Here is a 42,547-nt window from a genome sequence, read left to right as displayed (position 1 = left end):
CCTTGATGATCCTGATCGACCTGATCGAACAGCTCCGGCGCTTTGGTGACGTCAATCTGTCCTTCGGCCAGTTGCTGCAACTGACGCTGCTGAACACGCCGGCGGCGATCTCGGAAATGCTGCCCCTGCTGATGATCCTGTCCACCATCGCGCTGTTCGTCGGACTGGCGCGCAGTTCCGAACTGGTAGTGACCCGCGCCATCGGTCGGTCGGGCATCCGTGCGCTGGCCGCACCGGCCACGGTGGCGCTGTTGGTCGGCTGTCTCGCCGTGGCCTTCCTGAATCCGATCGCGGCGGCCACGTCGGAAAAATACCGCAACATGTCAGACCTCTACAAGAACGGCGGCAGTTCGACCCTTTCGATCAGCCGCGACGGCCTGTGGCTGCGCCAGGGATCAGCTCAGGGACAGTCGGTGATCAACGCGCGCAGCACCACAAGCGGCGAAACCCTCGAGTTGCGCGACGTGACGATCATCACCTTCGGCCCCGAGGGTATTCCAAACCGCCAGATCGTCGCCCGCCGCGCCATGCTAGAGGACGGCAACTGGGTTCTGCGCGACGCCAAAGACTGGTCGCTGGCCGACGGCGAAAATCCCGAAACCCAGGCGACCAAACACCAGACCCTCAGGCTGGCCACGACGCTGACCCGCGATCGCATCCTCGACACGTTGGGCCAGCGGGATTCCGTTTCGGTCTATGACCTGCCGCAACTGATCCGCGATCTGCGCGAGGCCGGCTTTTCGACCAAGCAATACGAGGTCTGGATGCATGTTCAGCTCGCGCGTCCGCTGTTTTTGGTTTCGATGGTCCTGATTGGGGCGGCGTTTACCATGCGCCATGTCCGGTTCGGGGGCACCGGCATCGCGGTTCTCAGCGCCGTTCTGCTGGGCTTCGCCATCTATTTCATCCGCAACTTCGCACAGATCCTCGGAGAAAACGGACAATTGCCGATCTACCTCGCGGCCTGGGCGCCGCCCTTTGCCGCCATCCTGTTGTCGCTTGGCCTGCTTTTGCATGTGGAGGATGGCTGATGCGCCGGCTCGCGACCTTGCTGCTGACGGCTGCGCTGGCCGCGGGCACCCCTTGGCTCGCCACCGCGCAGCCCAGCCAACCCGACACCGCCACACGGCAACAGCAGGACCCGCCCGCCCTGCTGGTGGCCGACAAGGTATTCGTCACCGCCGATGGAAAGCTGGTCGCGGAAGGCAATGTCGAGGCCTTCCAAGGCGATGTCCGGCTGACCGCGCAGCGCATTACCTATGACCGCGAGACGGGCGGCCTGACGCTGGAGGGTCCGATCCGCATCGACCAAGGTGGACAGGCCACCGTTCTGGCCGATTCGGCCGAGTTGGATGACGGTCTGCGCAACGGGCTGCTGACCGGCGCCCGCATGGTCTTTGACCAGCAAGTCCAGATCGCCGCCGTTCAGGCGACCCGCGCCGCTGGACGCTACACGCAGTTCAGCAAGGTCTCAGCGACCTCGTGCTACGTTTGCGCCGATGGTCGTCCGCCGCTGTGGCAGATCCGCGCACGCAAAGTGATCCACGACCAGGTGGAACGGCAGCTTTATTTCGAAGGCGCACAGTTCCGCGTGATGGACGTGCCGGTATTCTATTTCCCCACCCTGCGCCTGCCCGACCCCACGCTGGACAGGGCAACCGGGTTCTTGGTGCCATCCATCAGAACGACGTCGCAGCTGGGAACCGGGGTTCAGGTCCCGTATTTCTTCAAGCTCGGCGACCATCGCGACCTGACCGTCACGCCCTATGTGTCTTCCAAGACCCGCACGCTGGGCCTGCGCTATCGGCAGGCGTTCAAACGCGGACGCATTTCGTTCGAGGGGGCCTATACCCGCGACGACATCCTGCCGGGAGAAGGCCGCGGATATCTGTTCGGGTCCGGATGGTTCAACCTCAGGAACGATTTCCGCCTGACCTTCGACATCCAGGCCGCGTCAGATGACGGCTATTTGGCCGATTACGGCCTGCCCGACTATGACCGACTGCGCAGCGAACTCGCGCTGGAACGGATCAAGCGCGACACCGCGTTCCGTACCAGCTTCATTCACTACAAGACCTTGCGCGACAGCGAGAATCAGGACGAAATCCCTTCGCGCGTGTTCGACCTGTTCTACGAAAAGCGCTATTTCCCGACCACTCTGGGCGGTGAAGTCCGGTTGGGTTTCGAAACCCACTCCCATACCCGCACCAGCGACGCCGACATCACCGGCCGCGACGTCGCCCGCGCGAGTTTCGACGCCGAATGGCTGCGCAGTTGGACCTTCGCAACCGGCCTGCGCGCCGATGTCGAGATGGGCGCATCGGTCGATACGTTCGACATCCGCAACGACAGCGCCTATCCAGATCAGCTCAGCCGCGCGACCCCGCGGGCGGCGCTGACCCTACGCTATCCCATGACTCGGCGCGAATCCTCGGGGGCGACGCAATTCCTGGAACCTATCGCCCAGATCGGCTGGACCCACGTGTCCGACACGAACGTGCCCAACGACGAAAGCACTTTTCAGGAGTTCGACCAGGGCAACCTGCTGTCGATGTCCCGGTTCCCGGCCCCCGATCGGCGAGAGGATTCAACAACCGCCGTGATCGGCGTCAACTGGGCCCGCTATGCGGCCGGCGGCTGGCAGGCCCTGGCCACGATCGGACAGGTTTTCCGCGCCGATGCTGATCCGAACTTCACCCTGACCTCGGGGCTGCAAGGCACGTCCTCGGACCTTCTCCTGGCCGGTCAGATCAAGACCGCCAACAACCTCTCGCTGGCGGGGCGCGCCCTGCTGGATGGGGATTTCAGCTTTACCAAGGCCGAATTGCGCGGTGACTGGAAGGGCAACAGCACCTCTTTATCGGGCAGCTACATCTGGCAGGAGCCCGACCCGGCCGAGAACCTCGATGACGAGATTTCCGAAATTCGGTTGACGGCGCTCCACCGTTTGAACGAAAACTGGCGGACGCGCGCGCTGGCCCGCTATGATCTGGCCGAATCCGAGCCGCTCAGATTTGGCTTGGGCCTGACCTATGAAAACGAATGCGTGCAGGTAAACATGTCCGTCAGCCGGCGATATACGTCGTCATCGACTATTGAGCCCACGACGGAATTCGGCTTTACCGTTGCACTGACAGGATACGCCGTCGAAGGCGGGGGCAAAAAGTACAAGAGACAATGCAGTTGATTTCAGCTATCTCCACCTTTCTTCGTTCCGGTTTTCTGAAATCGGCGGCGCCCCTGCTGGCAGCGGCCCTGATCTCGGCGCTGCCGCATCAGGCCCCGGCCCAAAGCCTGTTCGCCCCCGCCATCCGGGTCAACCAGGACATCATTACCTGGTACGAACTGGAACAGCGGCAGCGGTTCCTCGAGGTCCTGGGCATTCCCGGCAGTTCAGAGCCCGAGGTCCGCAAGGCCCTGATCGACGAGCGGCTGCGCAAGCAGGCCATGCGCGAAGCCGGCATTCAGCCCACCCCCGAGGATATCCAGCTTGCGATCGATGAATTCGCCGCTCGCGGCCAGTTGGCGCCCGACCAGTTCCTGCAGGCGCTGACCGACTCGGGGGTCGACCCCGAAACCGTGCGAGACTATGTCGGCAATCAATTGGCTTGGCGCGACTATGTCAGTTCGCGCTTCATTTCTCAGGCCCGGCCCACACCCGACGAGATCAACCGCGCCATGGGCCAGTCCGGTGGCGGCGGGCTTCAGGTCCTGCTGTCGGAAATCATCATTCCCGTCACCCCCCAGACCCTTGCCCAGGCCGAGGCGCTGGCAGACGAGATCGCTCAGGTCAAGACCATCGACGCTTTCTCGGCCGCGGCCACGCAATATTCGGCCGCCCCGACGCGCGAGAACGGCGGGCGCCTCGATTGGCTGAATATCTCCAATCTGCCGCCGGTCCTGCAGCCCGTGATACTGGGCCTCAAGACCGGTGAAGTGACCCCTCCGCTGACGCTGCCGAATGCCGTCGCCCTGTTCCAGTTGCGCGGCCTGCGCGAGGTCGCAACCGGAGCGCCGCGGTACTCCAAGATCGACTACGCCGCCTATTATCTTCCCGGCGGCCTCAGCCCCGAAACCTTGAAACGCGCGGCCGAGCTCAAGGAAACCGTCGACACTTGCGACGACCTGTACGGCATCGCCAAGGGTCAACCGCCCGAAGTGCTCGACCGCGTTGAGGCCAGCCCGTCGGAGATTCCGCGCGATTTCGCGGTCGAACTCGCCAAGCTCGACCCGAACGAAGTGTCCTCCACGCTGACCCGCAACAATGGCCAGACGCTGGTGTTCCTCATGCTGTGCGGCCGCACCCGCGACCTGGGCGAAGACACCTCGCGCGAGGACGTGGCCAACGCGCTGACCCAACAGCGGCTGCAAGCCTTTGCCGACAGCCTTCTGGAACAACTGCGCGCCGACGCCACGATCATCGAGCAATGACCGCGCCCATCGCGCTCAGCTGCGGCGAGCCCTCGGGCATCGGTCCGGAAATCGCCGCCAAGGCCTGGGCCGCGTTGCGCGACAGCTGCCCGTTCTTCTACATCGGCGATCCCGACCACCTGCCGGACGATATCCCCACGACCAAAATCACAGACCCCGCCCAAGTGGCTGACATCTGCGCAGAGGCGCTGCCGGTGTTGCCGCTGGCTTTTCCCGCCCCCAACCTGCCCGGCTGCCCCGATCCGGCCAATGCGCCCTCGGTGATCGATGCTATCGAAACCGGCGTGTCGCTGGTGCAATCGGGCGCGGCCTCGGCCCTCTGCACGGCACCGATCCACAAGAAGGCCCTGATCGACGGCGCCGATTTCGCTTACCCAGGACATACCGAGTTTCTGGCGGCGCTCGCAGGCCGCTCCCGCGTAGTGATGATGCTGGCCAGCGACCAACTCCGCGTGGTGCCCGCCACGATCCACATCCCGCTGTCGCAGGTGCCCTCGCGGCTCACGCCCGACCTGCTGCGCGACACGATCGCGATCACCGCCGATGGACTGCGTCGCCAATTCGGCATCCCACATCCTCGCATCGCGGTGACCGGACTCAACCCCCATGCCGGCGAGGGTGGCAAGATGGGTCGCGAGGAACTGGACTGGATCGCGCCCCTGCTATCCGATCTTGCGCCCGACTGCTACACCGTCACCGGCCCGCACCCCGCCGACACGATGTTCCACGCCGCCGCACGCGCCCAATACGATGCCGCGATCGCCATGTATCACGATCAGGCGCTGATCCCGATCAAGACGCTCGATTTCGACCGTGGCGTGAACGTGACCCTGGGCCTGCCCTTCATCCGCACCTCGCCCGACCATGGCACCGCGCTCGACATCGCCGGGAAAGGCGTCGCCAACCCCACCAGCTTGATCGAGGCGCTGAAACTCGCCCAACGCATGGCACAAAGCACTTGATCCTTCATCTGGCCCCAAATATCCCCGCCGGAGGCAATAAATGTCTGGCGCACCGCCTGCACCTCGCGCCACGGTAACCGGATCATGAGCGCAATCGACACCCTCCCCCCGCTGCGCGAGGTCATCGCCAAGCACCAGCTCTCGGCCCGCAAGTCGCTGGGCCAGAACTTCCTGCTCGATCTCAACCTGACCGCCAAGATCGCCCGGCAGGCCGGCGACCTGAGCCAATGCGACGTGCTGGAGATCGGCCCCGGCCCCGGAGGCCTGACCCGCGGTTTGCTGGCCGAAGGTGCGCGAAAGGTGGTGGCGGTGGAAAAAGACACCCGCTGCATCGCCGCGCTTCAGGAAATCGCTGCTGCTTATCCCGGGCGGCTTGACGTCATCAATGGTGACGCTCTCGAAATCGATCCAACTGAACACCTGACGCCGCCCATCCGCGTGGCGGCCAATCTGCCCTACAATGTCGGGACCGAACTGCTGGTGCGCTGGCTGACCCCGCCGGAATGGCCACCCTTCTGGCAAAGCCTGACCCTGATGTTCCAGCGCGAGGTGGCCGAACGCATCGTGGCGCAGCCCGGCACCAAGGCCTATGGCCGACTTGCGATCCTGGCCCAGTGGCGGGCTGAGGCGCGCATTGCCATGTCCCTGCCCCCCGGTGCGTTCACGCCGCCGCCCAAGGTCAGCAGCGCCGTGGTCCACTTGACCGCCCTTCCCGAACCACGCTTTCCGGCGGATGCCGACACCCTGTCACGCGTCGTGGCCGCTGCGTTCAATCAGCGCCGCAAGATGCTGCGCGCGGCGCTCAAGGGGCTGGCCCCCGATATCGAGGACCGCCTGACAGCCGCAGGCATCAAGCCGACTGATCGTGCCGAGCAAGTCTCGCTCGAAGCCTTCTGTGCGCTGGCACAGGAATTGCGGAAAGCCTGACAGTCTGACCAAGAAAAAGCCCCGGCGCAGATGCCCGGGGCCTGTTCGTTGGCGCAAGTCCGGCCGACTATTCAGCCGCTTCAGGCGCATCGCCTCCTTGCACAGGTGGCTCGGTTTCGGCCGGCGCCACCTTGTGTTTGCGACCGCGCGGACGGCGCGCGGGCTTTTCCTTCGGCTCAGACGCGTCGGCTGTACCGCCCTTGCTCTCTGGAGTTTCAACCAGCCCGGATTCAGGCGAATCCGCATCGCTATCCAAATCCAACACATCCGGCTGCGGCGCTTCGGCCGGATCCGCCCGGCGCGCAGCTTCCCGCTCCTGCCGCTCGGCCCGTTCACGGTCACGTTCGGCCTGCCGCTCGCGGTTCTGCCGCTCCTGCTCCTCGCGGCGTGCTTCCATCTCACGCTGCGCTTCGCTCAGCATACGCAGATAGTGCTCGGCATGTTGTTGAAAGTTTTCGGCAGCCACGCGGTCATTGGCCAGCTGTGCATCGCGCGCCAGCTGGTTGTACTTGTCAATGATCTGCTGCGGCGTGCCGCGCACCTTTCCCTCGGGTCCCGAGCTGTCGAAAACCCGGTTAACGACGTTGCCACCAGAGGGGCGATTGCGGTTGTTCTTTGCCCGCGAGCGGGATTTGGAGGATCTCATCTTACTGTACGTCAGCCTTGTCTTGCACTGTCGATCCGCCCGAAGTCTGCGCTGCTCTGTGGCTTGTGCCTTTGCGGGACTGTCGACGTTTTTGGGCTTGGCGTCAGGGGTGCGCCGAAAGGGCGTCAACCGCGCTGACTAACCCGAGTAAACATGTCCTGACGGCGCAGACAAGGGGTTAAAGTTCAAAATGCCGGGTTTTTTTACCGCGACCGGCGTAAATCGGCCTCAGAATCCACGGCTAGTCCGGCATTTTGGCGCCAACAACCCGGTCGCGTCCATCCAGATCGGGGATCACGCGGATATCCACCAACCCCGCCGCGTCGAACAACGCGCTGACCGCCTGCGCCTGTGTCGGGCCGATTTCCACCAGAAGTCGTCCACCGGGCATCAGGTGATCAGGGGCGCCCGCCGCAATCCGGCGATAGGCGTCCAGCCCGTCCGCTTCATCCGTCAAGGCCAGACGCGGTTCGTGCTCGCGCACTTCGGGCGCCAAACCGTCCATCTCATCGAGCGCTATATAGGGCGGATTGGAAACGATCAGGTCGAAATACCCGCCAATGTTTTCAAACCAGTCCGAGCGCAGGATCTCTGCCCGATCCTGCACCCTATGGACCACCGCATTGGCGCTGGCCTGCAGACAGGCGGCCTCGCTCAGATCGACGCCCAGCCCGGTTGCGCTGGTGCGTTCCGCCAGCAGGGTGATCAGGATGCAGCCCGAGCCGACGCCCAGATCCAGCACGCGGTCAAACGGCTGGCTCAGGGCCGCTTCGATCAGCGCTTCGGTCTCGGGGCGCGGGTCCAGCACGTCGCGGCTGACGCGGAAGCGTCGGCCGTAGAATTCGCGCTCGCCCAGCAGATGGGAAACCGGAACCCGGATCGCGCGCAGCGACACCAGTTGCTCATAGCGTTCGGCGATCTCGGGCGAGAGCTCTTCGGGTGCGATCAGGGTCACGCGGCTGGCCTCGATCCGGGCGGCATGGGCCAGCAGGACCCGGGCGTCCCGCGCTGGGTCGTCCACACCGGCCGCCCGCAGGCGCGCGGTGGCGGCCACCATGGCCTGTGCCGCTGTCAGCGCCGCGATCATTGCGCCATCTCCGCAAACAGGCGCGCCTGATCGTCGGCCGTCAGCGCGTCGATCACCTCGTCCAGATCACCCTGCATCACCTGGTCCAGCTTGTAGAGCGTCAGGTTGATCCGGTGATCTGTCATCCGGCCCTGCGGGAAATTATATGTACGGATGCGCTCGGAGCGGTCGCCCGACCCTACCTGGCTGGCCCGGTCGGCCGAGCGTTCACTGTCGATCCGCTGACGCTCGAGGTCATAGAGACGCGTCTTGAGCACCTGCATGGCGATCTCGCGGTTGCGGTGCTGCGATTTCTCGGAACTCGTAACCACGATCCCGGTCGGCAGGTGGGTGATCCGTACCGCCGAGTCGGTGGTGTTCACGTGCTGCCCACCCGCGCCCGAACTGCGCATCGTGTCGATGCGCAGGTCGTTCGGGTCGATCTGGATGTCCACGTCCTCGGCCTCGGGCAGAACCGCCACCGTCGCCGCCGAGGTGTGAATCCGACCGCCGCTCTCGGTTTCGGGAACGCGTTGAACGCGGTGCACGCCGGACTCGTATTTCAGCCGGGCAAAGACGTTGTCGCCCTTGATATGGGCCACCACTTCCTTGATGCCGCCCAGTTCGGTCTGCTGTTCTTCGATGATCTCGAACTGCCAGCCACGCGCCTCGGCATAGCGCTGATACATCCGCAGCAGGTCGCCCGCAAACAGAGCCGCCTCGTCGCCGCCGGTGCCGGGGCGGATCTCCAGCATCGCCGGCCTCGCATCGGCCGCGTCCTTGGGCAGCAACGCCAGTTGCAGCGCGTGCTCGGCCTCGGGGATGCGCGCCTTGAGCTGCGGGATCTCCTCCTCGGCCAGCTCTTTCATGTCGGGGTCGTCCAGCATCGCCTCGGCCTCGGCCAGATCGGCCCGCAACTGGCGCCAAGCTGCAATCTGTTCGACCACCGGCTTGAGGTCGGAATATTCCTTGGCCAAAGCCGCGATATCCCCACCCGAGGCGCCATCGGACATGGCCGCTTCGAGGTACTGGAATCGCTGGGTGATCTGTTCAAGACGTTCTTCGGGGATCATTGGGGCGGTGTCTATCATCCGACGGCTTTGGTCAAGGCCCCGGCTTGTGCTAAGCTATGCCCATGAAACGGATCATTGCCCTGCTGATCGTCTGCGCAACGCCCGGTCTGGCCGATGTCATCGGCCCCGGTGGCAAGGTGCAGGATTGCTATTGCACCGACACATCCGGTGCGCGGGTCGAACTGGGCGAGATGGTCTGCCTGCAGGTCGATGGCCGGATGTTCATGGCCCAGTGCCAGATGTCGCTGAACGTGCCGATGTGGCGCGAGGTGTCCGAGGGGTGCCTGTCTTCAGGACTGCACAGCCGCCAGCCAACCGTCGACCCGGGTGCGATTGACGTCGAAATCCCGTCGGCCAAATCGTAACCGTCCATAGATGCGCAGCGTGTCGCCGTCCTGCTGGGCAGTGGTGTAGTCGGGAAAGCCGAACACCCGGCTGCGGGTCACATAGGTGATCAGGCCCTCATCCACCGATCCGGCCAGCACCGTCGTGCGCGGCGTCGCCCGCGCCTCCTTGTCCAGCCGCGCGAGGCCGTCCGGTCCGGTCTGCACCACGCGGATCACGCCTCCGGGCAGGTCACGATCTGCCTCGGCCACGACCGGCACATGCCAGCGCGCGGGATCGGACGGTGCCAGCCGCACATAGAGGCCAAGCGCGACAACCGCTGCGACGACCAACCAAAAAACCATGCGTTTCATTCCATTCAGACCCTCCGGCAGAACCCTAACCGCCCGCCGGTACGGGGCAAGACCTGCCGGCCTCGCCTACCGTAACGTCACGCCGGGCAGGATACACAGCAGCTCGAACAGCAGGTTTGCCGCCGTCAGCGCGGTGTTGCCCGACGGATCATAGGGCGGAGAGACCTCGACCAGGTCGCAGCCCACCACGTTCATACCCCCCAGCGCGTGTATCAACTGCAGCGCCTGCGGCGTGGTCAGGCCGCCGATCTCGGGCGTGCCGGTGCCGGGGGCGTAGGCCGGATCCAGGCTGTCGATGTCGAACGAGATATAGACCGGGTGATCGCCCACCGTCTTGCGGATCTGCGCACCGATCTCGGTCAGATTCTGTTGCCACAACTCCCACGCAGGAAACTGGCGGAACCCCCATTCGCGCGCCTCGGTGAAATCGCTGGCCGCATAGCCCGACCCCCGAATGCCGACCTGAAAGGTCTTGTCGGGCACGATCAGCCCCTCTTCATACGCGCGGCGGAATACCGTTCCGTGGGTCTCGCGCTCGCCGAACATCTCGTCATTGATGTCGGCATGGGCGTCCACATGCACCAGAGCAACGGGGCCGTGTTTGGCGGCAACGGCCCGCAGGATCGGCAGAGTGATCGAATGATCGCCCCCCATCGCCACCGGGGTCACCCCCTGCGCCAGGATCGCGTCATAGCTTGCCTTGATAATCCGCAGGCTGTCGGCCAGCGAGAATGTGTTGATCGCCAGATCTCCGATATCGGCGATCTGGAAGCTGTCGAAAGGCGCGGCCAGCGTGGCCATGTTGTAGGGCCGGATCATCGCGCTTTCGGCGCGGATCTGCTTGGGGCCGAACCGGGTGCCCGACCGCCACGAGGTTCCAATATCCATCGGCACGCCCAGCACAGCCACGTCCAGCCCCGCCAGTCTATCGGCCGCGGGCAACCGCATGAAGGTGTTGGGCCCGGAAAACCGCGCCAGATCATTGCCGCTGATGGGTTGGTTGAATTGGCTCATGGCGTCTGCGCCCCCTGTCCCGTTGGTTCACCTTATACCGGCCATAGCAAAACCATGGCCAACCAATGGTTAAAGCCGCCCGTCTTTCGCCAGTTTGTTCCATCCCAGCAGGCACACGATCTGGGTCGCCACATGCGCCCCCGCGATCGCTGTGGCGCCGGACGTGTCAAACGGCGGAGACACCTCGACCACGTCGCCCCCCTTGATGTTGATCCCGGCGATGTCGCGCAGGATGATCTGCGCCTGGATCGAACTGAGCCCACCCCAGACCGGGGTGCCGGTGCCAGGGGCAAAGGCCGGGTCCAATCCGTCGATGTCAAAGCTCAGATAGACCGGGCTGTCGCCCAGGATACCCTTGATCTTCTGCGCAACGGCGGCTGGTCCGGATTCATAGACCTCGCGCGCGTCGATGATGTTGACGCCCAGCGTATCCTCGTTGGTGGTGCGGATCCCCACCTGGACCGAGCGTTTCGGGTCCACGATCCCTGACTTCACCGCCTTGTAGAACATGGTGCCGTGGTCCACCCGGCTCATGTCGTCATCGGCCCAGGTGTCGGTATGGGCGTCGAACTGCAACAGCGACATCGGACCGTATTTCTCGGCATAGGCCTTAAGGATCGGAAAACTGATATAGTGGTCGCCCCCCAGCGTGACCGAGGCCACATCCGCCGCCAGAATGGTGCGGATATGGTCGGTCAACGTGTTGGGAAAGGCGGGAATGTTGGCATAGTCATAGGCCATGTCGCCATAGTCGATGATCGCCAGCTCGCTGAGCGCATCGAAAGGCCAACCATAGGGCGCATCGGGCGATTGCAGGGCGCTGGCCTCGCGGATCGCGCGCGGGCCCAGACGGGTGCCGGGGCGGTTGGTCACCGCCTGATCGAACGGCACGCCGGTCACTGCGATATCGGCGCCGGTCAGATCCTTGGTGTACAGCCGCCGCAGAAAGGACGTGGCCCCGCCAAAGGTGTTTTCATAGCTCAACCCCTTCAGGTCGGGGTTGGTAAAGGCCTCATCGACCTGATTTTTCGCGTCTTCCAATGCCATTTTGGCCCGTATCCTCCCTGATATCGACCGGACCGTCAGGTCAACGGCTGCGCCTTTTCGACGATGCGCGCAAAAAACGAGGCACCCACTGGTGCGATCTCGTCGTTGAAATTGTACTTGGGGTGATGCAGCCCCGGCCCGTCGCCCTGCCCCAGGAACAGATAGGCGCCCGGGCGCTCCTGCAGCATGTACGAGAAGTCCTCGGCCCCCATCTCGCGGCCCGAATTTGCGATCACCCGATCGGCGCCTGCCACTTCGCGCGCCACCTCGGCGGCGAAACCGGTCTTGTCCGCATCGTTGACCGTGGCCGGATAGCCCACGACGTAATCCAGCGTCGCCGTGACCCCATAGGATGCCGCCTGCCCCTGCACGATTTCTTCAAGACGGGTCATCACCATCTTCTGCACCGCCGGATCGAAGGTCCGGACGGTGCCGTTCAGATAGGCGGTGTCGGGGATCACGTTGTTCACGGTCCCGGTGTGGATCTGGGTGACCGAGATCACCAGATCGTCCAGCGCATAGTGGTTGCGGCTGACGATGGTCTGGATTGCCTGCGCGATTCCGCAGGCGGCCATGACCGGGTCGCGCGTGTCGTGTGGCATGGCACCGTGGCCACCCACGCCCTGAATGTGGATGTCGAACGTATCGACCGCCGCCATGATCGGCCCGGGCGTGGTATAGAATGCGCCCTCGGCAAAGCCCGGCGCATTGTGCAGCGCATAGACCTCGGCGATGTCGAACCGGTCCATCACGCCCTCTTTGACCATGATATCGGCGCCGCCTCCCTCTTCTTCGGCGGGTTGGAACAGCAAAGCCACGCGGCCCCGGAAATTCCGCGTCTCGGCCAGGTACCGCGCCGCGCCCAGCAGCATTGTGGTGTGCCCGTCATGCCCGCAGGCATGCATCTTGCCGGGATTCTTCGAGGCATATGCCACCCCGGTCTGCTCCTCGATCGGCAGCGCATCCATGTCGGCGCGCAACCCGATCGTGGGGCCATCGCCCTGCCCGTTGATGATCGCCACGATCCCTGTCTGCGCGATCCCTTCGTGCAACTCGTCCACGCCGAACTCGCGCAGCCGCTCGGCCACGAAGGCGGCGGTCTGGTGGCAATCGAATTCCAGTTCCGGGATCGTGTGCAGGTGCTGGCGCCATTCGGCCATGTCGGCGGCGTAATCGGCAATGCGGTTGACGACGGGCATCGGGGGTGGACTCCTGATCCAAGCTGCGGGATGGATGCATCTGACACCGGAACAAGGGGCTTCGCAATGGTTGAAAATCCACTGATCCACGATACCGACGCCGGAATCGAGCGGCTGCTGGAGATCATGCGCCGCCTGCGCGACCCGGACACCGGCTGCCCGTGGGATATCGAGCAGGATTTCGCCACCATCGCCCCCTACACGATCGAAGAGGCCTATGAGGTCGCCGACGCCATCGAACGCCAGGCCTGGGACGAGCTCAGGGGCGAGCTGGGCGACCTGCTGTTCCAGTCGGTCTTTCACGCCCAGATGGCCGAAGAGGCCGGGCATTTCACCTTTCAGGACGTGGTGCGTACCATGGCCGACAAGATGGTGGCCCGCCACCCGCATGTCTTCGGCGACGAATCCCGCGACAAGTCCGCCGAACAGCAGACCCGCGACTGGGAGGCGATCAAGGCCGCCGAGCGCGCCGGAAAGGAACAAAAGGGCGCGCTGGACGGTGTCGCCGCCAACCTGCCGGCCCTGCTGCGCGCCTACAAGCTGCAGAAACGCGCCGCGCGGGTGGGCTTCGACTGGCCCCATGCGGGCCATGTGCTGGACAAGATCGCCGAAGAGGCCGCCGAACTGGCAGAGGCGCGCGACCAGATGGACGCCGACGCGCTCGAGGACGAATTCGGCGACCTGCTGTTCGTGATCGTCAATCTCGGCCGCCATCTGGGCGTCGAGCCCGAGGCCGCCCTTCGCCGCACCAACGCCAAGTTCACCCGGCGCTTCAACAAGATCGAGGAACGCCTCGCCGAACGCGGCAAGACGCCCGAACAGAGCACGCTCGAGGAGATGGACGCCCTGTGGGACGAGGTGAAGGCCGAAGAGCACCGCGCGAACGGCAAACTCCCGCCGGTCAAGGCCGCAAGCGACGCCTGAAACCGCTGGACAAGCCCAGCCGCGCTTGCCAGTGTCCGCCCTCACCATCCCCCCGGAGACCCCATGACCGCCCGCAAAATCATCATCGACACCGACCCCGGACAGGACGACGCCGTCGCCATCCTGCTGGCCTTGGCCAGCCCCGAAGAGATCGAGGTGCTGGGCATTACCGCCGTCGCGGGCAACGTGCCGCTGGAGCTGACCGCCAGGAACGCCCGCATCGTCTGCGAACTGGCGGACCGAACCGACGTGCCGGTCTATGCGGGCTGCGACGCGCCGCTGAAACGCAAGCTGGTCACCGCCGAGCACGTGCACGGCAAGACCGGCCTCGACGGCCCCGACCTGCCCGACCTCAAGATGGAGCTGGCCCAGGGCAACGCCGTCGATTTCATCATCCACACCCTGCGCCGCCACCCGCCCGGCACCGTCACCCTCTGCCCGCTGGGGCCGCTGACCAACATCGCCACGGCCTTTCAGAAAGCCCCCGACATCATCGAGCGGGTGCAGCAGATCGTGCTGATGGGTGGTGCCTATTTCGAGGTCGGCAACATCACCCCGGCCGCTGAATTCAACATTTATGTCGATCCCGAAGCCGCTGACATCGTGTTCAAATCCGGCGTCGATATCGTGGTCATGCCGCTGGATGTCACGCACAAAGCGCTGGTCACCAAACAGCGCAACGACGCCTTCCGCGCCCTTGGCACCAAGGTCGGCATCGCGGTGGCCGAGATGACTGATTTCTTCGAACGTTTCGACAAGGAGAAGTACGGAAGCGAGGGCGCGCCCCTGCACGATCCCTGCGTGACCGCCTATCTGATCCGCCCCGAGCTCTTCTCGGGCCGACACGTCAACGTCGAGATCGAAACCCAGTCGGACCTCACCCTTGGCATGACCGTCGCCGACTGGTGGGGCGTCACCGACCGAAAGCCCAACGCGCTGTTCATCGGCGATCTGGACGCCGACGGGTTCTTTGCCCTGCTCACCGAACGGCTGGCCCGGCTATGAGCGCCGCCCTGCGCCTTGCCCGCCCCGACGACCTTGATCGGCTGATGGGTCTGGTCGCCGCCTTTCACGCCGAGGCAGGGATCGAACAGGACCCCGACCAGCGCCGCGCGGCCCTTGCGCCGCTGCTCGAGGGCATCCCGCACGGCTGCATCTACCTGATCGGCCCCGCGCGCGCACCGCTGGGCTATGTCATCCTGACCTTCGGCTGGTCGGTCGAGTTCGGGGGCATGGACGGGTTCGTGGACGAAATCTACATCCGCCCCGCCATTCGCGGCCGCGGCATCGCTACCGAAGTTCTTCAAGCCCTGCCCAAGGCACTGGCCGGGGCCGGCCTGACGGCCCTGCACCTTGAGGTGGATCGAACCAACGAGGCCGCGCAGAAACTGTACCTTCGAACCGGCTTCAAACCGCGCGACCGCTACATGCTGATGAGCAAGACGCTCTAGCGCGACTCACCGCGGAAGATCAGGCTGGGGCTATAGTACATCTCTTGCACCGGATCATTCTGCGACACCGGTTCACCGGTGATCGGGTAGGTGCCAGGCCCCGCACAGGCCGCCAGAACACCGACGGAAAGCATCGAAATCACGAGAAGGATTCTTGAAGCAGACATCACGTTCTCCTTTCTGCTGTACCGTCAGACTACGCCCGTCGCTGCGGTGCGCGTAGGTAAAAGTTCACACATAATCACATTTATGTTTGCTTTTTTTCGCAATTCCGACCCTCCAAAACTGAGGTTTTGGGCAATTCCACTGCAATTCCCTAGGCTTCGGCGGTATCGCCCCGCAGCGACATTTCAAAGAACAATAATTGCCCTCGGGCGATTTCGGGAATGTCGGAATAGGCACCGCGTAGCTTGAACCCCAAGGATAGGTACAGCCGAGTCGCCGCCTTAAGCGGTTTTCCGGTGTCCATCCGGATCATCTCGAACCCGTCCTTGCGGCACTGGGCAATCAGTTCCTGCATGATCGCACACCCCGCGCCAGTACCCCGAGCAGCCTCGGTCACGAATACGCGCTTGATCTCAGCGATACCCGGCCCGATTGTCTGGAACATCCCGCAGCCCACCGCCTGCCCGTCCAGCATCGCCAGCCGGGTCCCGCCCTTGGGCGGCATATGCTCGACCTCGATGGCCGCCAGAACGGAGGCATATTTCTCGGGCGGATAGAACGTGTTGACGACCTGCCGCGACCGTTCGTCCAGTGTCAGTAGAAAGGCGTGATAGTCCCAACACAAACGCCGGACAGCATCAAACTGGTCCGGCGTTTTAGGTTCAATGATGCTGAGCATTAGGGACCCCCGGCCAATGTCGGGGATCAGACTAGCAGCTTGTTGCTTACTTGCGAAGGATCGAACGCCCCGCGTATTCCGCGACCTCGCCTAGCGTTTCCTCGATGCGGATCAGCTGGTTGTACTTGGCCAGCCGGTCCGACCGCGCCAGCGAGCCGGTCTTGATCTGACCGCAGTTGGTCGCCACGGCCAGATCGGCGATGGTGGCGTCCTCGGTCTCGCCCGAGCGGTGGCTCATCACGTTGGTGTAGCGGGCGCGATGCGCCATATCCACGGCTCGCAGCGTTTCGGTCAGCGAGCCGATCTGGTTCACCTTGACCAGCATCGAGTTGGCGCAGCCCTTCTCGATCCCTTCGGCCAGGCGCGCCGGGTTGGTCACGAACAGGTCGTCGCCCACCAGCTGCACCTTGCCGCCCAACTCGTCGGTCAGCGCCTTCCAGCCGTCCCAGTCATCCTCGGACATACCGTCCTCGATCGAGATGATCGGATAGTCGTTCACCAACGCAGCCAGATAGGCCACGTTCTCGTCGCTGCTCAGAGTCTTCCCCTCGCCCGACAGGACGTATTTGCCATCCTTGTAATACTCGGTGGCCGCGCAATCGAGCGCCAGATAGATCTCGTCCCCCGGCTTGTAGCCCGCCTTCTCGATCGACTTGAGGATGAAATCCAGCGCTTCGCGGGTCGAAGCGATGTTCGGGGCAAATCCGCCCTCGTCGCCGACACCGGTGGCCAGCCCGGCCGCCGACAGTTCCTTTTTCAGGGTGTGGAACACTTCCGAACCCATGCGCACCGCCTCGCGGATGTTGCTGGCGGCCACGGGCATGATCATGAATTCCTGGATGTCGATCGGGTTGTCGGCGTGTTCGCCGCCATTGATGATGTTCATCATCGGCACCGGCAGAACCCGCGCCGAGGTGCCACCCACATAGCGATAGAGCGGCTGGGTGGTGAAGTCCGCCGCCGCCTTGGCCACGGCCAACGAGACGCCCAGAATGGCGTTCGCGCCCAGACGGCCCTTGTTGGGGGTGCCGTCCAGCTCGATCATCGCAGCGTCGATCGCCACCTGCTCGGTCGCGTCAAAGCCCACCAATTCTTCAGCGATCTCGCCATTCACGGCGGCCACGGCTTCGAGCACGCCCTTGCCCATGTACCTGGACTTGTCGCCATCGCGCTTCTCAACCGCCTCATAGGCGCCGGTCGACGCGCCCGAGGGCACGGCTGCCCGGCCCATGGTGCCGTCTTCCAGAACCACGTCCACCTCGACGGTGGGGTTGCCCCGGCTGTCCAGGATTTCGCGTGCGTGGATGTCGATGATGGTGCTCATGATACCGGTCCCTGAAAATGCGTTCGGTTGCATGCCTCATACCAGCACGCGGGGAAAAGTAAACCGGGTCCGTTATCGCTAACACGCATATTCTCCGGCCTTTAGCGCCAACAGCAGCGTGTTTGCGCCAACAGGTCAGCAGACCGCCGGAGCCATGGCCCGCGCAATGCGCCGTTCGCGGATGAACGTGTACATGCCCGACCCGATGATCAGCGACGCGCCGATCATGGTCATCAGGTCCGGTCGTTCGCCGAACATCCACATCCCGGCCAGGATCGAGAACAGCAGACGCGTATAGCGGAACGGGGTCAGGGCCGAGGCCTCGCCCACGCGCATCGCCGTGACGATGCCGAAATAGCCCAGCACGCCAAAGCCCACCGCGCCGATATAGGGGCCGACCTGCCCGGCCTGAAGCGGCACCAACGGCTGGCCCGCCATCAGCATCAGAACGCCCCCCGCCAGCGCCACCGCCGCATAGGCCTGCAACGCCACCACGGCCGAGGCCACCCGCGCGTCCAGCCGCCGGGTGATCAGATCGCGCGCAGCGATGGCGATCACCGTCGCCACCACGAACAGAGCCTCGGGGCGGAACCCGTCCAGACCCGGGCGGATGACCATCAGCACCCCGGCGAATCCGACGCCGATCGCGCTCCACCGCCGCCAGCCAACGTGTTCGCTCAGAAACAGCGCGGCCCCCATAGTCACCGCCAAGGGCATTGCCTGGAACACGGCGGCGACCGTGGACAGATCGACCAGCGACAAGGCGGTCACGAAGCTGAGCGCGCCGACGGCCTCGGTGCCCGCGCGGATCAGGGGCAAGGGCTGCCAGGCGGCCCGGTCAAAGATCCGCTTGCGCGTGACCACCGCCATCAGGGCAAAGGCCAGCCCGCAGAACAGGCCCAGAACCAGCATGACCTGCCCGGTCGGCACGGAAGTCGACAGGTGCTTGATAAACATGTCCTCAAGCGTGAAGGCGGCCATCGCCCCGATGATCAGCAGAATGCCCTGTACGTTGTTCATGCGCGCGTCTCCGTCTGGCGGGCCCGTCTTGCCCGACCGGCGCAGGAAATCCCGATTGCCTCGGTCTGGCAACCCGCAACCTGACCACGAATGATGAATTGATTTGAGCCGGCCGTTCGCGTTTCGTGATGGGTCGGTGCCGGATCAGTCCTTGTCCAGCGGCACGCCGTATAATTCCAGCCGGTGCCCTTTCAGGCGGTAGCCCAACTTGGCGGCAATCTTTTCCTGCAGAGCTTCGATTTCGGGGTCCACGAACTCGATCACCTCGCCCGAGTTCATATCGATCAGGTGATCGTGGTGGTCGCGCTCGGCATCCTCATAGCGCGCGCGCCCGTCGCCGAATTCCAGCCGCTCGAGAATTCCGGCCTCTTCGAACAGTTTGACGGTGCGATAGACGGTCGCGATCGAGATGCCCGCATCCAGCGCCGATGCGCGGGCGTAAAGCTCCTCGACATCCGGATGGTCGTCGCTTTGTTCCAGAACGGTCGCGATGGTCCGGCGCTGGCCGGTCATGCGCAGGCCTTTGGCTTCGCAACGCGCGATGATCGTGTCCGGCATGGCACCCCTCAGAATCCGTTCGGGTCTCTGTCTTAGTCTGTCCGCACGGGTTTCGCCACCGTGTTTTGCACCCTTGCCGACTCAACCGGCCAGGCGCAGATCGGCCCAGACCGGCAGGTGGTCCGAGGCGATATGCGCGGGCCGCTCCCCGTGCACACCGTGGGCCAGCGCCTCGAGCCCGCCGCCCAGCGCGATCCGGTCCAGCGCACCCAGAGGCTGCGCGGCGGGAAAGCTTGGCACAGGTGGCAAGAACCGCATGTCGGGAGCCAGACGGTCAAGGATCGGCTGGCGCGACCATTCGTTGAAATCCCCCGCCCAGACGGTGGGCATCCGGTCCAGCGCGCGGCCGTCCTGCCGCAAGTGAATGATCTGCTGGCGGCGCCACGCCGAGAACAGCCCCAGATGCATCCCCATCACCCGCAGTGGGCCGATATGCGTGTCGAACTCGACCCGGACCGCCCCGCGCGGTTCGAGCCCCGGCAGATCGTGATGCGCGGCGCGGCGCACCTGAATGTGGTCGCCCCGCCAGATCACGGCGTTGCCATGCCAGCCGAGGCTGCCCGCACCGCCCAGATCAACGATCTTCCACCCCGCCTCGTCCAGCATGAAATGCGGCAGCGCCGCCGGGCGCGGCGGCAGGCGTTTGTCAGCCTCTTGCAGCACCACGATATCGGCGCTCAGCCGATCCAGCACCTGCAGGATACGCTGCGGCTGGCGTCGCAGGTCCAGTCCGACGCATTTCTGGATGTTGTAGCTGGCAAGGCGCAGCTTGGGCAAAGTGGTCATCGGTTTTCTACGGTTGTACCCCGTCAGGATTCGCAGGATCGCGCCCGGACGCAAGCCGATAGTTCAGCACAGATGCCGAAACCCGCTCAGGTGCCGCAAAAGGTGGCATGCACCACCTCGTCCTGCGTGGGCGGGTGCCTCAGGTCGGCGGCGTCGGGCTGTTCCTCATAGGGTTGGGCCAGCACAGCGTTCAGCCGGTGAAACAGGGCATAGTCGCCCTGAACGGCGGCCTGGATCATCTGCTCGACCCGGTGGTTGCGCGGGATGAAGGCGGGGTTCGCCGCGTGCATCACTGCAACCGGGTCAGCCTCGCGCGTCAGCCGCGCGCGCCACCCCTCGGCCCAGCTGTCGAAAGCCGCCGGATCGGTAAACTGGTCCCGTGCCGCATCGCGGCCCAGCGCGCGGAAGGTATTGGTGAAATCGGCCTGGTTCTGCGCCATCCGCGTCAGCAGGTCCGAGATCAGTGCAAGGTCGCCGTCCTCCTCGGTGGTCAGGCCGATCTTGGCCCGGAACCGCCGAAGCCAGTGCTGCTGCATCAATTCGGGCATGGCATGTACGATCTCGGTCGCCTCTTCCACGGCGGCCTGCTTGTCCTCGATCTGCTGGATCAGCGCCGTCGCCAGCTGCGCAAGGTTCCACACCGCGATCTCGGGCTGGTTGGAATAGGCATAGCGCCCCATCCGGTCGATCGAGCTGTAGACGGTGTTCGGATGATAGCTGTCCATGAAGGCGCAGGGGCCATAGTCGATGGTTTCGCCCGAGATGGCGCAGTTGTCGGTGTTCATCACCCCGTGGATGAAGCCCACCGCCATCCATTGCGCGATCAGCGCGGCCTGTGCGTCACGCACGGCGCGCAGCAGGCCCATCGGCCCGACGGCGTCCGGGTAGTGGCGCGCGACGGCATAGTCGGTCAGCCGCTGCAGGTCGGCGATCTGGCCGCGTGCGGCGAATACCTGGAACGTGCCCACCCGCAGATGGCTTTGCGCCACGCGGGTCAGCACCGCGCCGGGCATCGGGCCCTCGCGCAGCACGACCTCGCCGGTTTCCACCGCCGCCAAGGCACGCGTGGTGGGAATGCCCAGCGCGTGCATCGCCTCGGACACGACATATTCGCGCAGAACCGGCCCCAGCCAGGCCCGCCCGTCGCCCTGCCTCGAAAACGGCGTGCGCCCGGAGCCCTTGAGTTGAATGTCTCGGCGAACCCCGTCCGTGCCCACCACCTCGCCCAGCAGCACCGCGCGCCCGTCGCCCAGCTGTGGGTTGTAGTTGCCGAACTGGTGGCCGGAATACAGCTGCGCCAGCGGCTCGGCCCCGTCCGGCAGGGTATTGCCCGCAAACACCTGGGCCATGTCCTGCGCGTCGCCGGGCGAGATGCCCAGCACCTGCGCCAGATCGTCATTGAAAGCCACCAGCCGCGGCGCGCGCACGGGCTCAGGCGACTGGCGCGCATAAAAGGCGCCGGGCAGCCGGGCATAGGAATTGTCGAAGGGGATCGTCAGGGTCATGGCGCAAACATATGATCTGTGCGCAGTATTGCCAGCACCAAATCCCATCGCCGTGAAAGGCCCGCCATGACCGCCGACCAGATCATCGACCACCTGCAGTTGCAGCCCCACCCCGAAGGCGGTTGGTATGCCGAGACCTGGCGCGCGGACAACACCGGCCGCCCGACCGCGACCTGCATCTATTTCCTGCTGAAACGGGGCGAGGCCAGCCACTGGCACCGGGTCGATGCGACCGAGATCTGGCTGTTTCACGCCGGCGCGCCGCTGATCCTGTCGATCAGCGAAAGCGACACCGGACCGGCAAGCGATCACATGCTATCCCCTGACCTGAGCGAGGGTGCCCCGCAGGTCATCGTACCCGCCGGGCATTGGCAGGCCGCCCGCAGCACCGGGGACTACACGCTGGTCAGCTGTACCGTTTCACCGGGTTTCCAGTTCGACGGGTTCGAATTGGCGCCGCCGGAATTCGAAATTCCCAGAGGCTAAACCTCCGGCCCCTGCTGAACCACGCTTGAACTTGCCCTGCCCGATGCGGCATGGTTCGCTTGTGAATGATTGGGCAAAGATGAGGGCGCGATGCGGCTGATCAAGACTTTGGTGACCGTGGCCGTGATCCTCGGCCTGGGCGTGTTTGGGCTGCGGTTGGCCTTTCCGCTGCCCGAAACCAATTTCTCGGAGCAGACATACAGCCAACCCGCGGATTGGACGGGTCCGCTGGGCCAAGCCATCGAGCCGGCGATTCAGCGCAATCCCGGACTGGATGGCGTCCGCCCCCTCGGTCAGGGGCACACCGCATTCGCCGCCCGCGCCATTCTCGCGCGTGAGGCGGTCTCGTCCATCGATGCCCAATACTATATCTGGCAGGATGACGTGACCGGCCTGATGCTGCTGGACGAATTGCGTGCGGCGGCGGAACGGGGCGTGCGCGTGCGCCTCCTGGTCGATGACAACGGCATCTCGGGGCTGGACACGCTTCTGGCGGAACTGGATGCCATGCCCACCGCCCATGTGCGCATCTTCAACCCGTTCACTTTGCGCAACCCCAAGCTGCTATCCTATGTGTTCGATTTCGGCCGGTTGAACCGCCGCATGCATAACAAATCCATGACAGTGGACGGCGTGGCCACGATTGTCGGGGGCCGAAACATCGGCGACATCTATTTCGACTATGGGGCCGGAACGCACTATCTGGATGTCGATACCATCGCGATCGGTCCTATCGTGGACGAGGTTGCAGCGTCGTTCGATGCCTACTGGAACAGCGGCTCGGCCTATGATGCCGCGTTGTTCCTGCCTGCAGCGACCGATCCAAGCCTGAAGGCATTGGCCGAGGCCGCGCGTCAGACCGCTGCCGGGGCCGGATACCAAAAGGCGATCCGCGACAATGAACTGGCCGACCGCATCGCCGACCGCGATCTGCCGTTCGAGTGGAGCGCTATCGAACTTTTTGTCGATGACCCGGCAAAGGGACTTGGACAGGTGGAGGACGAGAACCTCATGGTCGAGCGTCTGATAGCCTTTGCCGAAAGCTCCGAGACGTCGCTCGATCTGGTCTCGGCCTATTTCATTCCCGGTCCCCGCGGGGCCGAGTTGCTCGAACGGTTGGCGTCGTCTGGGGTCAAAGTCCGGGTCCTGACCAACTCAATGGATGCGACCGATGTGATGCCGGTTCATGCCGCTTACATGGCCTATCGCGACGACCTGCTGGCAAGCGGGGTTCAGTTGCTGGAGCTGCGCGCGTTGCGCGCCGAGCATAAGGCACGCAGCCTGCCCGAGATTCTTGCAGGCTCTGCCTCGGGCCTGCATGCAAAGGTGTTTGGCTCGGATGGCAAACGGATCTTTATCGGCTCATACAATCTGGATCCACGTTCGGCCCGGCTGAACACCGAGATGGGGCTGCTGATCGAGAGCCCCGCGGTCGCAGCAGATCTGGCCCGGCAACTGGACAAGCCGGAATTCGCCTATCGCGTCGAAATGGCCGATGACGGCGGCCTGGTTTGGATTCAGCAGACCAACGACGGAACGACCACGACCTTTGAGACTGACCCGAACACCTCTCGGTTCCAGCGCGGCCTTGCCGCCGTCGTTAGGTGGCTGCCGGTCGAGTGGATGCTCTGACCACCGCCGGCGTTAGTTCAGGACCGCGATCGATAGATTCAGTATGGTGGCGAATGCCACCCATGCCAGATAGGGCACGAACGCCCAGGCCGAAACGCGATCCACCGGGCGGACGCGCGCGATGAACAGCACAATCACCACCAGAAGCGCAAGAATCACTAACAATGCCAGCCACGGCTGATGCAGCACGAAGAATGTGGGCGACCACAGAAAGTTCAGGCCCAACTGCGCCCACCACAGGCGCATCGCGGGCGAACTTCGGTCGCGTTCGAACTGCCGCCAACCTGCCATTGCGATCAACACGTAAAGAACCGTCCAGACCGGGCCGAATACCCATCCCGGCGGGTTGAAGACCGGTTTGTTCAGATTCGCATACCACTCACCCGGCCCTGTCAGAGTGCCGATCAGTATGCCGCCACCCATTACAAGAACCAGAAATGCGATACGTGTCAGGGTCTTGGTCATGCCGGTTCCATCTGCAGTTTCACCGCCGCTCAGCAGGTCCCGACCGGTATAGCCGCGCGGGCCGCCGACGAAAAGACACCACGCTGGGGGTTCTGTGCGCCTTCCAGAGAGACCGTCGCGCCCTGGATCTCGGCCCCCGACACGATGATCTCGCGTCCGCCACCTGTGTCATCCACGTCGATCGTAAACGCGATTTCTGCACCGGGCGGCATCGCCCGGATGTCCAGATCGACCATCGACTGTCCGTCCTGAACCTGAGGCAATCCGTTCAGATACTCGGACCCCGCGACCATCTCAAAAGGCTGAAACACTTCAACCCCTGCCCCCGAGCCGGTGACATCAAAGATCAACCCGCCCTGTGACGAAGACAAATCCAGACGCACAGTTGCAGCAGACAGGTTGCAATCGCTGGCATTGCGAAGAACGAAACGGTCCTTTGGCGCTCCCTCGACGAACTCAACCTGCACTTCGGCCATGGCAGGCACTGCGAGCATGAACGCAACAGCACAACCGACCGCATTTTTCACAAGGGAACCGATCATCTTCATCTCCGGCGTTGTTGTGGCTACTGCTACGATTACGCCCGGGTGCCTTGGCAGGATCATTTTTCGCCGCGTTTCAGCGCGGTGCGCCCTGCGACACCCGGCTGACCGTTCCCCCGCCGACCAACGCCTTGACCCCGGTGGTGCCGGGACAAGAGGTCGGCATCCCCCGCGCCACCCGCACCGCCAGATAGGCAAAGGCCTGCGCCTCGAGCATGTCGCCATCCAGACCTACGGCCTCGACCGGATCGACCGGGCAGTCCAGCGCCACGCGCAGCATCTCCATCAAAACCGGGTTCTTGCGCCCACCGCCGGTGACCAGCACCCGCGCGGGCGGTTTGGGACAATGCTCCATCCCCTGCACCACACCGGCGGCGCTCATGCCCGTCAGGGTGGCGACTGCGTCAGCATCGCTCAATTCCTTTACCAGACCGATCATTTCGGCGAAATCGTTGCGATCCAGCGATTTGGGCGGCAGACGGTTGAAATAGGGCTCGGCCAGAAACAGCTCCAGTGCTCCGGTCTCGACCGTGCCCTGCCGGGCCAGCGCGCCGTCGCGGTCCATCGGCAGGCCCAGACGCGCCTGCACCAGATCGTCGATCGGCGCATTGGCCGGGCCGGTGTCAAAGGCCAGCAACGCACCGGGCGCCTCGGGTCCGTCAAAGAACGGGTCCACATAGGTCAGGTTGCCGACGCCGCCCAGGTTCAGAAAGCACAAGGGCGCCGTCGCCCCGACATATTTTGCGCAGGCAAAGTGGAAGAACGGCGCCAGCGGCGCGCCCTCGCCACCCATGGCCACGTCATCGCTGCGGAAATCCCAGACCACGGGCACACCCAGCGCGACCGCCAGCCCCTCGCCATCGCCCACCTGCAACGTGCCCTTGCCGCGCGGCTCATGCGCAAGGGTCTGGCCGTGAAAGCCGATCAGCTCCACGTCCTCGAATTCCGACAGCAGCTCGGCATGGGCGCGGGTCACCAGATCTTCGGCGGCGTGCACCTCGGGGCCGCTCCATTTTCCCAGCGCGGCGCGCAGCAGCTTGCGCTCGTCCTCGCTGTAGGGCCGGTAGGCACTGTCGCCGAACCGCAGGATCTGCCGCCCGTCGGTTTCCACCACCGCCGCGTCGACCCCATCGAGCGAGGTGCCCGACATGGCCCCCAGTGCCCGCACTGCCCCAACTTTGCCTCGGGCCTTATTCATGGCCTTTTCCTTCCCTCGTTCGCCGCCTATAACGTGCCCCGCAATTCAACCCCGAGGCAAGACATGACGTATCACCCCAAATCGGATTTCATCGCCACGATGATCGAGCGCGGCTTTTTGGCCGATTGCACCGATTATCAGGGCCTTGACGATGCTCTGACAAGCGGGGTGCAGACAGCCTATATCGGGTATGACGCCACCGCCCAGTCCCTGCATGTCGGGCACCTGATGAACATCATGGTTCTGCGCTGGTTTCAAAAGCTGGGGCACAAGCCGATCACCCTGATGGGGGGCGGCACCACCAAGGTGGGCGATCCGTCTTTCCGCTCGGACGAGCGCCCCCTGTTGGGTCCCGAGCAGATCGACGCCAACATCGCCGGCATGCAGAAGGTGTTCGACAAGTACCTGTCCTATGACGACAGCGACACCGGCGCGCTGATGCTGAACAATGCCGAATGGCTGGACGACCTGAACTATCTCGATTTCCTGCGGGACATCGGGCGGCATTTCTCGGTCAACCGGATGCTGTCCTTTGAATCGGTGAAATCGCGGCTGGACCGGGAACAATCCCTGTCGTTCCTCGAGTTCAACTACATGATCCTGCAAGCCTATGACTTTCTGGAACTGAACCGCCGATATGGCTGCATCCTGCAGATGGGCGGATCGGACCAGTGGGGCAATATCGTCAACGGCATCGACCTGACCCGCCGCGTGCTGGATCACGAGATCTATGGCCTGACCACGCCCCTGCTGACCACCAGCGATGGGCGCAAGATGGGCAAAAGCCAGGGCGGCGCCATCTGGCTGAACGGCGACATGCTGTCGCCTTACGAGTTCTGGCAGTTCTGGCGCAACACCACCGACGCCGACGTGGGCCGTTTCCTGAAGATCTTCACCGAGCTTCCCGTAGACGAATGCGACCGCATGGGCGCGCTGCAAGGGTCCGAGATCAACGAGGCCAAGATCCGTCTGGCCAACGAAGTCACGACCCTGCTGCACGGTTCCGAGGCCGCGGCCAAGGCCGAGGCCACCGCGCGCGAAGTGTTCGAAAAGGGCGGCGTGGGCGGCGACCTGCCCACCCTGACCCTGACCGCCGAAGATCTGGGCGATGGCATCTCGGTTGTGCAGCTGATCGTGAAGTCTGGCCTGGCGAAATCGGGCAAGGAGGCCAAGCGCCTGATTTCCGAAAACGGCGCCCGTCTGGACGACGCACCGCTGACCGATGCGGGGCTGATGATCGACGCGGCGGCCCTGTCCTCGCCCATCAAACTCAGCGCCGGCAAGAAACGGCACGCGCTGGTGCAGTTGGGCTAACCCGTCTGACCCCAAACACGACGGCCGCTTCAGGGCGGCCGTTTTTTTATCCGCGCTCGACCGAGCCCAGCGGCAGGTCCAGACCGGCGGGCGTCACGAACAGCTCGATCTGGTCGCGCGACAGCGCCCAGTGATCGGCCGCCAGCTGCCCCGCCGCCGCCTCGTCGCGTGCCTCGATCGCGGAGATGATGGCGTCATGCTGGTCGCAGGCCAGATCGAGGCTTTCACCCATCCCGGCCTGATCCGGGCGGTAGAAGGTCATGCCGATGCGCGCATGGTCGATCAGCAGCCGCTGAAACGACGGCAGCAGGTAGACATTCGCCGCCATCTCACCGGTGATCTCATGGAACTGGTTGTTGGCCAACGCGCGATCTTCGGCCGAGCCCGTCCGCAGGGTTGCCCGAAACGCCGCCTGCGACGCCTTCAACCGGTCGATCTGGTCTCCCGTGGCGTTCTGCGCCGCCAGCCGCAGCACCGCGCCATAGATCATCGGCGCCACCAGGAAGAAGTCGCGCAGCGTGGCATAAGACATCTGGGACACCCGCGCGCCCCGGTTTTCACGCAGTTCAAGATAGCCCAGCCCGGCCAGATGCCGGAACACTTCGCGCAGCGGTGTGCGCGACAGGCCGAACGCCTCGGACAGCTGCGCCTCGTCCAGGTCATCGCCGGGGCGCAGTTTCAGCGTCATCACCGCCGCCTTCAGATGCGCGGCCAGCGCCGCCTTGCGGCTTTTCGTGTCGTCTTTCATCCCCAACCTTCGCTTCGGTCGAATCGCGACACCCAGGATGTCGCCCCTGCTCTTGCCCGATAAAATGCAACTTGTACACAATCAGCCTGACCGCCCGTGATAGACTGAGCGCATGACCCGCCCGCAACACTTCTGTTTCATCCTCGTTCCCGAGTTCTCGCACTTGGCCTTCTCCTGCGCGGTCGAGCCGCTGCGCATCGCCAACTGGGTCAGCGGCGAGGAGCTGTACCGCTGGTCCTTCGCCTCGGAGGACGGCACGCAGGCGGTGTGTTCGAACGGGTCCGTGACACTGGTGCATGGCGGGCTGGCGAACCTGCCGAAATGCGACCAGATCTTCGTTTTGTCGGGCATTCACATGCGCGATCACGTCAGCCGCTCATTGCTGGCCGCACTGCGCCGCGAACGGGCGCGCGGTACGGCCATCGGGGCGCTGTGTTCGGGCGCGTGGCTGCTCGCCGAGGCCGGGTTCCTGAACGGGATGCAGGCGGCGATCCATTGGGAATATCACGACGCCTTCATGGAGGCTTTCCCTGACGTGAACCTGGTGCGCAGCGTCTTCGTGGCCGATGAAAAGCACATGACCGCCTCGGGCGGCACCGCGACCGCCGACCTGATGCTGCACCTGATCGAGCGCGACCACGGGCAGGACCTGTCGATCGCGGTCGCCGACCAGATGGTCTATAACGCCGTGCGCAACGCGACCGCTGATCAGCGTGTGTCGCTGCAATCGCGCAACGGCATGCGCAACGCGCATCTGGCCAAGGCGATCCAGATCATGGCCGACCGCATCAACGACCCGATCTCGCCGGCGTTGATCGCCGAACAGATCGGCATCTCGACCCGCCAGCTGGAGCGTTTGTTCGGAAAATACCTCAACGCCTCGCCCAAGAAATACTTCATGGAGTTGCGGCTGGACCGCGCGCGAAACCTGCTGTTGCAGACCGAATCCTCGGTCACCGACGTGGCCTTTGCCTGCGGCTTTGAAAGCCCTGGCCATTTCTCGCGCGTGTACCGCGCCGCCTTCGGCGTCACCCCGATGCAACAGCGCAGCCGGCTGGATTAGGTTAAAACCACAGCCAGTCGGCCACGCTGAGAACCACGAACACCGGCACCGACAGCGCGGCAGCCAGCAGAAAGGCCGCGGCACGGGTCACGCGCGGCGATGGGATTGTCTGTCCGAGAACCGTTTTCATGCTGTCATTAACCCCGCTTTAGGTTTCCACCGGGTTAATGCCCGCATGACGACCACGCACACCCCCGTGATGCAAAGCACCGAGATGCAGGCGACCCTGCGCGCCTGCGGGCAGGGCCCGCTGCGGCTGGCGGACGGTACGCTGGTCCTGCGCCGCCAGTTTTTTCCCGGCCTGACCGTGGCAATGCTGTCGCGCGCGCGGATCGACCCGGCCACCCTGCCCGGCCTGATCCGGCAGGCCGGGTTGAACCGCACGCCGCTGATCGTGTCGCCCGACCATCCAGCCCCCGACCTGACCATGTTGGGCGCGATGCCGCTGGTTACCCCGACCTGCGTTGCCGAGTTGGATCTGCGCAGCAACCTGCGGGCAGGGCTGCATCAGAAATGGCGCAATGCGCTTGTTCAGGCCGAGCGCAGCCCGCTGCGCATCACGCGCCGCATCCTACGCGAAGGGTCGGACAATTGGCTGCTGACCACCGATCAGGCGCAACAGCGGGCACGCGGCTATCGCAACTGGCCGGTGCCGCTGACCCTGGCCTATGCCCGCGCCAATCCCGGCAAGGCCGTTGAATTCTTAGCCACCGACGGCGACACCGTGGCGGCGATGCTGTTCCTGTGCCATGGCTCGGTTGCGACCTATCACATCGGCTGTACCACCGCGCGCGGGCGGCGGCTGAATGCCCACCGGCTGATTCTGTGGCAGGCAATGCGCTGGCTGGCGAAACGGGGGTTGCAGCGGCTCGATCTTGGCCCGGTGTCGACCGAGGATGCGCCCGGTCTGGCCCGGTTCAAACTGGGAACCGGCGCCCGCGCCCGCTGGCTGGGCGGCACCTGGGGCTGGTGGCCACCGCTGGGGCGCAGCCTGCGCCCGCTGGCGGGCCTTGACCGCGGCGGGATGCGCTGGACAGATCCCCATACAGGCTGATATTTGAACACTTGTTCAGATCATTGGGGAGGAGCCCGCCATGCAATTGTCCACCACCGCCGCCGTCATCACCGGCGGCGCCTCGGGCCTCGGAGAGGCCACCGCCCGTTACTTTGCCGAGAACGGCGCGCAGGTGACCATCCTCGACCGCGATGCCGAGCGTGGCGCGCAGGTCGCGGCCGAAATCGGCGGGCATTTCGCACAGACCGACGTGACCGACGAGAACTCGGTGGCCGCGGCCATTGCGCTGGCGATGGAAAAGATGGGCAAGATCACTGCTTGCGTGAACTGTGCCGGCATCGCCTATGGCATCAAGACCGTCGGCAGGGACGGCCCCCACCCGCTGGACGCCTTCCAGCGCACCATCGACATCAACCTCGTGGGCACCTTCAACGTGTCGCGTCTGGCTGCCGTCGAAATGGCCAAGAACGCGCCCGAGTCAGATGGCGCGCGCGGCGTAATCATCAACACCGCCTCGATCGCGGCCTTCGACGGCCAAAAGGGCCAGGCGGCCTATTCCGCCTCCAAGGGCGGTGTCGTGGGCATGACACTGCCGATGGCGCGCGATCTGGCCTCGACCGGGATCCGGGTGATGACCATCGCGCCCGGCATATTCATGACGCCGATGCTGGCCGGCCTGCCCGAAGAAGTGCAGCAGCAACTGGCTGCCGACGTGCCCAACCCCGCCCGTCTAGGCGACCCGCGCGAATATGGCCGGCTGGCCGGGTTCATCGTCGAGATGGGCTATCTGAACGGCGAGGTCATCCGCATCGACGGCGCCCTGCGCATGCGCTAACATGACCGCATGGCGTGGGCAGCGCCGATCTGCCCGCGCCTTGGGTCGAGCCTGGCTAGGCCCCGGCCTCAGCCTTTTCTTCCAGTTCCAGCCATTCCTCCTCGGCGGCGGCCAGCTTCTGCTGCCGCTCGACAAGAGCCTCGGTCGCCTTCTGGAACTTCACCGGCTCGCGGGTGAACAGCTCGGGGTCCGACATCAGCTCCTCCAGCTTGGCGATCTCGGCTTCCAGCCGCGCGATCTCGGCGGGCAGCTTCTCCAGCCGGTGCTTTTCGGAAAAGGACAGGCCGGTTTTCGGCTTGGCTTCCTGCTTGACTTTCGGCTTGTTCTCTTTTGTTTTCTCAGGCCTTTTCTCGGTCAGATCACCGCGCTGCGCGATATAGTCCGACCAACCGCCCGCATAGACCGTCGCGCGGCCGTTGCCCTCCATCGCGATGGTGGTGGTCGCCACACGATCCAGGAAATCCCGGTCGTGGCTGACCAGCAGCACGGTACCGTCATAGTCGTCCAGCAACTCCTGCAGCAGGTCCAGCGTCTCGACATCCAGGTCGTTGGTCGGTTCGTCCAGCACCAGCAGGTTCGACGGTTTCGCCATCAGCTTGGCCAGCAGCAACCGCGCTTTTTCGCCGCCCGACAGAGACTTGACGGCCGCTCTCGCCTGCCGTTCGTCGAACAGGAATTCCTTGAGATAGCCCACCACATGCTTGGGCTGGCCGCGCACCATCACCTGATCGGCCTTGCCCGAGACGCGCATCTCGGGGTCGCCGGTCAGGCTGTCCCACAGGGTCATCTCGGGGTCCAACTGCGCGCGGGTCTGGTCGAAGACCGCGATTTCCAGATTGGTGCCCAGAGTCACCGACCCTTCGTCCGGCGCGGCCTCGCCCAGCAGCAATTTCAGTAGCGTCGTCTTGCCAACTCCGTTCGGGCCGACAAAGGCCACGCGGTCGCTGCGCTGTACCAGCAGGTCCAGGTTGCGTACGATGGGCCTGCCGTCGAACGACTTGCTGACACCCCGCGCCTCGATCACCTTGCGCCCGGATTTCGGACCGGATTCCAAAGACATGGCCGCCGAGCCCTGACGCTTGATTTGCGCTGCGCGTTCCGCCCGCAACGCTTGCAGCGCCCGCACCCGGCCCTGATTGCGCTTGCGGCGCGCGCTGATCCCTTCAACCGCCCAGCGGGATTCGGACTTGATCAGCCGATCCAGCTTGTGGCGTTGCTGGTCTTCTTCCTCCCAGATCTTGTCGCGCCAGGCCTCAAAAGCCTCGAACCCCTGCTCCTGCCGGCGCACGACACCGCGATCGATCCACAGGGTTGCCCGTGTCAGTGCTCGCAGAAAGGCGCGGTCATGCGAGATCAGGACAAAAGCCGCCCGCGTTGCACCCAGTTCGCGCTCCAGCCAACCGATGGCCTCGATGTCCAGATGGTTGGTCGGCTCGTCCAGCAGCATCAGGTCGGGGGCCTCGGCCATCAGCTTGGCCAGCGCCGCACGGCGCCGCTCTCCGCCCGAGGCGGTTTGAACCGCACGCGAGGGGTCGAATTTTAGCCCCTCACCGGCCCGTTCCACCTTGTACAACTCGCCTGGTTCCAGCCCACTGGCGGCATAGTCGCCCAGCGTGGCAAAGCCTTCCATATTAGGGTCCTGCTCCATGTAGCCCACGGATTTGCCGGGCGGCACAACGATCTCACCCCGGTCCGGCTCGACAAGACCGGCCATGACCTTCATCAGGGTGGATTTGCCCGAGCCGTTCCGCCCGACCAGCGCAACGCGGTCGCCGGGCTGAACTACCAGGTCCAGGTCGGAAAACACCGGCTCGCCCCCGAAGGTCAGCGAGATACCGGACATCTGCAACAAAGGAATACGTGCCATACGCGCCAGCTAAACCGGCAGGCATTGGGCGTCAACGCCCCAGCCTCACCTTTTGACAGCGGCGCGGCTTCAGCCCGCGATCATCCGCAAGAGGCGTTTCCGCGCCGCGGGAATCGCACCGATCTCGACGCCGGTGAAGACATGCAGCGTGTTCAGCTGGCGGTCCACAACCGCATGATCGCTGACCCAGCCGCCCATCATAAGGTAGGTGCGCAGCAACGGCGGCATGCGCCGCATGGCTTTCTGCGCGTTGGGCCGGCGCCGCAGCCGCGCGGCAAAGCGGAACACGTCCGGCGCCTTGACCCGCGGCAACCAGCGTTTGGGCGCCAGGTGGCGATGTTTGAGCATTGCGAAGGCATCCAAGTAGGCCTCGGTGTCGGTCCCGGCAAATGACGAACAACCAAACAGCAACCGGATGTCGCACCGGTCCACGAACACGGTCATCGCGCCCCACGCCACCCGCAGGATATCCGGGTCGGTCCGGTCGGGATGCACCGCGAACCGGCCCATCTCGACCATCCGTCCCTGAAAGTTCTGCAAGCCCGACAGATCGTAGAACTGTGCCGAATAGCTGCGGCCGATCTCGTGCCCGCAATCCATGACCAGCATCCGGAAACAGCACACGAGTTGCCCGCCGGCCCGCTGATCCTCGACCAGCACATGGGTGCAGATCCGGTCGAACGCATCGCGGTCTGTCCGTGCCGTGCGAAAAGCCAGCGTACGCAGCGCTTGCGCGGCGGCGATGTCCTCGGGCGTGCGGGCCAGTCGCGCCCGATACCTCCCCTTGTTCAGCAAGACATCCGTGTCCATGGCCGCACCCTCCGCGGTATCTGACTTTCCCAGGTTCCGCCTGCCACTAACACCAAGTCTGTAACCGCCTCATAACAGACCGAGGGACCGGACGCGCGATCAGCTCTGGCCTGGGATGTTTGCCGGGTTGAAACTGCCGATATTGCCCAACAACTGACGTAGGAATCCCCTGTCCTGAACGCTCGAATCGGTCACGCGGCGGTCCAGGACGATGACATAGCCATCCTCGAGCCCGAACCGTTCGATGTTGCGCACGACCCCGCGCTGGTCAAAGCTGACGGCGACCAGCTGCCGCTCGACCACTTCGGGGCGTTTGGGGCCATAATGGCGGACACGCGAGGCGACGTAATAGTACCCCGAATCCTTTAAAACCCCCGACGCACCGGGCGCGCCGACCTTTTCGACCACGCTGTCGCGGGTATCGACACCCACCTTGATTTCGGCCAGTTCCTCGGGCGTGGGGACATAGCCGTGGTTCTTGTAGACCGGGCTGCATCCGGCCATCGCAAGCACCGACACGCAGGCAAGCGTTCCGAACGCCAGTTTCAGCTTGTTCGCGACCTTCGACATCTTCACCCTCTTGCCTTGCACCCTTGCGGCTTCTATCCGATTACAGAAACCCATGCCCCGGTTCAACACAGGAAAGGGTCACTATGGCCAAGGCAACATCTTTGCGCGTCGCGGACCTGCCGCAGAACAGCCCCGTTCCGTTCGATCTGCGCCCGGCAGCGGATGAACTGGATGTCCTCCGGGCGGATCTGGGCCTGCAGGGGCTGCGCAAGCTGAGCTTTGTCGGAGAGATAAAGGCCCGCGGCAAACGCGATTGGGAACTGACCGGTCACCTTGGCGCAACCGTAATCCAGCCCTGCGTCGTCACGCTGGACCCTGTGACCACGCGTATCGAAACGCCCGTGCGGCGCCTGTTCCTGTCGGACTGGACCGAGCCGGACGAACCCGAATTCGAGATGCCCGAAGACGACGAAACCGAACCCCTGGGCCCCGAGATCGACCCCGGTGCCGTGATGCGCGAAGCGCTGGCGCTGGCGCTGCCGCAATACCCCCGCAAGGACGGCGCACATCTGGATGACGCAATTTTCACCGAGCCGGGCAAACAGGCCATGACGGATGACGATGCCAAGCCTTTTGCGGGGCTGGCCGGGTTGCGCGACGCGCTGAAAAAAGACAAGTGACAGCGCCATGATTTCCTGTCATAGCACTCGGTCAGAAAAACCCCTTGAACATGTCGAGAATCGCAGTATTTTCGCGCGCTCATCGGAATTTGGGTTGGACATCGCGGGGCTCGTCCCCTAAACGCGCGTCACAACACGAGAAAACGAAGAATGAAACCCGGGCTGGCAGCGAATCTGCAGCCCCCAGTCAGACAAAGGTTGAGACCATGGCCGTCCAACAGAACAAAGTTTCCAAGTCGCGTCGCAACAACCGCCGCGCACACGACGCTCTGGTTGCTGCAAACCCGAACGAATGCCCGAACTGCGGCGAACTGAAACGCCCGCACCACGTCTGTGCAGCCTGCGGCCACTATGACGACCGCGAAGTCGTGGCGCAGGCCGACGAAATCGACCTGGACGAAGACGCGGCCTGAGCCTGATTGACCGCAGGTTTTGGCATGACGGCGCAGCCCGAGCAGACCGGAAAGATCATCATCTCGGTTGACGCAATGGGCGGGGACTCCGGTCCCGAGGTCGTGGTTGCTGGAATCGCGAAATCAGCGCAGAAGAACCCCGATATCGGGTTTCTGCTGCACGGCCCCCAAGACGTCTTGCGCAAGCTTGTTGCGAAACGGCGCGTCCTGGAAGGGCGCGTCGTTTTTCGCGATTGTCCCGATGTCGTAACGATGCAGGACAAGCCCAGCCAGATCGTGCGCAACGGCAAGAACACCTCGATGTGGTCGGCGCTGGATTCGGTGCGCAACGGAGAGGCGCACGGCGCCGTATCTTGCGGCAATACCGGCGCGCTGATGGCGCTGTCGATGATGCGGCTGCGCAAGCTGCCCGGCGTGAACCGCCCGGCGATCGCGATCCTGTGGCCCTCGCGCAATCCGCAGGGGTTCAACGTGATGCTGGACGTGGGCGCGGATGTGCGGGCCGATGCCCGGGATCTGCTGCAATACGCGCTGATGGGGGCCTCGTATGCCCGCAACGGCATGGCCCTGGCGCGTCCGCGCATCGGGTTGCTGAATGTCGGTACAGAAGAACACAAGGGCCGCGCCGAGTTGAAAGAGGCGCACGCGTTGATCACGGACTTCGCCGAGCAGGCGAATTTCGATTTCGTGGGCTTCGTGGAAGGCAGCGACATCCCCGGCGACAAGGCCGATGTCATTGTGACGGACGGGTTTACCGGCAATGTCGCGATCAAGACGGGCGAAGGCACCGCCAGCCTGATCGGCGACCTTCTGCGAGAGGCGTTCAGCTATTCTCCTCTGTCCCGGCTGGCCTCGGTGCTGGCGATCACGTCATTGCAGCGCCTGAAAAAGCGCATCGACCCGCGGCGCGTGAACGGGGGGGTGTTCTTGGGGCTGAACGGGACAGTGGTCAAATCGCACGGGGGCGCTGATGCCACGGGTGTGTCCGCGGCCATCAAGCTGGCTTTTACCCTGGCACGGTCGGGTTTTGCCGAAAAATTGGCCGCACGGGTTGCATCGACTGCCCAGCTTGAACAAGATGCTGCGCAATCTGCGCTGCAGACCGAAAAATAACAAAAAGGCAGGACCTCAGATGGCAGGCCGTTCAGTCGTTGTTGGTGTCGGGCATTATCTACCCAAACGCATCGTTCCCAATTCCGAGTTCGAAAAGACGTTGGACACGTCCGACGAATGGATCCGGACCCGCTCGGGCATCGAACGCCGCCATTTCGCGGCCGAAGACGAAACCACATCTGATATGGCGACCCATGCGGCCAAGGCCGCGCTGACCGATGCGGGGCTGACCGCCGACGACATCGACGCGATTGTTCTGGCCACCTCCACCGCAGACCTGACCTTTCCGTCCGCTGCGACCATGGTTCAGGCCAATCTGGGCATGACCCGCGGATTTGCCTTTGACGTGCAAGCGGTCTGCGCCGGCTTCGTCTTTGCGCTGGCCAACGCCAACGCGCTGATCCTGTCGGGTCAGGCCAAACGCATCCTCGTGATCGGGGCTGAGACCTTCTCGCGCATCATGGACTGGTCGGACCGGAGCACCTGCGTTCTGTTCGGCGACGGCGCCGGCGCGCTGGTGCTCGAGGCGCAGGAAGGCGCCGGAACGCCTGAAGACCGGGGCATTCTATCCACCGACCTGCATTCGGACGGGCGGTTCAAGGATCTGCTCTATGTCGATGGCGGGGTCTCGAACCGGACCACCGGCTATCTGCGCATGCAGGGCAACCAGGTGTTCCGCCACGCGGTCGAGAAACTGGCTGCCACGGCCACCACCGCGCTGGATCGCGCGGGGCTAACAAGCGGCGACGTCGATTGGATCGTCCCGCATCAGGCCAATATCCGCATCATTCAGGGCACGGCCAAAAAGCTGCAGCTGCCCATGGATAACGTGGTGGTCACGGTTCAGGATCACGGCAACACCTCGGCCGCATCGATCCCGCTGGCGCTGTCGGTGGGCAAGGAACGCGGGCAGATCAAGCCCGGCGACTTGATAGTGACCGAGGCCATCGGCGGCGGACTGGCCTGGGGCGCGGTGGTGATGCGCTGGTAGGGCGGCGCAAACCTGCTTACACCACCACGCGCAATTCATTGATATTGACAGTGAATTTGCCCTGCCCCTATGGTCGTACATCATCAGGGGAATAATCATGGGCGAAAAAACACTGACGCGAATGGACCTGAGCGAAGCCGTGTTTCGCGAAGTGGGTCTGTCTCGCAACGAAAGCGCGCAGCTTGTCGAAAGCATTTTGAACCACATGTCCGATGCGCTGGTGCGCGGCGAGCAGGTCAAGATCTCGTCTTTCGGCACGTTCAGCGTCAGGGACAAGTCGGCCCGCGTCGGCCGCAACCCGAAAACCGGGGAAGAGGTTCCCATCGAGCCGCGCCGCGTTCTGACCTTCCGCCCTTCGCATCTGATGAAGGATCGGGTCGCGGCCGGAAACCGCAAGTAAGTCCGGGGCAAGGCAGGCATGAGCAAGTCTCCCGACGCATTTCGCACCATCAGTGAAGTTGCGGATTGGCTGGGTGTTCAGGCGCATGTCCTGCGGTTCTGGGAAAGTCGGTTCAGCCAGATCAAACCGGTCAAGCGGGCCGGAGGACGTAGGTATTACCGCCCCAACGACATGCGCCTGTTGGGCGGCATCAAGAAGCTGCTGCACGAGGATGGCGTGACCATCAAGGGTGTTCAACGCATCCTGCGCGAACAGGGCGTGGCCTACGTCGCGTCGCTGTCGCCGGGACTGGACGATGGCGCGGCTCCGGCCCCGACCATCGAAATCCAGGCAGCTGAGAACGTGGTGCCGCTGCCGCAGCCCCCCGCCGTGGTGCAGGGTGCCCTCGATCTATCACCGACCGAGGCCGAAAATTTGGGCGAACCTGCCGCCCCTAAAGCCCGGGATCACGCTGCGTCGCAGAAACCCAAGGCCGAGACCACGCCGCAGCAGGCCGGAATCGCAGCCCGGGCGTGGCGGAAAACCGAGTTCGACACCGACACGTTGCGCCGGATCGCGCCCGTTGCCAAGGATCTGCGCGCCTGGCTGGACCGGGTCGAACGGCAATTGGCGGGTTGAGCAAAAAGGTAATGTTTTCCTCTTGCCCCTGCCGGGAAAATCATTATGAACACCTCAACGTCGGGCTATGGCGCAGCCTGGTAGCGCGTCCGTCTGGGGGACGGAAGGTCGCAGGTTCGAGTCCTGCTAGCCCGACCAAATCACACCGACGTTCAGAAAATACGGGCCGGAGCCTCCTTCGGCTGAGGGGAGGAGCGGAATGACCGGCGTGTGCCCGAACCAGCAGATCGCAGCGATGATCGACACCGGTGAGATCACCGCGACCCCGCCGATCACCCCCGCCCAGATCCAACCCGCCAGCCTTGATCTTCGTTTGGGAACAGTGGCTTACCGTGTGCGCGCCTCGTTTCTGGCTGGCGAAGGCCAGAGCGTGGCCGACCGGCTGGCTGAGTTCGAGATGCATCACATCGACATCTCGGAAGGTGCGGTACTGGAAAAAGGTTGCGTGTATCTGGTACCGCTGATGGAATCGCTGGCCCTGCCCGGCGACGTGACCGCCGTGGCCAACGCCAAAAGCTCGACCGGACGGCTCGACTTGCTGACCCGCACCATCACCGATGGCGGAACCGAGTTCGACCGCGTTCCCGCCGGGTATGCCGGCCCACTCTATGCCGAGATCTGTCCGCGTTCGTTCTCGGTTCTGGTCCGTCCGGGCATGCGCCTGAACCAGATCCGCTTCCGCCGCGGTCAGGCGGTGCTGTCCGACGCGGATCTGGCCGCGTTGCATGCGCAATCGCCGCTGGTGGACGGCCCGGCCGTCATTCAGGACGGGCTGGGGTTTTCGGTCGATCTGTGCCTTCCCAACACCGATCTGGTCGGGTACCGGGCCAAGCCACATACCGGCGTGATCGACCTGGATCGGATCGGTGAATACGACCCGCAGGACTACTGGGAAGAGGTGCGCACCCGCGACGGGCGCATCATTCTGGACCCGGGCGCGTTCTACATCCTGGTCAGCCGCGAGGCGGTCCACATTCCGCCGATGTATGCCGCCGAAATGGCGCCCTATCTGGCGATGGTGGGTGAATTCCGGGTTCACTACGCGGGATTCTTCGATCCCGGTTTCGGCCATGCCGAAGCCGGCGGCGCCGGATCACGCGGCGTGCTGGAAGTCCGTTGCCACGAGGCGCCCTTCGTGCTGGAACACGGACAGGTCGTCGGGCGGCTGGTCTACGAACGCATGGCCGAGATGCCAACTCAGTTGTACGGCGCGGGAATCGCTTCGAACTATCAGGGTCAGGGCCTGAAATTGTCGAAGCATTTCAAGTCGGTCCAGTAATCCCTAGAACCGCATGAACCGCCGCATCTGGCGGGTCAACTGCCTAGCCTGCTTCATGCTCTGGGCCTGGCGGCGCGCACTTTGCGCCATGTACCGGTCGGCCTTGGGGTCGCGCGGTCCGTCCGGCTGCCCGGACTTGCGTCCCATACGTTCGGCCAGGTCGAGGCCCTTGTCCACGCCGCGCGTGACCAGCCGGCGCACGACTTGCCGAACGATCATGTCGATGATGCGGTTTGCGTTCATTCCGGTCTCCGTTCCTCGGTGTCAAACCTGGCGGGGAATTCGCCGACAAAAGGGCGACGCGTTCAGTCTTCCTCGAACAATTCGGTCTGGTCTTCGTCGCCGGGTTCATCTTCATTGGCCTCGCCGATCGGCATGGTCCCCGGCGGCGGGCGGTTCTCCAACAGCCCCGCAGCACGCAATTCCTTAAGGCCCGGCAAGTCTCGGGCACTTTCCAGGCCGAAATGGTCCAGGAACTGTGGCGTCACCACGAAGGTCACCGGGCGCCCCGGCGTCATCCGGCGGCGGCCCAGCCGGATCCACTCCATTTCCAGCAGTTGGTCTATGGTTCCCCGCGACACGGACACACCGCGGATTTCCTCGATCTCGGCGCGGGTGCAGGGCTGATGATAGGCCACGATCGCCAGGGTCTCGATGGCGGCGCGGCTCAGCTTGCGGGTCTCGACCGTTTCCTTCTGCATCAGGAACCCCAGATCGGGCGCCGTGCGGATGGCCCAGGCTTCGCCGACCCGAACCACGCGCACCCCGCGCCCCTCATAGCGTTTCTGCAGCAGTTCCAAGGCCTGCTTTGCGTCACAGCCATGCGGCATCCGCGCTTCAAGATCGGCCACCGTCACCGGCTCGGCGCTGGCAAACAATACCGCCTCGACCATGCGTTCCTGCTCAGCCAGTGGGGGGGCTTCGAACAGGGTGCCGGTGCCGTCGTCTTCGGGGGCGTCAGTCACTGGGCTTCGTCCTTCTGCGCAGTTGGATCGGGGCAAAGGTCTCGCTTTGCTTGATCTCCATATGTCCTTCCTTGACCAGCTCCAGCGAGGCCGCAAACGTCGCCGCCGTTGCCGAGCGGCGCCGCATCGGGTCAACGTCCCAGCCTTCGGGCAGGTAGGTTTCCATGTCGGTCCAGGTTCCGGCAAATCCGATCAGCGGGCGCATTCGCTCCAGCGCCTGTTCCATCGTGAAGACCGAATCGCGGTCCATCACGAAGGGCCGGAATTCGTCACGGGTGCGGATGCGGGCATAGCCCTGCATCAGGTCCAGCAACGTGGCGGAATAGGTGACCGTGCGGATGCGGGTCACGTCCTCGCCCTGCCCGCGCTTGAAGAAATCGCGCCCCAACTGATCGCGCGCCATCAGGCGGGCGGCCGCATCGCGCATCGCCTGCAGGCGTTCCAACTGAAAGGCCAAGTGCGCGGCCAGTTCTTCGCCCGTCGGCCCCTCTTCATCGGGGTCGGGCGGCAACAGCAGGCGCGATTTCAGAAAGGCCAGCCATGCGGCCATCACCAAATAGTCGGCGGCCAGTTCGATCCGCAGGGCGCGGGCCCGTTCGACAAAGGCCAGATATTGCTGCGCCAGCGCCAGTACCGAGATTTTGCGAAGATCGACCTTTTGCGTCCGTGACAAGGTCAGCAGCACGTCCAACGGGCCTTCAAACCCGTCCACATCCACGATCAGCGCCTCGGCGGCCAGCCGATCGGCGACCGAAACCGGGTCTTCGCTGAAAAGGTTATCCGTCATACACCTGCCCGCCCATCAGACGGGATAGTTCCGTCTCGGCGGTACGGATGTCAAGTTCCTCGGGGCTTTGCCGCCGGGCCAAGGCGCGGTCCGCGCGGGCTTGCGCCGCCTCGGACATTTCGCCCGCGGCCTCCATCACCTCGGCGCGTTCTTCGAACGTCCCGTTGCAGTGCAGAACCACGTCGCAGCCCGCCGACAGCGCCTGTTGCGACAGATCGGCTAGCGATCCGCTGAGCGCCTTCATCGAGATGTCATCGGTCATGACCAACCCGTCGAACCCGATCCGCTCGCGGATGATCCGCATCATCGCAGGCGAAATCGTGGCCGGTTTTCCGTCAACCTGATCATAGACCAGATGGGCTGTCATGCCCATCGGCAAGTCGTTCAGGGCGCGGAAAGGCTCGAAATCGGTCTGCATCAGGTCGTCCAGCGGCGCATCCACGTGCGGCAGGTCGAAATGGCTGTCGAGCGTGGCGCGCCCGTGGCCGGGGATGTGCTTGACGACGGGTAGAACGCCGCCATCCAAGTGCCCCTGTGCGACCGCTCGGCCGAGGCGTGCGACCGTGGCCGCATCGCCGCCATAACATCGGTTGCGCAGGAAATCGTGCGTCTCAGGTCGGGCCAGATCGACCATCGGGGCGCAATTGCTGTCGATACCCAGCGAAAACAGCTCGTGCGCAATCAGGCGATAGCGCAGGTACATGGCGCGTTCGGCCTGGCCCTCGGCTTGTTCGGCATGATCCATCGGGGGACGCCATTGACGGGCCAGCGGCGGGCGCAGGCGTTGCACCCGTCCGCCCTCCTGATCGATCGTAATCATACAGTCGCGGCCCACGGCCTCGCGCATGTCGTCGCACAGTGCGCGCACCTGATCGGCCGTGTCGATGTTGCGCGCGAACAGGATGAAGCCGAACGGGTTCATCTGCCGAAACAACGTCTTCTCTTCGGGCGTCAGGCGCAGACCCGCCGCATCAGTGATCGTGGCGCCGTACCTCACCGCACGGCAACCGGGATGCAGTCGGCATCCTGCGCCACCAGCGCCGCGCAGAACTGACGCGAGTCGCTCAGATCGGCAAACCCATGCACGCGCAAGCGATAGAAGGTGCGACCGCCGCTCGAGGTTTTCTGGATAACTCGTTGTTTCCCCTGCATGTACTCGCCAAAGCGGCGGTACAGGCGATCCCATTCAGCGCGGGCCACATCGGGGCTCTCATAGGCGCCCAGCTGGGCCAGCCGTGTACCCTTGGCCAGCGAGTCGGGATCGACATCCAGACCCATTGCCGATTTCACGGCGGCATTCACCGCATCCGCGTCGATTGCGCCACCCACCGGAGCGGCGCG

Annotated in this window: 49 protein-coding genes and 1 tRNA gene; 23 read left to right on the top strand and 27 right to left on the bottom strand. The window is 64.2% G+C overall.

The genetic code is table 11. The annotated features are described in order from the left end of the window. From lptG to rsmA, 5 genes are all read left to right on the top strand, one after another. A partial coding sequence (lptG, locus tag AC2FM3_RS12700; protein WP_496682347.1) for an LPS export ABC transporter permease LptG occupies positions 1-1,031 on the top strand: 1,031 nt, incomplete at its 5' end. Next, positions 1,031-3,187 carry an LPS-assembly protein LptD gene (locus tag AC2FM3_RS12695; RefSeq protein WP_496682345.1) on the top strand — a complete coding sequence of 719 codons (2,157 nt, stop codon included), beginning with the start codon at positions 1,031-1,033 and terminating at the stop codon, positions 3,185-3,187. The genes lptG and AC2FM3_RS12695, both read left to right, overlap by 1 nt. Then, positions 3,178-4,431 carry a peptidylprolyl isomerase gene (locus AC2FM3_RS12690; protein ID WP_496682342.1) on the top strand — a complete coding sequence of 418 codons (1,254 nt, stop codon included), beginning with the start codon at positions 3,178-3,180 and terminating at the stop codon, positions 4,429-4,431. Before AC2FM3_RS12695 ends, AC2FM3_RS12690 begins: the two co-directional genes overlap by 10 nt. Then, the gene (gene pdxA / locus AC2FM3_RS12685) at positions 4,428-5,393 is read left to right on the top strand and encodes a 4-hydroxythreonine-4-phosphate dehydrogenase PdxA (RefSeq protein ID WP_496682338.1); all 966 of its coding nucleotides are present in this window, start codon (positions 4,428-4,430) and stop codon (positions 5,391-5,393) included. The genes AC2FM3_RS12690 and pdxA overlap by 4 nt, the downstream gene beginning before the upstream one ends. An 84-nt stretch (positions 5,394-5,477) precedes the next feature. After that, positions 5,478-6,320: a 16S rRNA (adenine(1518)-N(6)/adenine(1519)-N(6))-dimethyltransferase RsmA gene (rsmA, locus tag AC2FM3_RS12680; RefSeq protein WP_496682335.1), complete on the top strand. Its 843-nt coding sequence runs from the start codon at positions 5,478-5,480 to the stop codon at positions 6,318-6,320. A 67-nt stretch (positions 6,321-6,387) separates the two neighbouring features. Here rsmA and AC2FM3_RS12675 read toward each other — a convergent pair whose 3' ends face one another. The 3 genes from AC2FM3_RS12675 to prfA all read right to left on the bottom strand — a co-directional run bounded on the left by AC2FM3_RS12675 (position 6,388) and on the right by prfA (position 9,105). After that, the gene (locus AC2FM3_RS12675; protein ID WP_496682333.1) at positions 6,388-6,966 is read right to left on the bottom strand and encodes a DUF4167 domain-containing protein; all 579 of its coding nucleotides are present in this window, start codon (positions 6,964-6,966) and stop codon (positions 6,388-6,390) included. 241 nt (positions 6,967-7,207) lie between these two features. Further along, positions 7,208-8,053 (bottom strand): peptide chain release factor N(5)-glutamine methyltransferase, encoded by an 846-nt coding sequence (prmC, locus tag AC2FM3_RS12670; protein WP_496682331.1) that lies wholly within the window; start codon positions 8,051-8,053, stop codon positions 7,208-7,210. Continuing rightward, positions 8,050-9,105, bottom strand: a complete 1,056-nt coding sequence (gene prfA, locus AC2FM3_RS12665; protein ID WP_496682328.1) for a peptide chain release factor 1 — start codon at positions 9,103-9,105, stop codon at positions 8,050-8,052. The genes prmC and prfA overlap by 4 nt, the downstream gene beginning before the upstream one ends. A gap of 62 nt (positions 9,106-9,167) precedes the next feature. Between prfA and AC2FM3_RS12660 the strand changes: the two genes are divergently transcribed. Further along, entirely contained in the window at positions 9,168-9,470 is a 303-nt protein-coding gene (locus AC2FM3_RS12660; protein WP_496682326.1) for a hypothetical protein, read from the top strand. Here the strand turns inward: AC2FM3_RS12660 and AC2FM3_RS12655 are convergent. From AC2FM3_RS12655 to AC2FM3_RS12640, 4 genes are all read right to left on the bottom strand, one after another. Then, positions 9,396-9,803 carry a DUF1499 domain-containing protein gene (locus tag AC2FM3_RS12655; protein WP_496682323.1) on the bottom strand — a complete coding sequence of 136 codons (408 nt, stop codon included), beginning with the start codon at positions 9,801-9,803 and terminating at the stop codon, positions 9,396-9,398. The two genes, AC2FM3_RS12660 and AC2FM3_RS12655, sit on opposite strands and share 75 nt — an antisense overlap. Before the next feature lie 66 nt (positions 9,804-9,869). Beyond that, entirely contained in the window at positions 9,870-10,817 is a 948-nt protein-coding gene (speB, locus tag AC2FM3_RS12650) for an agmatinase (RefSeq protein ID WP_496682321.1), read from the bottom strand. 69 nt (positions 10,818-10,886) lie between these two features. Continuing rightward, positions 10,887-11,864, bottom strand: a complete 978-nt coding sequence (gene speB / locus AC2FM3_RS12645) for an agmatinase (protein ID WP_496682319.1) — start codon at positions 11,862-11,864, stop codon at positions 10,887-10,889. A 35-nt stretch (positions 11,865-11,899) separates the two neighbouring features. Further along, a complete protein-coding gene (locus tag AC2FM3_RS12640; RefSeq protein ID WP_496682317.1) occupies positions 11,900-13,063 on the bottom strand; it encodes a M20 aminoacylase family protein in 1,164 nt (387 codons plus the stop codon). A gap of 66 nt (positions 13,064-13,129) precedes the next feature. On the opposite strand from AC2FM3_RS12640, the gene mazG reads away from it, so the two are divergent. From mazG to AC2FM3_RS12625, 3 genes are all read left to right on the top strand, one after another. Then, positions 13,130-13,987, top strand: coding sequence for a nucleoside triphosphate pyrophosphohydrolase (mazG, locus tag AC2FM3_RS12635; RefSeq protein ID WP_496682315.1), 858 nt, complete (start codon positions 13,130-13,132; stop codon positions 13,985-13,987). 63 nt (positions 13,988-14,050) lie between these two features. Next, entirely contained in the window at positions 14,051-14,992 is a 942-nt protein-coding gene (locus AC2FM3_RS12630; RefSeq protein WP_496682313.1) for a nucleoside hydrolase, read from the top strand. Next, the gene (locus AC2FM3_RS12625) at positions 14,989-15,438 is read left to right on the top strand and encodes a GNAT family N-acetyltransferase (protein ID WP_496682311.1); all 450 of its coding nucleotides are present in this window, start codon (positions 14,989-14,991) and stop codon (positions 15,436-15,438) included. The genes AC2FM3_RS12630 and AC2FM3_RS12625 overlap by 4 nt, the downstream gene beginning before the upstream one ends. On the opposite strand, the gene AC2FM3_RS12620 is transcribed toward AC2FM3_RS12625, so the two are convergent. The 7 genes from AC2FM3_RS12620 to AC2FM3_RS12590 form a co-directional block, all read right to left on the bottom strand. Beyond that, on the bottom strand, positions 15,435-15,605 hold the full coding sequence (locus tag AC2FM3_RS12620) for a hypothetical protein (RefSeq protein WP_490361548.1): 171 nt from the start codon (positions 15,603-15,605) through the stop codon (positions 15,435-15,437). The two genes, AC2FM3_RS12625 and AC2FM3_RS12620, sit on opposite strands and share 4 nt — an antisense overlap. Positions 15,606-15,754: 149 nt before the next feature. Then, a complete protein-coding gene (locus AC2FM3_RS12615; protein WP_496682310.1) occupies positions 15,755-16,282 on the bottom strand; it encodes a GNAT family N-acetyltransferase in 528 nt (175 codons plus the stop codon). Positions 16,283-16,328: 46 nt separating this feature from the next. After that, a complete protein-coding gene (gene eno, locus AC2FM3_RS12610; RefSeq protein ID WP_496682309.1) occupies positions 16,329-17,606 on the bottom strand; it encodes a phosphopyruvate hydratase in 1,278 nt (425 codons plus the stop codon). A 135-nt stretch (positions 17,607-17,741) separates the two neighbouring features. Beyond that, positions 17,742-18,626, bottom strand: a complete 885-nt coding sequence (locus AC2FM3_RS12605) for a DMT family transporter (RefSeq protein ID WP_496682308.1) — start codon at positions 18,624-18,626, stop codon at positions 17,742-17,744. Positions 18,627-18,770: 144 nt separating this feature from the next. Continuing rightward, positions 18,771-19,184, bottom strand: coding sequence for a Fur family transcriptional regulator (locus AC2FM3_RS12600; protein ID WP_005982689.1), 414 nt, complete (start codon positions 19,182-19,184; stop codon positions 18,771-18,773). 81 nt (positions 19,185-19,265) lie between these two features. Continuing rightward, complete coding sequence (locus tag AC2FM3_RS12595; protein WP_496682305.1) at positions 19,266-19,970, bottom strand: endonuclease/exonuclease/phosphatase family protein; 705 nt, start codon at positions 19,968-19,970, stop codon at positions 19,266-19,268. 86 nt (positions 19,971-20,056) lie between these two features. Then, a complete protein-coding gene (locus tag AC2FM3_RS12590) occupies positions 20,057-21,475 on the bottom strand; it encodes a protein adenylyltransferase SelO (protein WP_496682304.1) in 1,419 nt (472 codons plus the stop codon). Positions 21,476-21,541: 66 nt separating this feature from the next. Between AC2FM3_RS12590 and AC2FM3_RS12585 the strand changes: the two genes are divergently transcribed. After that, positions 21,542-21,961 carry a cupin domain-containing protein gene (locus AC2FM3_RS12585; protein ID WP_496682302.1) on the top strand — a complete coding sequence of 140 codons (420 nt, stop codon included), beginning with the start codon at positions 21,542-21,544 and terminating at the stop codon, positions 21,959-21,961. Positions 21,962-22,051: 90 nt separating this feature from the next. Next, the gene (locus AC2FM3_RS12580) at positions 22,052-23,593 is read left to right on the top strand and encodes a phospholipase D family protein (RefSeq protein ID WP_496682299.1); all 1,542 of its coding nucleotides are present in this window, start codon (positions 22,052-22,054) and stop codon (positions 23,591-23,593) included. Between the two features lie 12 nt (positions 23,594-23,605). Here AC2FM3_RS12580 and AC2FM3_RS12575 read toward each other — a convergent pair whose 3' ends face one another. The 3 genes from AC2FM3_RS12575 to AC2FM3_RS12565 all read right to left on the bottom strand — a co-directional run bounded on the left by AC2FM3_RS12575 (position 23,606) and on the right by AC2FM3_RS12565 (position 25,798). After that, positions 23,606-24,058, bottom strand: coding sequence for a TspO/MBR family protein (locus AC2FM3_RS12575; protein ID WP_496682297.1), 453 nt, complete (start codon positions 24,056-24,058; stop codon positions 23,606-23,608). Between the two features lie 29 nt (positions 24,059-24,087). After that, positions 24,088-24,552, bottom strand: coding sequence for an aggregation factor core (locus AC2FM3_RS12570; protein WP_496682295.1), 465 nt, complete (start codon positions 24,550-24,552; stop codon positions 24,088-24,090). Positions 24,553-24,676: 124 nt separating this feature from the next. Then, a complete protein-coding gene (locus AC2FM3_RS12565) occupies positions 24,677-25,798 on the bottom strand; it encodes an anhydro-N-acetylmuramic acid kinase (protein WP_496682292.1) in 1,122 nt (373 codons plus the stop codon). 63 nt (positions 25,799-25,861) lie between these two features. Here AC2FM3_RS12565 and tyrS point away from each other — a divergent pair, with 63 nt between their 5' ends. Beyond that, on the top strand, positions 25,862-27,112 hold the full coding sequence (gene tyrS, locus AC2FM3_RS12560; protein ID WP_496682290.1) for a tyrosine--tRNA ligase: 1,251 nt from the start codon (positions 25,862-25,864) through the stop codon (positions 27,110-27,112). 46 nt (positions 27,113-27,158) lie between these two features. On the opposite strand, the gene AC2FM3_RS12555 is transcribed toward tyrS, so the two are convergent. After that, positions 27,159-27,860, bottom strand: coding sequence for a GntR family transcriptional regulator (locus AC2FM3_RS12555; protein ID WP_496682288.1), 702 nt, complete (start codon positions 27,858-27,860; stop codon positions 27,159-27,161). A 112-nt stretch (positions 27,861-27,972) separates the two neighbouring features. Here AC2FM3_RS12555 and AC2FM3_RS12550 point away from each other — a divergent pair, with 112 nt between their 5' ends. Beyond that, positions 27,973-28,923 (top strand): GlxA family transcriptional regulator, encoded by a 951-nt coding sequence (locus AC2FM3_RS12550; protein WP_496682286.1) that lies wholly within the window; start codon positions 27,973-27,975, stop codon positions 28,921-28,923. A gap of 1 nt (position 28,924) precedes the next feature. Here the strand turns inward: AC2FM3_RS12550 and AC2FM3_RS12545 are convergent, their stop codons facing one another. Continuing rightward, complete coding sequence (locus tag AC2FM3_RS12545) at positions 28,925-29,053, bottom strand: hypothetical protein (RefSeq protein ID WP_496682284.1); 129 nt, start codon at positions 29,051-29,053, stop codon at positions 28,925-28,927. 45 nt (positions 29,054-29,098) lie between these two features. Here AC2FM3_RS12545 and AC2FM3_RS12540 point away from each other — a divergent pair, with 45 nt between their 5' ends. Both AC2FM3_RS12540 and AC2FM3_RS12535 read left to right on the top strand, forming a co-directional pair. Continuing rightward, positions 29,099-29,977, top strand: a complete 879-nt coding sequence (locus AC2FM3_RS12540; RefSeq protein ID WP_496682282.1) for a GNAT family N-acetyltransferase — start codon at positions 29,099-29,101, stop codon at positions 29,975-29,977. A 40-nt stretch (positions 29,978-30,017) separates the two neighbouring features. Next, positions 30,018-30,773, top strand: a complete 756-nt coding sequence (locus AC2FM3_RS12535; RefSeq protein ID WP_496682279.1) for a 3-hydroxyacyl-CoA dehydrogenase — start codon at positions 30,018-30,020, stop codon at positions 30,771-30,773. A 55-nt stretch (positions 30,774-30,828) separates the two neighbouring features. Here the strand turns inward: AC2FM3_RS12535 and AC2FM3_RS12530 are convergent, their stop codons facing one another. The 3 genes from AC2FM3_RS12530 to AC2FM3_RS12520 form a co-directional block, all read right to left on the bottom strand. Next, complete coding sequence (locus AC2FM3_RS12530) at positions 30,829-32,640, bottom strand: ABC-F family ATP-binding cassette domain-containing protein (RefSeq protein WP_496682277.1); 1,812 nt, start codon at positions 32,638-32,640, stop codon at positions 30,829-30,831. A gap of 69 nt (positions 32,641-32,709) precedes the next feature. Then, positions 32,710-33,450, bottom strand: a complete 741-nt coding sequence (locus tag AC2FM3_RS12525) for a GNAT family N-acetyltransferase (RefSeq protein ID WP_496682275.1) — start codon at positions 33,448-33,450, stop codon at positions 32,710-32,712. A gap of 99 nt (positions 33,451-33,549) precedes the next feature. Continuing rightward, positions 33,550-34,020 (bottom strand): outer membrane protein assembly factor BamE, encoded by a 471-nt coding sequence (locus AC2FM3_RS12520; RefSeq protein WP_496682273.1) that lies wholly within the window; start codon positions 34,018-34,020, stop codon positions 33,550-33,552. Between the two features lie 83 nt (positions 34,021-34,103). Between AC2FM3_RS12520 and AC2FM3_RS12515 the strand changes: the two genes are divergently transcribed. The 8 genes from AC2FM3_RS12515 to AC2FM3_RS12480 all read left to right on the top strand — a co-directional run bounded on the left by AC2FM3_RS12515 (position 34,104) and on the right by AC2FM3_RS12480 (position 39,454). Next, positions 34,104-34,640 (top strand): YceD family protein, encoded by a 537-nt coding sequence (locus AC2FM3_RS12515; protein ID WP_496682272.1) that lies wholly within the window; start codon positions 34,104-34,106, stop codon positions 34,638-34,640. A gap of 206 nt (positions 34,641-34,846) precedes the next feature. Continuing rightward, on the top strand, positions 34,847-35,053 hold the full coding sequence (gene rpmF, locus AC2FM3_RS12510) for a 50S ribosomal protein L32 (protein WP_068331762.1): 207 nt from the start codon (positions 34,847-34,849) through the stop codon (positions 35,051-35,053). Positions 35,054-35,077: 24 nt separating this feature from the next. Beyond that, the gene (gene plsX, locus AC2FM3_RS12505; protein WP_496682350.1) at positions 35,078-36,166 is read left to right on the top strand and encodes a phosphate acyltransferase PlsX; all 1,089 of its coding nucleotides are present in this window, start codon (positions 35,078-35,080) and stop codon (positions 36,164-36,166) included. 19 nt (positions 36,167-36,185) lie between these two features. Then, on the top strand, positions 36,186-37,157 hold the full coding sequence (locus AC2FM3_RS12500) for a beta-ketoacyl-ACP synthase III (protein ID WP_496682269.1): 972 nt from the start codon (positions 36,186-36,188) through the stop codon (positions 37,155-37,157). A gap of 97 nt (positions 37,158-37,254) precedes the next feature. After that, positions 37,255-37,557: an integration host factor subunit alpha gene (ihfA, locus tag AC2FM3_RS12495; RefSeq protein ID WP_496682267.1), complete on the top strand. Its 303-nt coding sequence runs from the start codon at positions 37,255-37,257 to the stop codon at positions 37,555-37,557. A gap of 18 nt (positions 37,558-37,575) precedes the next feature. Beyond that, complete coding sequence (locus AC2FM3_RS12490) at positions 37,576-38,175, top strand: MerR family transcriptional regulator (protein WP_496682264.1); 600 nt, start codon at positions 37,576-37,578, stop codon at positions 38,173-38,175. Positions 38,176-38,236: 61 nt separating this feature from the next. Then, positions 38,237-38,313, top strand: a tRNA-Pro gene (locus AC2FM3_RS12485). Positions 38,314-38,374: 61 nt separating this feature from the next. Beyond that, on the top strand, positions 38,375-39,454 hold the full coding sequence (locus AC2FM3_RS12480; RefSeq protein ID WP_496682262.1) for a 2'-deoxycytidine 5'-triphosphate deaminase: 1,080 nt from the start codon (positions 38,375-38,377) through the stop codon (positions 39,452-39,454). 3 nt (positions 39,455-39,457) lie between these two features. Here AC2FM3_RS12480 and AC2FM3_RS12475 read toward each other — a convergent pair whose 3' ends face one another. The 5 genes from AC2FM3_RS12475 to AC2FM3_RS12455 form a co-directional block, all read right to left on the bottom strand. After that, entirely contained in the window at positions 39,458-39,697 is a 240-nt protein-coding gene (locus tag AC2FM3_RS12475; RefSeq protein ID WP_496682261.1) for a hypothetical protein, read from the bottom strand. Positions 39,698-39,759: 62 nt separating this feature from the next. Then, entirely contained in the window at positions 39,760-40,419 is a 660-nt protein-coding gene (gene scpB, locus AC2FM3_RS12470) for an SMC-Scp complex subunit ScpB (RefSeq protein ID WP_496682259.1), read from the bottom strand. After that, a complete protein-coding gene (locus tag AC2FM3_RS12465) occupies positions 40,412-41,206 on the bottom strand; it encodes a segregation and condensation protein A (RefSeq protein WP_496682257.1) in 795 nt (264 codons plus the stop codon). Before AC2FM3_RS12465 ends, scpB begins: the two co-directional genes overlap by 8 nt. Next, the gene (gene nagZ, locus AC2FM3_RS12460) at positions 41,196-42,203 is read right to left on the bottom strand and encodes a beta-N-acetylhexosaminidase (protein ID WP_496682254.1); all 1,008 of its coding nucleotides are present in this window, start codon (positions 42,201-42,203) and stop codon (positions 41,196-41,198) included. The genes AC2FM3_RS12465 and nagZ overlap by 11 nt, the downstream gene beginning before the upstream one ends. After that, the coding region (locus tag AC2FM3_RS12455; RefSeq protein ID WP_496682252.1) for an SPOR domain-containing protein at positions 42,200-42,547 on the bottom strand (348 nt) is incomplete at its 5' end. The genes AC2FM3_RS12455 and nagZ, both read right to left, overlap by 4 nt.

The sequence above is a fragment of the Ruegeria sp. BHSB172 genome (assembly GCF_059613165.1).
This window is presented reverse-complemented; position numbering and strand designations above follow the sequence as displayed.

What these genes read in the sequence shown, in the direction of transcription:
- AC2FM3_RS12690 (WP_496682342.1), top strand. Translation starts at nt 3,178, where the DNA reads ATGCAGTTGATTTCAGCTATCTCCACCTTTCTTCGTTCCGGTTTTCTG.
- AC2FM3_RS12595 (WP_496682305.1), bottom strand. Translation starts at nt 19,970, where the DNA reads ATGACCACTTTGCCCAAGCTGCGCCTTGCCAGCTACAACATCCAGAAA.
- AC2FM3_RS12475 (WP_496682261.1), bottom strand. Translation starts at nt 39,697, where the DNA reads ATGAACGCAAACCGCATCATCGACATGATCGTTCGGCAAGTCGTGCGC.
- AC2FM3_RS12620 (WP_490361548.1), bottom strand. Translation starts at nt 15,605, where the DNA reads ATGTCTGCTTCAAGAATCCTTCTCGTGATTTCGATGCTTTCCGTCGGT.
- prfA (WP_496682328.1), bottom strand. Translation starts at nt 9,105, where the DNA reads ATGATCCCCGAAGAACGTCTTGAACAGATCACCCAGCGATTCCAGTAC.
- prmC (WP_496682331.1), bottom strand. Translation starts at nt 8,053, where the DNA reads ATGATCGCGGCGCTGACAGCGGCACAGGCCATGGTGGCCGCCACCGCG.
- AC2FM3_RS12675 (WP_496682333.1), bottom strand. Translation starts at nt 6,966, where the DNA reads ATGAGATCCTCCAAATCCCGCTCGCGGGCAAAGAACAACCGCAATCGC.
- AC2FM3_RS12615 (WP_496682310.1), bottom strand. Translation starts at nt 16,282, where the DNA reads ATGCTCAGCATCATTGAACCTAAAACGCCGGACCAGTTTGATGCTGTC.
- AC2FM3_RS12640 (WP_496682317.1), bottom strand. Translation starts at nt 13,063, where the DNA reads ATGCCCGTCGTCAACCGCATTGCCGATTACGCCGCCGACATGGCCGAA.
- AC2FM3_RS12525 (WP_496682275.1), bottom strand. Translation starts at nt 33,450, where the DNA reads ATGGACACGGATGTCTTGCTGAACAAGGGGAGGTATCGGGCGCGACTG.
- AC2FM3_RS12540 (WP_496682282.1), top strand. Translation starts at nt 29,099, where the DNA reads ATGACGACCACGCACACCCCCGTGATGCAAAGCACCGAGATGCAGGCG.
- AC2FM3_RS12555 (WP_496682288.1), bottom strand. Translation starts at nt 27,860, where the DNA reads ATGAAAGACGACACGAAAAGCCGCAAGGCGGCGCTGGCCGCGCATCTG.
- AC2FM3_RS12515 (WP_496682272.1), top strand. Translation starts at nt 34,104, where the DNA reads ATGGCCAAGGCAACATCTTTGCGCGTCGCGGACCTGCCGCAGAACAGC.
- pdxA (WP_496682338.1), top strand. Translation starts at nt 4,428, where the DNA reads ATGACCGCGCCCATCGCGCTCAGCTGCGGCGAGCCCTCGGGCATCGGT.
- AC2FM3_RS12480 (WP_496682262.1), top strand. Translation starts at nt 38,375, where the DNA reads ATGACCGGCGTGTGCCCGAACCAGCAGATCGCAGCGATGATCGACACC.
- AC2FM3_RS12580 (WP_496682299.1), top strand. Translation starts at nt 22,052, where the DNA reads ATGCGGCTGATCAAGACTTTGGTGACCGTGGCCGTGATCCTCGGCCTG.
- AC2FM3_RS12660 (WP_496682326.1), top strand. Translation starts at nt 9,168, where the DNA reads ATGAAACGGATCATTGCCCTGCTGATCGTCTGCGCAACGCCCGGTCTG.
- ihfA (WP_496682267.1), top strand. Translation starts at nt 37,255, where the DNA reads ATGGGCGAAAAAACACTGACGCGAATGGACCTGAGCGAAGCCGTGTTT.
- AC2FM3_RS12605 (WP_496682308.1), bottom strand. Translation starts at nt 18,626, where the DNA reads ATGAACAACGTACAGGGCATTCTGCTGATCATCGGGGCGATGGCCGCC.
- rsmA (WP_496682335.1), top strand. Translation starts at nt 5,478, where the DNA reads ATGAGCGCAATCGACACCCTCCCCCCGCTGCGCGAGGTCATCGCCAAG.
- AC2FM3_RS12550 (WP_496682286.1), top strand. Translation starts at nt 27,973, where the DNA reads ATGACCCGCCCGCAACACTTCTGTTTCATCCTCGTTCCCGAGTTCTCG.
- eno (WP_496682309.1), bottom strand. Translation starts at nt 17,606, where the DNA reads ATGAGCACCATCATCGACATCCACGCACGCGAAATCCTGGACAGCCGG.
- AC2FM3_RS12500 (WP_496682269.1), top strand. Translation starts at nt 36,186, where the DNA reads ATGGCAGGCCGTTCAGTCGTTGTTGGTGTCGGGCATTATCTACCCAAA.
- AC2FM3_RS12570 (WP_496682295.1), bottom strand. Translation starts at nt 24,552, where the DNA reads ATGCTCGCAGTGCCTGCCATGGCCGAAGTGCAGGTTGAGTTCGTCGAG.
- AC2FM3_RS12535 (WP_496682279.1), top strand. Translation starts at nt 30,018, where the DNA reads ATGCAATTGTCCACCACCGCCGCCGTCATCACCGGCGGCGCCTCGGGC.
- AC2FM3_RS12490 (WP_496682264.1), top strand. Translation starts at nt 37,576, where the DNA reads ATGAGCAAGTCTCCCGACGCATTTCGCACCATCAGTGAAGTTGCGGAT.
- speB (WP_496682319.1), bottom strand. Translation starts at nt 11,864, where the DNA reads ATGGCATTGGAAGACGCGAAAAATCAGGTCGATGAGGCCTTTACCAAC.
- AC2FM3_RS12630 (WP_496682313.1), top strand. Translation starts at nt 14,051, where the DNA reads ATGACCGCCCGCAAAATCATCATCGACACCGACCCCGGACAGGACGAC.
- AC2FM3_RS12575 (WP_496682297.1), bottom strand. Translation starts at nt 24,058, where the DNA reads ATGACCAAGACCCTGACACGTATCGCATTTCTGGTTCTTGTAATGGGT.
- rpmF (WP_068331762.1), top strand. Translation starts at nt 34,847, where the DNA reads ATGGCCGTCCAACAGAACAAAGTTTCCAAGTCGCGTCGCAACAACCGC.
- AC2FM3_RS12565 (WP_496682292.1), bottom strand. Translation starts at nt 25,798, where the DNA reads ATGAATAAGGCCCGAGGCAAAGTTGGGGCAGTGCGGGCACTGGGGGCC.
- AC2FM3_RS12625 (WP_496682311.1), top strand. Translation starts at nt 14,989, where the DNA reads ATGAGCGCCGCCCTGCGCCTTGCCCGCCCCGACGACCTTGATCGGCTG.
- AC2FM3_RS12465 (WP_496682257.1), bottom strand. Translation starts at nt 41,206, where the DNA reads ATGACGGATAACCTTTTCAGCGAAGACCCGGTTTCGGTCGCCGATCGG.
- AC2FM3_RS12695 (WP_496682345.1), top strand. Translation starts at nt 1,031, where the DNA reads ATGCGCCGGCTCGCGACCTTGCTGCTGACGGCTGCGCTGGCCGCGGGC.
- mazG (WP_496682315.1), top strand. Translation starts at nt 13,130, where the DNA reads ATGGTTGAAAATCCACTGATCCACGATACCGACGCCGGAATCGAGCGG.
- AC2FM3_RS12655 (WP_496682323.1), bottom strand. Translation starts at nt 9,803, where the DNA reads ATGAAACGCATGGTTTTTTGGTTGGTCGTCGCAGCGGTTGTCGCGCTT.
- AC2FM3_RS12600 (WP_005982689.1), bottom strand. Translation starts at nt 19,184, where the DNA reads ATGCCGGACACGATCATCGCGCGTTGCGAAGCCAAAGGCCTGCGCATG.
- AC2FM3_RS12520 (WP_496682273.1), bottom strand. Translation starts at nt 34,020, where the DNA reads ATGTCGAAGGTCGCGAACAAGCTGAAACTGGCGTTCGGAACGCTTGCC.
- plsX (WP_496682350.1), top strand. Translation starts at nt 35,078, where the DNA reads ATGACGGCGCAGCCCGAGCAGACCGGAAAGATCATCATCTCGGTTGAC.
- AC2FM3_RS12530 (WP_496682277.1), bottom strand. Translation starts at nt 32,640, where the DNA reads ATGGCACGTATTCCTTTGTTGCAGATGTCCGGTATCTCGCTGACCTTC.
- tyrS (WP_496682290.1), top strand. Translation starts at nt 25,862, where the DNA reads ATGACGTATCACCCCAAATCGGATTTCATCGCCACGATGATCGAGCGC.
- AC2FM3_RS12545 (WP_496682284.1), bottom strand. Translation starts at nt 29,053, where the DNA reads ATGAAAACGGTTCTCGGACAGACAATCCCATCGCCGCGCGTGACCCGT.
- AC2FM3_RS12590 (WP_496682304.1), bottom strand. Translation starts at nt 21,475, where the DNA reads ATGACCCTGACGATCCCCTTCGACAATTCCTATGCCCGGCTGCCCGGC.
- speB (WP_496682321.1), bottom strand. Translation starts at nt 10,817, where the DNA reads ATGAGCCAATTCAACCAACCCATCAGCGGCAATGATCTGGCGCGGTTT.
- AC2FM3_RS12585 (WP_496682302.1), top strand. Translation starts at nt 21,542, where the DNA reads ATGACCGCCGACCAGATCATCGACCACCTGCAGTTGCAGCCCCACCCC.